Source organism: Paenibacillus sp. FSL H8-0317 (assembly GCF_045040685.1).
In the GTDB taxonomy this organism is placed as follows: Bacteria; Bacillota; Bacilli; order Paenibacillales; family Paenibacillaceae; genus Paenibacillus.
Genome location: NZ_CP150294.1, coordinates 4556052 through 4612498, shown reverse-complemented (window position 1 = coordinate 4612498; position 56447 = coordinate 4556052). Strand labels below are relative to the sequence as shown.

General features: G+C 42.4%; 75 protein-coding genes and 1 pseudogene (2 of these 76 cut by a window edge). 70 read left to right on the top strand and 6 right to left on the bottom strand.

Going from position 1 to position 56447, the window contains the following annotated elements:
- A protein-coding gene (locus MHB43_RS20580; protein ID WP_221820328.1) for a prephenate dehydrogenase crosses the window boundary here: on the top strand, positions 1 to 1083 show its 3' portion. 12 nt of this gene lie to the left of the window's left edge; only the last 1083 of its 1095 coding nucleotides appear in the window; its start codon lies off the left edge, out of view; the stop codon is at positions 1081 to 1083.
- Positions 1084 to 1372: 289 nt separating this feature from the next.
- Here the strand turns inward: MHB43_RS20580 and MHB43_RS20575 are convergent, their stop codons facing one another.
- Both MHB43_RS20575 and MHB43_RS20570 read right to left on the bottom strand, forming a co-directional pair.
- A complete protein-coding gene (locus MHB43_RS20575; protein ID WP_405117899.1) occupies positions 1373 to 2875 on the bottom strand; it encodes a recombinase family protein in 1503 nt (500 codons plus the stop codon).
- A 33-nt stretch (positions 2876 to 2908) separates the two neighbouring features.
- The gene (locus MHB43_RS20570) at positions 2909 to 3634 is read right to left on the bottom strand and encodes a S24 family peptidase (protein WP_354437325.1); all 726 of its coding nucleotides are present in this window, start codon (positions 3632 to 3634) and stop codon (positions 2909 to 2911) included.
- A 158-nt stretch (positions 3635 to 3792) separates the two neighbouring features.
- Here MHB43_RS20570 and MHB43_RS20565 point away from each other — a divergent pair, with 158 nt between their 5' ends.
- From MHB43_RS20565 to MHB43_RS20495, 15 genes are all read left to right on the top strand, one after another.
- Positions 3793 to 4077: a hypothetical protein gene (locus MHB43_RS20565; RefSeq protein ID WP_127549773.1), complete on the top strand. Its 285-nt coding sequence runs from the start codon at positions 3793 to 3795 to the stop codon at positions 4075 to 4077.
- A 12-nt stretch (positions 4078 to 4089) separates the two neighbouring features.
- Positions 4090 to 4224 (top strand): hypothetical protein, encoded by a 135-nt coding sequence (locus MHB43_RS20560; RefSeq protein ID WP_341073524.1) that lies wholly within the window; start codon positions 4090 to 4092, stop codon positions 4222 to 4224.
- Positions 4214 to 4336: a hypothetical protein gene (locus MHB43_RS20555; RefSeq protein WP_354437326.1), complete on the top strand. Its 123-nt coding sequence runs from the start codon at positions 4214 to 4216 to the stop codon at positions 4334 to 4336. Before MHB43_RS20560 ends, MHB43_RS20555 begins: the two co-directional genes overlap by 11 nt.
- Before the next feature lie 32 nt (positions 4337 to 4368).
- Positions 4369 to 5505 (top strand): ParB N-terminal domain-containing protein, encoded by a 1137-nt coding sequence (locus tag MHB43_RS20550; protein ID WP_405117898.1) that lies wholly within the window; start codon positions 4369 to 4371, stop codon positions 5503 to 5505.
- Positions 5489 to 5914, top strand: a complete 426-nt coding sequence (locus MHB43_RS20545) for an ORF6C domain-containing protein (protein ID WP_405117897.1) — start codon at positions 5489 to 5491, stop codon at positions 5912 to 5914. Before MHB43_RS20550 ends, MHB43_RS20545 begins: the two co-directional genes overlap by 17 nt.
- Before the next feature lie 154 nt (positions 5915 to 6068).
- Entirely contained in the window at positions 6069 to 6395 is a 327-nt protein-coding gene (locus MHB43_RS20540; RefSeq protein ID WP_405117896.1) for a hypothetical protein, read from the top strand.
- Between the two features lie 98 nt (positions 6396 to 6493).
- Positions 6494 to 7654, top strand: coding sequence for a hypothetical protein (locus MHB43_RS20535; protein WP_405117895.1), 1161 nt, complete (start codon positions 6494 to 6496; stop codon positions 7652 to 7654).
- A 7-nt stretch (positions 7655 to 7661) separates the two neighbouring features.
- Positions 7662 to 8069, top strand: a complete 408-nt coding sequence (locus MHB43_RS20530) for a hypothetical protein (RefSeq protein ID WP_241230735.1) — start codon at positions 7662 to 7664, stop codon at positions 8067 to 8069.
- A 27-nt stretch (positions 8070 to 8096) separates the two neighbouring features.
- The gene (locus tag MHB43_RS20525; protein WP_405117894.1) at positions 8097 to 8528 is read left to right on the top strand and encodes an HNH endonuclease; all 432 of its coding nucleotides are present in this window, start codon (positions 8097 to 8099) and stop codon (positions 8526 to 8528) included.
- A complete protein-coding gene (locus tag MHB43_RS20520; RefSeq protein WP_405117893.1) occupies positions 8521 to 9549 on the top strand; it encodes a phage replisome organizer N-terminal domain-containing protein in 1029 nt (342 codons plus the stop codon). Before MHB43_RS20525 ends, MHB43_RS20520 begins: the two co-directional genes overlap by 8 nt.
- 4 nt (positions 9550 to 9553) lie before the next feature.
- Complete coding sequence (dnaI, locus tag MHB43_RS20515) at positions 9554 to 10489, top strand: primosomal protein DnaI (protein WP_405117892.1); 936 nt, start codon at positions 9554 to 9556, stop codon at positions 10487 to 10489.
- A gap of 4 nt (positions 10490 to 10493) precedes the next feature.
- A complete protein-coding gene (locus MHB43_RS20510) occupies positions 10494 to 10634 on the top strand; it encodes a hypothetical protein (RefSeq protein WP_405117891.1) in 141 nt (46 codons plus the stop codon).
- Entirely contained in the window at positions 10618 to 11748 is a 1131-nt protein-coding gene (gene dnaN, locus MHB43_RS20505; protein ID WP_405117890.1) for a DNA polymerase III subunit beta, read from the top strand. The genes MHB43_RS20510 and dnaN overlap by 17 nt, the downstream gene beginning before the upstream one ends.
- Complete coding sequence (locus MHB43_RS20500) at positions 11748 to 12251, top strand: DUF1064 domain-containing protein (RefSeq protein WP_405117889.1); 504 nt, start codon at positions 11748 to 11750, stop codon at positions 12249 to 12251. The genes dnaN and MHB43_RS20500 overlap by 1 nt, the downstream gene beginning before the upstream one ends.
- Complete coding sequence (locus MHB43_RS20495; RefSeq protein WP_405117888.1) at positions 12220 to 12513, top strand: hypothetical protein; 294 nt, start codon at positions 12220 to 12222, stop codon at positions 12511 to 12513. Before MHB43_RS20500 ends, MHB43_RS20495 begins: the two co-directional genes overlap by 32 nt.
- A 27-nt stretch (positions 12514 to 12540) precedes the next feature.
- On the opposite strand, the gene MHB43_RS20490 is transcribed toward MHB43_RS20495, so the two are convergent.
- The gene (locus MHB43_RS20490; protein WP_405117887.1) at positions 12541 to 12753 is read right to left on the bottom strand and encodes a helix-turn-helix domain-containing protein; all 213 of its coding nucleotides are present in this window, start codon (positions 12751 to 12753) and stop codon (positions 12541 to 12543) included.
- Positions 12754 to 12898: 145 nt separating this feature from the next.
- On the opposite strand from MHB43_RS20490, the gene MHB43_RS20485 reads away from it, so the two are divergent.
- The 50 genes from MHB43_RS20485 to MHB43_RS20240 all read left to right on the top strand — a co-directional run bounded on the left by MHB43_RS20485 (position 12899) and on the right by MHB43_RS20240 (position 50157).
- The gene (locus tag MHB43_RS20485) at positions 12899 to 13060 is read left to right on the top strand and encodes a hypothetical protein (RefSeq protein WP_405117886.1); all 162 of its coding nucleotides are present in this window, start codon (positions 12899 to 12901) and stop codon (positions 13058 to 13060) included.
- 113 nt (positions 13061 to 13173) lie between these two features.
- Positions 13174 to 13353, top strand: coding sequence for a hypothetical protein (locus tag MHB43_RS20480; RefSeq protein WP_405117885.1), 180 nt, complete (start codon positions 13174 to 13176; stop codon positions 13351 to 13353).
- 13 nt (positions 13354 to 13366) lie between these two features.
- Positions 13367 to 13549: a hypothetical protein gene (locus MHB43_RS20475; RefSeq protein WP_405117884.1), complete on the top strand. Its 183-nt coding sequence runs from the start codon at positions 13367 to 13369 to the stop codon at positions 13547 to 13549.
- 60 nt (positions 13550 to 13609) lie between these two features.
- Positions 13610 to 14275, top strand: a complete 666-nt coding sequence (locus MHB43_RS20470; RefSeq protein ID WP_405117883.1) for an HNH endonuclease — start codon at positions 13610 to 13612, stop codon at positions 14273 to 14275.
- Positions 14276 to 14355: 80 nt separating this feature from the next.
- Entirely contained in the window at positions 14356 to 15465 is a 1110-nt protein-coding gene (locus MHB43_RS20465) for a hypothetical protein (RefSeq protein WP_405117882.1), read from the top strand.
- Positions 15466 to 15587: 122 nt separating this feature from the next.
- The gene (locus MHB43_RS20460) at positions 15588 to 15758 is read left to right on the top strand and encodes a hypothetical protein (protein WP_405117881.1); all 171 of its coding nucleotides are present in this window, start codon (positions 15588 to 15590) and stop codon (positions 15756 to 15758) included.
- A 30-nt stretch (positions 15759 to 15788) separates the two neighbouring features.
- Positions 15789 to 16064 (top strand): hypothetical protein, encoded by a 276-nt coding sequence (locus tag MHB43_RS20455; protein WP_405117880.1) that lies wholly within the window; start codon positions 15789 to 15791, stop codon positions 16062 to 16064.
- 31 nt (positions 16065 to 16095) lie between these two features.
- Positions 16096 to 16416: a hypothetical protein gene (locus MHB43_RS20450; RefSeq protein WP_405117879.1), complete on the top strand. Its 321-nt coding sequence runs from the start codon at positions 16096 to 16098 to the stop codon at positions 16414 to 16416.
- Positions 16373 to 16609 carry a hypothetical protein gene (locus tag MHB43_RS20445; protein ID WP_405117878.1) on the top strand — a complete coding sequence of 79 codons (237 nt, stop codon included), beginning with the start codon at positions 16373 to 16375 and terminating at the stop codon, positions 16607 to 16609. Before MHB43_RS20450 ends, MHB43_RS20445 begins: the two co-directional genes overlap by 44 nt.
- 13 nt (positions 16610 to 16622) lie before the next feature.
- Positions 16623 to 16901: a hypothetical protein gene (locus MHB43_RS20440; protein ID WP_405117877.1), complete on the top strand. Its 279-nt coding sequence runs from the start codon at positions 16623 to 16625 to the stop codon at positions 16899 to 16901.
- Positions 16898 to 17407, top strand: coding sequence for a hypothetical protein (locus MHB43_RS20435; protein ID WP_405117876.1), 510 nt, complete (start codon positions 16898 to 16900; stop codon positions 17405 to 17407). Before MHB43_RS20440 ends, MHB43_RS20435 begins: the two co-directional genes overlap by 4 nt.
- Before the next feature lie 127 nt (positions 17408 to 17534).
- Complete coding sequence (locus MHB43_RS20430) at positions 17535 to 17840, top strand: hypothetical protein (protein ID WP_405117875.1); 306 nt, start codon at positions 17535 to 17537, stop codon at positions 17838 to 17840.
- On the top strand, positions 17841 to 18197 hold the full coding sequence (locus tag MHB43_RS20425) for a hypothetical protein (protein WP_405117874.1): 357 nt from the start codon (positions 17841 to 17843) through the stop codon (positions 18195 to 18197).
- 13 nt (positions 18198 to 18210) lie between these two features.
- A complete protein-coding gene (locus MHB43_RS20420) occupies positions 18211 to 18462 on the top strand; it encodes a hypothetical protein (RefSeq protein WP_339283714.1) in 252 nt (83 codons plus the stop codon).
- 65 nt (positions 18463 to 18527) lie between these two features.
- Positions 18528 to 18992, top strand: a complete 465-nt coding sequence (locus MHB43_RS20415; protein WP_405117873.1) for a hypothetical protein — start codon at positions 18528 to 18530, stop codon at positions 18990 to 18992.
- Positions 18979 to 19359, top strand: coding sequence for a YopX family protein (locus MHB43_RS20410; RefSeq protein ID WP_405117872.1), 381 nt, complete (start codon positions 18979 to 18981; stop codon positions 19357 to 19359). Before MHB43_RS20415 ends, MHB43_RS20410 begins: the two co-directional genes overlap by 14 nt.
- Positions 19356 to 19562, top strand: coding sequence for a hypothetical protein (locus tag MHB43_RS20405; RefSeq protein ID WP_405117871.1), 207 nt, complete (start codon positions 19356 to 19358; stop codon positions 19560 to 19562). Before MHB43_RS20410 ends, MHB43_RS20405 begins: the two co-directional genes overlap by 4 nt.
- Before the next feature lie 297 nt (positions 19563 to 19859).
- A complete protein-coding gene (locus tag MHB43_RS20400; RefSeq protein WP_405117870.1) occupies positions 19860 to 20489 on the top strand; it encodes a hypothetical protein in 630 nt (209 codons plus the stop codon).
- 168 nt (positions 20490 to 20657) lie between these two features.
- Positions 20658 to 21476, top strand: a complete 819-nt coding sequence (locus tag MHB43_RS20395; RefSeq protein ID WP_405117869.1) for a DNA-binding protein — start codon at positions 20658 to 20660, stop codon at positions 21474 to 21476.
- 291 nt (positions 21477 to 21767) lie between these two features.
- Positions 21768 to 22328: a tyrosine-type recombinase/integrase gene (locus MHB43_RS20390; protein ID WP_405117868.1), complete on the top strand. Its 561-nt coding sequence runs from the start codon at positions 21768 to 21770 to the stop codon at positions 22326 to 22328.
- A 262-nt stretch (positions 22329 to 22590) separates the two neighbouring features.
- Positions 22591 to 23319 (top strand): phage terminase small subunit, encoded by a 729-nt coding sequence (gene terS / locus MHB43_RS20385; protein WP_405117867.1) that lies wholly within the window; start codon positions 22591 to 22593, stop codon positions 23317 to 23319.
- Positions 23312 to 24733: a DEAD/DEAH box helicase family protein gene (locus MHB43_RS20380; RefSeq protein ID WP_405117866.1), complete on the top strand. Its 1422-nt coding sequence runs from the start codon at positions 23312 to 23314 to the stop codon at positions 24731 to 24733. The genes terS and MHB43_RS20380 overlap by 8 nt, the downstream gene beginning before the upstream one ends.
- Positions 24734 to 24871: 138 nt before the next feature.
- Entirely contained in the window at positions 24872 to 25552 is a 681-nt protein-coding gene (locus tag MHB43_RS20375; protein ID WP_405117865.1) for a hypothetical protein, read from the top strand.
- A 112-nt stretch (positions 25553 to 25664) separates the two neighbouring features.
- Positions 25665 to 26981, top strand: coding sequence for a phage portal protein (locus tag MHB43_RS20370; RefSeq protein ID WP_405117864.1), 1317 nt, complete (start codon positions 25665 to 25667; stop codon positions 26979 to 26981).
- Between the two features lie 171 nt (positions 26982 to 27152).
- Positions 27153 to 28202 (top strand): 3-oxoacyl-ACP reductase, encoded by a 1050-nt coding sequence (locus MHB43_RS20365; protein WP_405117863.1) that lies wholly within the window; start codon positions 27153 to 27155, stop codon positions 28200 to 28202.
- Positions 28203 to 28205: 3 nt separating this feature from the next.
- A complete protein-coding gene (locus MHB43_RS20360) occupies positions 28206 to 29207 on the top strand; it encodes a hypothetical protein (RefSeq protein WP_405117862.1) in 1002 nt (333 codons plus the stop codon).
- A 52-nt stretch (positions 29208 to 29259) separates the two neighbouring features.
- Positions 29260 to 29682 carry a hypothetical protein gene (locus MHB43_RS20355; RefSeq protein WP_405117861.1) on the top strand — a complete coding sequence of 141 codons (423 nt, stop codon included), beginning with the start codon at positions 29260 to 29262 and terminating at the stop codon, positions 29680 to 29682.
- Positions 29679 to 30245, top strand: coding sequence for a hypothetical protein (locus MHB43_RS20350; protein WP_405117860.1), 567 nt, complete (start codon positions 29679 to 29681; stop codon positions 30243 to 30245). The genes MHB43_RS20355 and MHB43_RS20350 overlap by 4 nt, the downstream gene beginning before the upstream one ends.
- Before the next feature lie 10 nt (positions 30246 to 30255).
- The gene (locus MHB43_RS20345) at positions 30256 to 30831 is read left to right on the top strand and encodes a hypothetical protein (RefSeq protein WP_405117859.1); all 576 of its coding nucleotides are present in this window, start codon (positions 30256 to 30258) and stop codon (positions 30829 to 30831) included.
- The gene (locus tag MHB43_RS20340; RefSeq protein ID WP_405117858.1) at positions 30828 to 31406 is read left to right on the top strand and encodes a hypothetical protein; all 579 of its coding nucleotides are present in this window, start codon (positions 30828 to 30830) and stop codon (positions 31404 to 31406) included. The genes MHB43_RS20345 and MHB43_RS20340 overlap by 4 nt, the downstream gene beginning before the upstream one ends.
- Positions 31403 to 31837: a hypothetical protein gene (locus MHB43_RS20335; protein WP_354437366.1), complete on the top strand. Its 435-nt coding sequence runs from the start codon at positions 31403 to 31405 to the stop codon at positions 31835 to 31837. The genes MHB43_RS20340 and MHB43_RS20335 overlap by 4 nt, the downstream gene beginning before the upstream one ends.
- A gap of 9 nt (positions 31838 to 31846) precedes the next feature.
- Entirely contained in the window at positions 31847 to 32053 is a 207-nt protein-coding gene (locus MHB43_RS20330; protein ID WP_405117857.1) for a hypothetical protein, read from the top strand.
- Between the two features lie 28 nt (positions 32054 to 32081).
- Entirely contained in the window at positions 32082 to 32867 is a 786-nt protein-coding gene (locus MHB43_RS20325; RefSeq protein ID WP_405117856.1) for a hypothetical protein, read from the top strand.
- Positions 32868 to 32948: 81 nt separating this feature from the next.
- Positions 32949 to 33329 carry a hypothetical protein gene (locus MHB43_RS20320; RefSeq protein WP_341073458.1) on the top strand — a complete coding sequence of 127 codons (381 nt, stop codon included), beginning with the start codon at positions 32949 to 32951 and terminating at the stop codon, positions 33327 to 33329.
- Positions 33304 to 33618 carry a hypothetical protein gene (locus MHB43_RS20315; protein ID WP_405117855.1) on the top strand — a complete coding sequence of 105 codons (315 nt, stop codon included), beginning with the start codon at positions 33304 to 33306 and terminating at the stop codon, positions 33616 to 33618. The genes MHB43_RS20320 and MHB43_RS20315 overlap by 26 nt, the downstream gene beginning before the upstream one ends.
- Before the next feature lie 12 nt (positions 33619 to 33630).
- Positions 33631 to 40530, top strand: a complete 6900-nt coding sequence (locus tag MHB43_RS20310; protein ID WP_405117854.1) for an NlpC/P60 family protein — start codon at positions 33631 to 33633, stop codon at positions 40528 to 40530.
- Positions 40530 to 41087, top strand: coding sequence for a phage tail domain-containing protein (locus MHB43_RS20305; RefSeq protein ID WP_405117853.1), 558 nt, complete (start codon positions 40530 to 40532; stop codon positions 41085 to 41087). Before MHB43_RS20310 ends, MHB43_RS20305 begins: the two co-directional genes overlap by 1 nt.
- A 4-nt stretch (positions 41088 to 41091) precedes the next feature.
- A complete protein-coding gene (locus MHB43_RS20300) occupies positions 41092 to 41532 on the top strand; it encodes a hypothetical protein (RefSeq protein ID WP_405117852.1) in 441 nt (146 codons plus the stop codon).
- Between the two features lie 13 nt (positions 41533 to 41545).
- Positions 41546 to 42769, top strand: a complete 1224-nt coding sequence (locus MHB43_RS20295; RefSeq protein WP_405117851.1) for a pyocin knob domain-containing protein — start codon at positions 41546 to 41548, stop codon at positions 42767 to 42769.
- Between the two features lie 12 nt (positions 42770 to 42781).
- Positions 42782 to 43075, top strand: coding sequence for a hypothetical protein (locus MHB43_RS20290; protein WP_405117850.1), 294 nt, complete (start codon positions 42782 to 42784; stop codon positions 43073 to 43075).
- Positions 43075 to 43233, top strand: a complete 159-nt coding sequence (locus MHB43_RS20285; RefSeq protein WP_405117849.1) for a hypothetical protein — start codon at positions 43075 to 43077, stop codon at positions 43231 to 43233. Before MHB43_RS20290 ends, MHB43_RS20285 begins: the two co-directional genes overlap by 1 nt.
- Before the next feature lie 80 nt (positions 43234 to 43313).
- On the top strand, positions 43314 to 43835 hold the full coding sequence (locus MHB43_RS20280) for a phage distal tail protein (RefSeq protein WP_405117848.1): 522 nt from the start codon (positions 43314 to 43316) through the stop codon (positions 43833 to 43835).
- A gap of 11 nt (positions 43836 to 43846) precedes the next feature.
- On the top strand, positions 43847 to 46072 hold the full coding sequence (locus tag MHB43_RS20275; protein ID WP_405117847.1) for a phage tail spike protein: 2226 nt from the start codon (positions 43847 to 43849) through the stop codon (positions 46070 to 46072).
- Between the two features lie 84 nt (positions 46073 to 46156).
- Positions 46157 to 46720, top strand: a complete 564-nt coding sequence (locus MHB43_RS20270) for a copper amine oxidase (RefSeq protein WP_405117846.1) — start codon at positions 46157 to 46159, stop codon at positions 46718 to 46720.
- Between the two features lie 172 nt (positions 46721 to 46892).
- Positions 46893 to 47087 carry a hypothetical protein gene (locus MHB43_RS20265; protein ID WP_405132452.1) on the top strand — a complete coding sequence of 65 codons (195 nt, stop codon included), beginning with the start codon at positions 46893 to 46895 and terminating at the stop codon, positions 47085 to 47087.
- 40 nt (positions 47088 to 47127) lie between these two features.
- Positions 47128 to 47430: a hemolysin XhlA family protein gene (locus MHB43_RS20260; protein ID WP_017688006.1), complete on the top strand. Its 303-nt coding sequence runs from the start codon at positions 47128 to 47130 to the stop codon at positions 47428 to 47430.
- Between the two features lie 3 nt (positions 47431 to 47433).
- The gene (locus MHB43_RS20255) at positions 47434 to 47703 is read left to right on the top strand and encodes a phage holin family protein (RefSeq protein WP_405117845.1); all 270 of its coding nucleotides are present in this window, start codon (positions 47434 to 47436) and stop codon (positions 47701 to 47703) included.
- Positions 47700 to 48578 carry an N-acetylmuramoyl-L-alanine amidase gene (locus tag MHB43_RS20250; protein ID WP_405117844.1) on the top strand — a complete coding sequence of 293 codons (879 nt, stop codon included), beginning with the start codon at positions 47700 to 47702 and terminating at the stop codon, positions 48576 to 48578. Before MHB43_RS20255 ends, MHB43_RS20250 begins: the two co-directional genes overlap by 4 nt.
- Before the next feature lie 166 nt (positions 48579 to 48744).
- Complete coding sequence (locus tag MHB43_RS20245; protein ID WP_405117843.1) at positions 48745 to 49392, top strand: hypothetical protein; 648 nt, start codon at positions 48745 to 48747, stop codon at positions 49390 to 49392.
- Between the two features lie 21 nt (positions 49393 to 49413).
- Complete coding sequence (locus tag MHB43_RS20240) at positions 49414 to 50157, top strand: Panacea domain-containing protein (protein ID WP_405117842.1); 744 nt, start codon at positions 49414 to 49416, stop codon at positions 50155 to 50157.
- Positions 50158 to 50237: 80 nt separating this feature from the next.
- On the opposite strand, the gene MHB43_RS20235 is transcribed toward MHB43_RS20240, so the two are convergent.
- The gene (locus tag MHB43_RS20235; protein ID WP_405117841.1) at positions 50238 to 50909 is read right to left on the bottom strand and encodes an SOS response-associated peptidase; all 672 of its coding nucleotides are present in this window, start codon (positions 50907 to 50909) and stop codon (positions 50238 to 50240) included.
- A gap of 596 nt (positions 50910 to 51505) precedes the next feature.
- Between MHB43_RS20235 and MHB43_RS20230 the strand changes: the two are divergent.
- Positions 51506 to 51775: pseudogene (locus tag MHB43_RS20230) on the top strand (fibronectin type III domain-containing protein); the annotation flags it as partial.
- Positions 51776 to 51827: 52 nt separating this feature from the next.
- On the opposite strand, the gene MHB43_RS20225 reads toward MHB43_RS20230, so the two are convergent.
- On the bottom strand, positions 51828 to 52685 hold the full coding sequence (locus MHB43_RS20225) for an ATP-dependent DNA ligase (RefSeq protein WP_405117840.1): 858 nt from the start codon (positions 52683 to 52685) through the stop codon (positions 51828 to 51830).
- A 70-nt stretch (positions 52686 to 52755) separates the two neighbouring features.
- A complete protein-coding gene (locus MHB43_RS20220) occupies positions 52756 to 53031 on the bottom strand; it encodes a hypothetical protein (protein ID WP_405117839.1) in 276 nt (91 codons plus the stop codon).
- A gap of 724 nt (positions 53032 to 53755) precedes the next feature.
- Here MHB43_RS20220 and MHB43_RS20215 point away from each other — a divergent pair.
- The 3 genes from MHB43_RS20215 to MHB43_RS20205 all read left to right on the top strand — a co-directional run.
- Positions 53756 to 55312: a hypothetical protein gene (locus MHB43_RS20215; RefSeq protein ID WP_405117838.1), complete on the top strand. Its 1557-nt coding sequence runs from the start codon at positions 53756 to 53758 to the stop codon at positions 55310 to 55312.
- Between the two features lie 453 nt (positions 55313 to 55765).
- The gene (locus MHB43_RS20210; protein ID WP_405117837.1) at positions 55766 to 56101 is read left to right on the top strand and encodes a YolD-like family protein; all 336 of its coding nucleotides are present in this window, start codon (positions 55766 to 55768) and stop codon (positions 56099 to 56101) included.
- Positions 56102 to 56277: 176 nt separating this feature from the next.
- Positions 56278 to 56447, top strand: partial view of a hypothetical protein gene (locus MHB43_RS20205; protein ID WP_405117836.1) — the beginning only. 541 nt of this gene lie beyond the right edge of the window; only the first 170 of its 711 coding nucleotides appear in the window; its start codon is at positions 56278 to 56280; the stop codon falls past the right edge of the window.

Sequence of the window (56447 nt, the reverse complement as noted above, 5' to 3'; positions counted from 1 at the left end):
ATTGCAATGATTGGTGTAGGACTCATCGGCGGTTCACTGGCGCTCTGCTTCAAAGGCAAGCCAGATGTAACCGTGATGGGCTACGCCCACTTGGATGAACTGAAGGACAAGTACATAGCGAGCGGTGTAGTGGATGATGCTACGCTCTCTCTGGAAGAAGCGGTAGAGGATGCCGACTTTATTTTTTTGTGCGTTCCCGTAGGTTTGCTAGAATCCTATTTCGAGCAGCTCTCCAAGCTGCCATTGAAAAAAGGATGTATCATCACGGACGTAGGAAGCACTAAAGCTTCCATTGCCGCTTGTGCCGAGCATGTGCGGTTGACTGACGCTTACTTCATTGGTGGTCATCCCATGGCGGGGTCGGAGCGTGCAGGCGTAGATGCGGCCTCAGCTGTGTTGTTTGAGAATGCATACTATGTCTTAACCCCTTCAGAGCATGTACCTGAGGAAGCCTACAGCAGGCTGTCAGAGCTGCTTGCGTATACGCGGGCACAGATCGTGCGTGTGGAGCCCCTGCTGCACGATGACATCGTGGGGGCGATTAGTCATCTGCCACATGTTATTGCTGTTGCGCTGGTGAATCAGGTACGTGAGTATAATGAGTCGAATCCACTGTATAAAATGCTGGCTGCAGGCGGTTTCCGGGATATTACCCGGATTGCGTCCAGTGATGCGATTGTGTGGAGAGATATCTTGCTTAGCAACCGTGACGTACTGCTGGGCTTGCTTAAGGACTGGAGTAGCCAGATGACGGCCTTTACGGATATGTTGGAGCATAAGAACGGTGAAGGTATAGAGGAGGCATTCCGTCAGGCCCGCGAGTTCCGCAGTATATTACCAGAACGACGCAAAGGCATGATTTCTCCGTTATTTGATCTGTATACTGATGTCCAGGATGCACCGGGTATGATCGGTAAGATCGCAACTGAGCTTGGGGCGAATGACATCAACTTGAGCAACTTGGAGATTATCGAAAACCGGGTGGATGTGCCGGGCATTATGCGTCTGTCTTTCCGTCAGGAAGAAGATATGGAACGAGCCAAGACGTTATTGGATTCCTTAGGCTATCAAGTGTGGATATAAGACGAGAAAGAGGGCGAAAGCCCTCTTTTTTGTGAGGTTATATTGGAGTATGTTATTTGATTTTCAGTCACGAAAAAAAGGATGTATTATCCTTAATTACCGAAAGATATAATTAATTCAAACAATTTTACTGAAAGTGTTGACAAAATGAAAACGTATACATATAATAAGGTTACAGTATGGTTTCTCTCCACTCCTATCCTAATACTACGTTGCTTCGAAGTAAGCGACAGGTCGCCATTTGGCGGCCCTTTTTTTATTTGTATGCGCTTAAATGATAACATAATAATCAGTATAGGATGAGCTTCTTTTTGAATTTTTCAATACTCCTCGGATGAATCTCCCGTGTTTCACCCCATTTGAAATGAACTACCGCAGGCGCTCCTGGTGTGATCTTTTCGACTAAGAGTTCGATTGATCTTCTTTTATCATCATTGGGTAGCTCGTTAATCAGTTCAGAGAATTCTTGTATTGCATCGTTGTAATCTCCGAATGACTTCGATTGCGGCAAAGGAATTTTATCTAACAATTCCAAAATCTCAGCTTTACGTTTTCCATATCTTCTCATGGACAACTCGTAATGATGCTCTTCAATTTTGTTATGAAGATAATAATCATCGAAAATCTTTTGTTCTGCATTGTTAATGTTGGCAAGTTCATCTTGAAGTTTAGAGAATGAATTATTGTTGTCAGAATCTTCTTTCATTTCAGGTATCAAAGATTCATAACCATATTTTTTCTCTGCCATGTTAGCAATCAGATTTATGACTGCTGTTTCAAAACTTTCTTGATCATGGTTTGGACTGGAGCAAGATATCGCTCCCATGGATGTTTTACGGCTACATACATATTTTCTCTTCTGTTTAGAATGGGACATGTAACGAGAATGCATTTTAGATCCGCACTCTGGACAGATAAGGACAGAAGTGAGTAGTTGCCTTTCTTTTCCTTTCCATGCTTTGTCTTTCCCAAACAGCGTGGATTGGATGTAATTGAAATCATCCCAAGAGACGAGAACAGTGCACACAAGGAGCTTATAGCATTCACCCTTCCAACGTTGCATAGCAGCGTAAGTTGGGTTTGTAAGCATATACCTAACCCTTCTAGCGGTCCATTCTTTACCTGTCAGCGAGTAAACCTTTTGTTCATTTAACCATCTAGCTATCAGATATGGTCCTTTTCCTAGCTTCGCCATTCGAAAAATCTCTCTTACATAATAAGCACGTTCCGGAACTTCCTCGAATCCCATACCATCTGCTGTTTTCACAAAGCCGAATGGGGCAGGACCGCCATTCCAGCGACCTTTCTTAGCGTTTGTTTCTTTGGAATCGTTTACTATCTCGCTGAGGTTGTCTGAATAATATTCATTGAGATCGACAAAGAAGCCAGCAACAAGACGTCCATTTGGTGTACTAAAATCCACAAACTCAGAAGCTGAACAAATATCAACTTGGTGAGAATTCAGGATTCCCTGTAACTCTTGAAAGTCTTTCTTTAGCCTTGTTAGACGAGATAGATTGAAGAAAATCATCTTTCTCACTTTGGGTCTATCCTCAATGCATTTCAAAGCATCCATCAAGCCAGGACGTTTTGTGTACTTAATTCTAAAACCGGAGTAGTCAATATCTTTAAATACTTTGACTAGTTTAAAATTGTTGGACTCACAAAACTGTTCAATCTTTCTTAATTGCGTAAGCTCCGATATATCCTCTTTATCTTGACGCTGATCACTTTGTCGTATATATCCGATCGCTTCTATTTCTTCATTCGTTTCACGGGCTCGTACCACCATATATTTCACCTCCTTTCCAGAGGCCCGTAAATTCTAATATCTCCGTCTAACTTCTACAACTTTACCGATAATTTCAACTTTAGATGCATCAACTATAGTCGGCTGCAGCTTAGGGTTTGAAGGCATCAATATGCAAATCTCATTTTGACACTTAATTCTTTTTACTGTTGCTGTTTCTCCATCAATAGCTACAACAACAATATCATTAGCGCTCACTTCTTTTTGCTTAACACAAACCACAATATCACCTTCAACAATATTATCCCCAATCATGCTATCGCCCTTGATCCGAAGACAAAATGCTTGCTTTCCTCTAACGACTGAAGCATTAACATATTCCATATCTTCTATATGTTCAATTCTGTCAATAGGTTGTCCCGCAGCAATAGAACCGAGAACTGGCACCTTTACGAGATTTTCAGCTATGTATTGTGCAGGCGTTTCCTCTATTACTAATGCTTGGGCATATTCTTTTTTGAGATCTTTCAATTTATCCAATTTCATGAACTTCTCTTTTATTTCTTCAGGAGCTTTTTCGATTAGTGCAGCAGTCAATAGTTTTTCAACATCTCCACCTGTTACAGCAGCGAGTGCTCTATTGAGTTCTGAGGTTGCTGGGTTGTCTGTTTTCCCATTTTGCAATTGGCTAATATAGCCTTTGCTCACCTTATATCCGTGACCCTCAAGCCGTTCAGATATCTCGGATAGGGATAACCCGGATTTTTTTATGTAATCTTTCAGCAACTCATAGTAAGTCAATTGAGACACTCCTTTCGTTTGATTACATTGTACTAAACGTTTCAGTAATAAGTCAACATTATTTATGTTTTAACTATTGACTGAAACGATATAAGCGTTTAGTATTTGGTTAACGATATCGTTTACTATTAAATAAACGGTAGGGGGTGATTGAAAATATGAAAACGAAGTATGCGAACCTTTTGAGGGACGCGGTCGTTGAAAGCAACTTGACTTATTCGAAGATCATTGACAAATGCAAAGAAAAAGGCGTTTCTTTCTCTGGTTCTTATCTGAGTAAGCTATGCACTGGTTGGATGCCACCGCCGTCAGATGATATCAATAGAGCATTGGCGGAAGTCTTATCTCCTGTGTCTTCTATAACCTATGAAAAATTAGCTTTGGCGAAGTATAAGGAAATAATACCCGCAGATATATTGGAAGCAATAGCTGCTGGGCAATAAAGGGAGGGCACCATGAAACGCCTTGAAGAGATCCTCGGAGAAATGCAAAGTCTTGATGTAGATCCGTTGCGAATTGACGAAGAAATTAAAAAGCTTGAAAGTGAATTGTCAAATTTCCTAAATCAGGAGGTTCAGCATGGTGAATAAAAAGTTGTTGGAGCCGTATGAGCGTGAATTCATTAAGATTCTAGCAAGACAGGCTCGACGCAACATGGAGAAGAAGTTACAAGGACTTCCTCAGAAAAAAACAGCTAATTGATTTGAATAAGAAATTTAGAAAGGAGCCTTGAATTGAAGATCAAAATTGACCAAATCAAAGTAAGCGATCGAATTCGTAAGGACTTTGGAGGAATCGAAGAACTGGCGAATGACATCGAACAAAACGGTCTTATTAATCCTATAGTAGTAACCCCAGATTATCAGTTAATTGCAGGAGAGCGCCGCTTGCGTGCTCATCAGTACCTGGGACGTAAAGAGGTTGTAGTCCGGGTTATGGAAATCAGCGACTTCGAACATCAACTCCGGCTAGAAATTTCGGAGAACGAGCACCGGAAAGAATTCACCTTCTCGGAGCGAGTTGAATGGGCGAAGCGGTTGGAGGAAGTTGCACGGATTAAAGCCAAGGAACGGATGGCAGGAGGCAAGGAAAATATTCCTGAGCAGCCTGCCGGACAGGTTCGCGACATTGTAGCTGATCAAGCAGGATTTGGATCAGGCAGAACCTACGACAAGGCCAAGTTCATTATGGAAAATGCCACACCGGAAATCATTCAGCAGCTTGACGCAGGGATCATTTCCACACACAAAGCATATGTGGAGACAAAAGAGCGACTTGAAGCTGCTTTACGAGAGGCTGAGACTCGTGCTAACCAAGCTGAGCAGGAGAAGGAAGAACTCCAGCGGCGGTATAAGGATACGGTTCCGGCAGATCAGGTGGATGAGGCTGTAGCGGCGGCGGTTGAGCGTCGAGACGAGGAGGCGGAAGTTATCCTGGCGCAGAAAGCTCAGGAAGCTGCTAAGCAGATTAAAGAGCTTGACCAATACTGGAAAGAGAAACTCCAAGAAGATGTAGAAGCTGAGCGCCTGAAGATCGAAGAATTGAAAGCTGGTTATCAACGGACGAAAGAAGAGTTGGAGACTATGCAACTTCAACAGCCTGATAACTTCGATGAACAACATGCTGCTGCTCAAATGAAGAAACTTCGTTTCGAAGCTGATAGAAATACCATACAGATCAGCATCCATATAAATCAGTTTCTTCAGAAAGTCGGCATCACATCGTTTATGCTTGGAGCCGTCTCCGGTGCTAGTGCCGGTGAGAAAAAACGGTTTTCAGAAGGTCTTGACATGCTCCAATCTTTCATTGACCAGATGCGTCCGGCAATTAATTCAAGAAAGGTGGTAGACAGACATGACATTGATTCCTAATCAGCCTGACTATCTGACAATCGTTGAAAGACAGTTGCAGCTTACAGAGGCACAGGGAGTTGCTATCCGAGGATTATGGGATAGCATGAAACAAATGCAAGATGACGTTGCTGAAAAGGTTGGAGAGGTTCAGATGATGGTGCAGGAGGTTCGAGACAGCGTAACGCTGACGGATGCAGAGTGCTACCAACTCCAGTCTCTTGTCCGCAAGAAGTCGAACTCATTAACAAAGGACAGGTACAAAGAGTCTGACGAGAAATTCAAGGACCTGGTCGGTCGTTATCGTAGGATGGTCTGGAGTAAATTGAAAGATCGGTTTGAGGTAGCGAAATACAGCCATGTACGGCGTATCGACTTTGATGATGCGGTTGAGTTCATTAAGGAATTTCGTCCGGAAGACTACATCTGATCTAATAGGAGTTGAAACCGATGAGATTAAAATTCATGACGCTTGACGATTTGGCGCGTATCTGGTCACACAAACCTTTGCAGCATGAAATTATTCAGAGAAACATTGCCAAAAAGAAATGATGATTCGTGCTCAGAAGTTAATGCAAACCAGAATGTTGCGAAGAAAGATCAGGGATTTATGTGATGACGCAATCGATGCGCTCTCAATGGAACTTAATATTAAATTCATCAAAAAGAAAATTAAAGTGCTCCGTAACGATCTTGAAAAGTTGGAACGTTCAATAGATAAGAACGCAGAATATGAAGGTCTGATCTGGAAAGAGCCATCAGGCTATAAGGTTGAAGGGGCAGTGATTGGATTGTGTAAACACTGCGATAGAAAAGTGTTCTCGGGACAAAAATTTCCTGATCCAAAAGAAGAAGGACTCTTTTGTAACTACTATTGCAGAAGAGTCTACCGCAATAACAGCATCAAATGAGTCCTTAGATTAATCGTGCTACCAACACGATCATTTGAAAAACAATTCAACGGAATTATATCACGGAAATTAAATAATTCAAATAGGAGGTCTGCTTCGTGAAAGGAAATAAGGATTTCACTGTATGGGGCACAAGTCTTGCTGTTAGAGGAGATAAAGAAATATCTCACCCCACTTTCATTAGCATGTTAGACATGATGAATGGAAGAGGCTTCACTATTGGATCAGATCCACATATAGATCGTAATTACTCACTTCTTTCAAAAGATCATTTTGCAGGAAGTAAGGGCGATCTGCTCTTCGTAGCAGAGAAATATAACTGTGGCGCAAAAATTGAGTTCTATCAAGAAATAAATGTTGAGAATAGAAACGGTGGAAGATACGACTTTGATAAATTAGATAAGATGTCGTATCTGCTGCAAAAACGATTCTTGGTTGAAATAAAACACATGGAACATTTTTTGATGAGTGAAGGATACTCTTGTGACACTGAGCCAGTTTTGAAAACGTCCCACGATAAGATATTTCATGAACTCAACTCACCAAGCAGACATTGGAGTTCAGAAAATCTTCCTGATTATAACGCTTTGGACAAGGATGGGAAGAGAATATCCAATGGCGAAGTGAAGTATTTCAGGGATCGAAAAGGAACGCTCATGCGCGGCACTGTCTATCACAATATCAATAATATGTGGTGGACTATTCTGAACAAAGACACGTACAGAAACCTGGCATGTTTCGAATTATTTGACCTTACAACAAAACCTGAGAACAGTGTAAGGAAACTGTCGAAGAGATCAGGGCATCACAATCCGAAATCTAGGTTTGTTCCCACTGAAGAAAATTTAAAACAATATAAGTCGTTAGCTAAGCAAGCAGGGAGATTTGGCAGAGCAGATTTAGCTAATAGAGTATTGGCTTATCTGTATGAAATAAATTGGATGTCTCGTAAATTCGAGTTTATCAAGAAAGAAAATGGACGTCTTGGATTAGTAGAGACAGAAGGGAATCCATACTTCATGGGACAGCGTATTGGAGAAAGGAAGTATGATCCTCCCCAAGCAGTAAAGTTATACTCGCGCAACTTACCAATGTCGAGTACAGAAGCATCATGGATTACAGGACTGCGTGACTATGTTACAGGTGGGAAGCCCACTATTTCAAAATGGTTCTGTAAGGATGGAAACGGAGAAGGTGGACAGGCTTACCTTTGGCCGGAGGTTAGGGAACGATTACTCCATATTGGAGCGCATGTATAAGTAAGGAGTGACTGCATTGTCTCTACAAAAACAATATACATTAGGTGAGTTATACAGCCTAGCAGAACAGTGCAGTCACGATTATCCGGCTACACTGGCTCGGAAGATCGAGTTTTTGACCGAGGTACAGGTTATTTTGGGCCGTAGAGCTGCTGAAGCAGTGAGAGACTATAAACGTATCTACGCCCAGAGAAAGCGTGAGTATGCAGAAGCATACCTTGCTGCTGGCAAAGACAAAGCTCAGCGTGCGGAGCTGGCAATCATTGAGATTCGTCTTAAGGAAGCTGATGCTGAGGCAGACAAGGTTCGCTGGCATAACGCAGTGGAAAGTAATGATCAGGTTATCAATTCGTTGAAGTATAGCTTGAAGGTTCTTCTGGCGGAGTTCAACAATCCAGCCAGTGGAAAGAGGTAGTAATCACAAGTTTCTGGAGGGAGTAGGATGAGCTCAGTAAGTATCTGCATATGGTGCGAACGCGATCATGAAGAATTAAGCCACATGAGGTTTGTTGACTTTTCTGGCACGGGATACGGAATTTGCGAAGCATGCTATTGGCGGTTAGAAGACGATGGTTTCATGCGAAGCAACCCCCGCAGAACACCTGTGAATGTCACCAAGAAAATACCTGTTTATTCTAAAGCAGAGATCCCCAAAGATATAAGGAGATTGGTTTTGGAAAGGGATTGTTATAAATGCCAATATTGCGGGAGCGAAACAAAATTGACTATTGACCATGTCGTTCCTGAATCAAAAGGCGGCCCAACTGAGCCGCATAATTTAGTAGTTGCTTGTAAGTCTTGCAATTCAAGGAAGGGTGTTAAAGACGCAGAGCAAATGAACATTATAATCCAGAGGGATGATTCGAATGTCTGAAATAAAATGGATCAAACTTAGCACAGGTATGTTTAGTGATACAAAGATTGAACTCATCGAAGACATGCCCGAGGCTGATACGATCATTGTAATCTGGCTCAAGTTACTGACGATGACTGGCAAAGCAAATATGGGAGGATACATCATGTTGACTGAAAACATCCCATATACAGAAGAAATGCTTTTGTCTGCTATTAAACGCCCTTTACCTGTTATAAAAATGGCTTTATCCATCTTTGAGAGATTCGGTATGTTAGAAGTTTCTGAACACGGAGCTTACTTCCTCCCGAATTGGGAGAAGCATCAGAATATTGATGGCATGGATAAGGTCAGAGCACAAACAAATGATAGGGTTCGCAAGTTCCGAGAGAAGCAAAAATTGCTTTATCCGGGGCAAAAAACTAATTCAGATTGTAACGTTACAAGAAACGCTACAGGTAACGTTACAGTAACGCCCGGTAACGGAACAGAACTAGAACTAGATTTAGAACAAGAAAAAGATAGTAGTTGTTGTTTATCGCCCGAGGATGATAACAAATCTAAAGATGAGGGGATACCGTCTTCCCGGCAAGGTACCGTTCCTGCCACTCCTGAAACAGATGCTGACTCTGGACAGGATGAAATATCATCGACTGAATTGGATTATCGCAACGCGGTTGCCAGCAAGTATTTACAACGCAGAGGTAAGGGCATGGATATATCTCCAGCGGATGAGGTGAGTATATCCGAATTGATCAGAGACAAGGTACCACTGCAAACGGCTCTTGATGGAGTTGACAAAGCGTTTGACAACTTCAAACCCAAGCATTCTCGGGACGAGATCAGGAGCGTGAACTACTGCTCTACAGTGATTCAAGCTCTCCATGCTTCGAACACAGAAAATTCGAATCAATCGGATACACAACGTGCAGCAGAACAGGTTCCTCCTGAAAACGTTGTTCCTGAAGTACCAGGCGAACAGTACACCGAAAACGATCTTCAAAAAATGCTTGCTGAACTAAGAGCAAAACAAGGGGTGTGAAGCAGTGGGCAGCTTTCAAGAAGAACTAAAAGCGTTGATGCCAGATCGGTTTTTGGAACGCCGAGCCTCTGCCATTGAACGGATTGATAATCACCCAGAGATGAAGAGGCTTAGACAAAAGTATCCTGATCGTTCAGGAGACCTGACAAGCCCAAGGCGATACAGGGATGTATCCGAACATTTGGTTCAATGTGATGCATGCGCCACGTGCCCCGGTCTAATAGGGTGTCAGAATGTCCAGAAGGGGCACAGAAGCGTTGAGGAACCAAGCCCGGATAAACAGGACGAGTTGGTGTTCAGGCTTAAAAAATGCGAACTGTTGAAGTCTTACGAGCGGCAACAGGGCATAGGAGAACGAATTAAGAGTCACTTTATTCCTGAGCATATTTTGAACGCCACCTTTGACGACATTGAACCTGATCCTCCAAGGATGGCAGCTATTGCGGGAGCAGTAAAGTTTTGTAGTGAATTTGTTCCCAAAGAAACGGTACAAGGATTGTATTTGTACGGACCAATGGGAGTGGGCAAGAGTCTTTTTGCCGGAGCTATCGCACGGGAGTTAGCTAAATGTGAAGTGGATGTCCTCATGGTGTACGTACCTGACTTTATCGAAGAGGTTAAGGATGCCATTGGCTCCAAAGAGAGCGTAGCAAAGAAACTGGATGCTCTCAGAACGGTACCAGTGCTTATCATGGATGATATTGGGGCAGAGTCGATGAGTGGTTGGGTAAGGGATGAAGTTATTGGTCCGGTTCTCCAGAGACGTATGGAGCGGTTGCCGACCATCTACACATCCAATCTAACGATACAAGAGTTGTTCAAACATTTTGCTAATGCCAAGGGATCTCAGGATGAGAAGAAGGCAGCTCGGATCATTGAGCGGATCGAACCATTTGTAAAGTTGCTGCCAGTAGGCGGAAGAAATAGACGGAGGGGATAATCAGATGTGTAAAACTTGTGGTGGAGCAACAGTGAAATATCAGTTTATTGGTGCAATGATGATGCTCGGACCTTGCCCGGAGTGCAATCCCAACGCAAAGAAAAAGCCGTTGGAGGTGAATCGACCTTATGAAAATAGTCGTTGATAGCGAACTGCTGGCAGAAGCCTTGGAAGATGCAAGTAAGGCCATTGCAAGCAAAAATATTATGCCAATCCTGGACTGCTTTTTGATCGAAGCTGGAGCGGATGGGGTAAAGGTCACCGGAACGGATACAAGAACAACGATACAGTCTTATATTTTTAGTGAACATGTTCAAGTTGAATCGCCTGGTCAGATTGCACTCCCTAAGCTATCACTGGAAGTGATCAAGAAATTGAATGGCGATGTGAGCATTGAGAAGCAGGGAAACAACGTGATTATCATTTCTCGGAAGAAAGAAATAGATATGGGTGTCTTCGATACAGAAGAGTTTCCGAGAGTACCTGACATTGATGATAGTGAGTTGTTTGAGACTACAGGCAGAGAACTTAAACGGCTATTCAGAAAAGCGACTTATGCTGCTGATCCAACAGGGAAGAATGCGGCAATCCTCGCCGGAGCACATGTATACATCAATGACGGAGTATTTGGCATTGAAGCGACAGACCGGCACAGACTTGCAAAAACGGAGCAGCACACAGAAGTGGGTAACTTGGGTGGAGCTGTCATTGAGGCCAAGGCATTGGGTGAGTTGCAAAAGATAATCTTGGATAAAGACAATCTTGAATTCGGATTCTCTAAATCTTCTACCGGGGCCGTGGTGCATGTATTTGCTAGAACAGATCGTTTTACCTTTTACTCCCGAGTGTTGGAGGGGGCGTTCCCGGATGTGAGCCGGATGTCGATTGTGCCAGATGGTGTTACCGAGGTGATCGTAGATAAAGGAGAGATAATGAGTTGCCTTGACCTCGTATACACACTTGCCAAGGAAGAAAAACATAACCAGGTCGTCATCAGCATCACAGAAAATGAAGTGAGCATTCGCGGTAAAGGAAGAGAATCTGGAAAGGCGAATGAGAGTATAGTACCAGTTTCATTTAAAGGCGAAAATTTTGCCGTTGCACTGAATTCCAAGTACTTCATAGATGCTATCAAAGCATTAGAAGGAGATAAGGTGACACTGGTTTTCCCTGGTAAGTTGAAGCCGATTTATATCCTGGATGAAAGTGACGAGAGATCACTCCACATTGTACTTCCTTATAGGACGGAAGAAGTGTAATGAACAAATACAATGCAACCAAGGTGATCGTCACTGAAGACGGGACATTGTTCTCGGAATGGATCGTTAAAAAGCACAACCTTGATATAGCCGGTATACGATTCGATAGCATAGCTGAGGGAGAGTATTATCAGCTCCTTCTCCAGCAAAAGAGGTTTGGGGAGATTAAAGCCTTCGAATGTCATCCTAAATTTGTTCTTCAAGAGAAACCAAAGGTCACTTACACTGCTGACTTCCTGGTAACAGAATTAGACGGCAGTCAACGGGTGGTGGATATTAAAGGAGTCGAGACATCCACCTTCCGAGTAAAACTGAAACTGTTCCAAGCAAAATATCCGAGTTCACCAATAGATATACTTGTTAAAAAGCGCGGAGAATTCATACCGCTTGCCCAATATAAGAAGGAAAAAGCAGCGCGGAAACGAGCGGCGAATGCACTTAAAAAACGAGCAGATGAAGGGAGAAAGAAAAATGCAAATCAAATTCACCGTAATCAAAAATGAGGATATCGAAAAACATCTTAACGAACAGGACAAAAGCGAACTTTCTAGTCTCCTGTGGAAGATTCAGGAGCTGCGCCTTCTGGAGGGGAAAGCTGCGTTGAACACTTACCTGGTTGTGAACACGGACGAAGAGTATGCAACGGACATTGTTCGTATTCTGCAAGAAAACGGCCATTGGGGTCCAACACATGATCCAAATCAAATCGAGTTTCGGCAAGAGGGAGATACGATGGAGCTTCCAGAAGTTAAGAGTCCCGTCTGAATGGAAATTAAAAAGGAGCACAGAGGTTTACTTATCCTCTTGCTCCTGCACTATAAACAAATCTTCCACGCCTATACCTAATGCTCTTGCAATAGTAAACAAATGTGTAGATTCATGACGAGTATTTCTATCAAATCGACTTAAGGTTCCCTGAGGAATACCGGTCATTTCTGATAATTGTTGTTGAGTAATCCCCTTTTCTTTTAAAAGAGGCATTAAATTAGGTTTCGCATTAATCATAGTAGTCACCCTTTCAAAGGGATTATACGATAACGAATATTTATTAGCAAGATGGATTGACTGAATATTCGATATCGTATATGATTAAACCAAGAACAAATATACGTAATACGATAACGAATATAATATCGGGAGTTGAATCAATTTGAGAAAAACTTACAAAGAAACGCCTTATTGGACCGATGGATATTGGGAATTTGAATACGACCTCACTTTACTTACCATCTGGATTAGAGAGTTGAAAGTTCGTCTGAGCGAACGGAAACAGGCCATTAGGCTCAGAGCGTTCACTGGATACGTCCAGTGAGGTTGGCACCACTCAGAGGCAAAGGAAACATTTCCTGACCTCAACAATGAAACAGTGTACTGGAACGATCAACGTTGTGCTAGAACTAAATAGTCAAAAGGGAGGTTTGCTCTATGACTGAAGCTGAAAAAGATGAATTCTCCGCAGCTCTATCTGAAAGGTATGCACAGATTAGACAGGAAAGTTCTTATAACAAAGATTTGTTGAATGTGTGGGATGAAGTTGTCAGTGATTTACCTTCTGACATTAAATCAAAATTTGATGAAAAATACAGTCGATTGTTGGCATTTTAAGGGAGGTTTTGATGTGAGCACAGTAGATTTGAACAACTTTGATGAGCAACCTGCCGAAGTGCAACAAGCTATTGCTTTTTATGTTGGATACTCGGTAAACGGAGTTCAAGCGACTGCTGAGGAGAGACAAGCACACTATGCTGTTTTAGAGCAAGTTGGTCTGTTAGAACCTATAAAATCCGTAGTGGAATCGTAGTGAATTAGGTTCAAAATATAAGCATAAGCACAGGAAAAACGAAGGAAAGGTGATGAAGAAATGGCCCATCAGACATTCTGGAAACCGGAGAAAAAACTAAAAGAAAAGAAAGTGAGCAGCTTCGGGCGGAGTAAGAAAGACAAAAAGCCTGTGCCTGAATGGAAGAAGGACATTTTAGCCCATCACCAATCCAGACCAGGTTCGAAGGAGCGCGGCGATTTCCCGAAAGAAGTCATAGCTCAGCTTATCGAAGAATCAAATGGAATTTGTGAATGCTGCAAGATTGCAGAAGCAACGACTACCCACCATGTTTATCCGCGAGGCAGGAAAGGACGTGGAGTTAAAACCAACGGCCTTCGACTTTGTTGGCCCTGTCATGACAGGATTCAAACAAATGAAGAATTGCTCCAGTTTTGGATTTCTGCTTTTCGTGATAAGTACGGAGACCGCTTCTGGTTCGATGAACAGGATTGGGACGAGTATAACCGGAAGCAAGAAGCGCAGCAGAAAGTGGATCAGGAAAAACAGAACCGTCAGCAATCTTTAAACCCGGTTAAAGAACTTATCTCTTCTGCGGCAGGGCGTTCATTGAAAGCAAAAGAGGTTCGACTTATTGAAATGATGGATGATAAACAGATCGCTATTTTTGAATCCTTAATCAACGATATCGTAAGAATCGAAGAGAAGCATCAAGTACCGTTTGGTTACGGACAATTCGATGATTAATATGTAAAGAATTCATCTAACAACGAGTATATAACGTTATTTGGGGTTTCCCGGATAACAGAGGAAGGGAGACAAGACACATGAAGCAGCTCGCGCTATTTGAAATGCAGGACTACCGCCAGCACAAGAAATACTTGGACGGCGTGTTTAAAACAAAAGCAGAGCTGATCCAAGACTTGCATGCAGAAGGACGCACCAAGGTATATCAGGTCCTGTCATTCGGTGGCGGTACGCAGTCCTCACACCTTCTCGAAATGCACTTCCGGGGCGAGATTCATTACGACTACATCATATTCTCGGACACCGGAGCGGAGCCGGATTTCATCCACGAACAAGTATGGTGGTGGCAGCATCGGCAACGTCAGGTGGGAAACACGACACCGTTCCTGATCACCCGGCACAACAGCATGGAACGTGGGCTTGAAGAGATGTTAATGCGATACATCATGACAGACTATCAGAGGTTCCAGATGCCCGTGTACTGCAACTCAGTCAATGAGAATGGTGAGGTTAAGGCAGGCGGTATGCTGCCCCGGCAATGCACCGTTGACTTCAAAATAGTTCCGGTAAAGCAGATGGCGCGGCAAATGATTCTCAAAGAACACGGACTTGGACCAAAGCAAATGATACCCAGCAATGTCGGCATCATCATGGATATAGGATTCAGTTATGACGAGATACGCCGGATCAATACGTACCAGTCACCGCAGTACGATTACATCAAGCTGGCATATCCACTTGTGGAGGTCAATGAGAGCACCGAGGCAAGTATTCAGTTTCTGGAGCACAACGGCTTTCCTACACGCCGGAGCCGCTGTTATCTCTGTCCATTCAACTGTGCGGCAGATCGGGACATCGGAATGGACTGGGAAGAGATTATAGAGTCTGAGCCGTTCAGCTTCGTTAAGGCATGTTGGTTTGACGCCAGGCTGCGTGAGGTTCAGGCTAGCGGGTCAAAGATCATGCGGAGCATCCCATATCTGCATTACAGTCGCAGGCCGCTGGCAGAGGCGTTCCCGGATCACGCATATCTCTACGATGCATATAAAAACGCGTTGTCGCAATGGACGGAAGAGTGGCAAGGGTACATTGCTGAAAAATGGGGTGTGACCAATGAGCAAACAGGAAGCGTACTTCCGGATCATTTCAGACATCGGAGAACGCCTAAAACAGATCGCAAAACAGTATGAAGAAACAGGCGATGCCGAAGCGATGCACCAAGGTATCAAAGGCATCTTGTATGGACCGAAAAAAGGTTAACAGAGGAAGGGAATACCCTCCCTTCCCACCACACATAAAGGAGCGGATAAACGTGTACCGGATCGACATATACAACCGCGCCGGCAAAGTAACGGAAAGCGTGAACCACGAATACGGCATGCTTAGTTGCATGAAAAAGGCGTTGGATCTACTGACCCTGCCGACAAACATGGCAGTAGAGATATACAAGGACGGAAAATGGATCAAAGGCTTCAAAAAGTAGGGTATAGGCCCACCAAAGGAGAGATAACACATGGAATACTACATTCTCAGTCTTAAATGGTCGAACGGCAAAGGTAAATACGTTTGGTGGGGACCGGACTCCGCTGGGTATACCGAAGATTTGAACAAAGCAGGAGTATATACGGAAGAAGACCTTGCAAAACGTCCTTTCTATTACCGCAATACAAGTACTTATCCGGTTCCGGTTGAAACAGTGAAGCAAATGATTACACAAACGGTTGTCCCGTCCTACACAGAGAATTGGGACCTGATGAAGATAAATCTCGCTGAATTGAAAGAGTATTGAGGCTCCGGCCTCTAACCAAGGAGGGATATAGATGGACTATAAGAAGTTCACTGAAGATTTGAAAGCCGCACACAAGGCCGCACAGGAAGCGACAGAGGGCATGCAGGACGGTGGCACAGCTAATCTGGATAAAGTGTTCATCCGATTGCCAAGAGCGCGGGAAACTAAGGTTCTGGAAGCGATAAAGGAAGCTAGCTTGTATTGCAGAGGTAAGCGGCGTTGGATCGGAGACGGATACATGGTGACTGTCAGCGGAGCGCAGGGCTATGTCAGGGAAAAGTCAGTCACCGTTTTTGCAGCAGAGATGTATGAAAGAGGGTACGAGATTATGCCGTATCGCCAAATGGATTAGCAAGATGGCAGGCATACCGATCAAGAGACGGCTGGCACGATTCTATCGGCATGTTGAGGACGGAGACGAGGTGTTTGCCATCGCTGAGTGCCGAGATGGGAATGTGTACTACCAGCATATGGACGGATGGGGCGAGTTGGAGAAGATGCTTTCACAGCAATTTTTTATGGAGTATGAGTGGATTCAAGATTAGGGAGGGATTACAGGTGACAGAAATAAAATGGCGGGAAGTACCTTTTGAAATAATGTTGAAATGTGATGGAGACATAAAGTGCAAATGCTGGTTATTGAGCAACAGCCAGAATAAATACGGTGTTGATTTGAGAGAACCAATGCCATTCCATGTTTTTCTCAAACAGATAGGGACATACCTCACTTCTATGAATTGCCAGTCTGTCTTCCAGCAGGCTACATGGTATGTGATTGATGACGGAATACAACCGGACTTTTATATCAAACAAAGCGGGGAGGAAGAACAGTCATGAGTAAGCAGGAAGAAATCAAACAAGCGTTGGCGGCAGCTACACCGGGTCCGTGGATCGCTAAAGATGATTCAGTTGCAGCCGGTAACGATTGGGTTTGCCAGATGTACGAAGGTGATCCTGATTGCGAATGTGATTTTAATGAGTTTCCGAATGCTGAGATGAATGCCGGATTTATCGCCATGGCTCCTGAATATATCGCTTATCTGCTGGCAGATAACGAACGGCTTGAGCAACGAAACCAAGAACTGGATACATGGGCCACAGAAGGATTCGAGGAAAATCAGAAATTGGTTAAGGAACGGGATTCGCTTCTTACAGCGCTTCAAGAGGAAACCAAACAATGTAAGAAAGCCATAATGTTACTCGTGCAAGTGACAGACACATTGAGCACGGGAAGAACGCCAGACAGAGCTGGGGCGGCGTTAAAGCAGATTTTCAAATGGTTAAACGAAAATCATCCGGTGGGTCAGGAAGGAGAGGGGCACCATGAACCTGATCGATCCTGACTACTTCCCCTGGTACCACAAGTTATGGTTGATACCGCTGGCGTTAATCGTAATGGCAGCTCATTGGATGCGAGATAAATTCAAGGGTTGAGGCTTTGGCCTCTCCCTACTAAGGAGGATATAACACATGCCAGTCATTCATAAATACCCAATACAGCCATCCTATCAGATTCAGCAGATAACAGTCCCACACGGCAGTAAAATCGTCTCCTGCGGCGTGCAGGATGGGCAGATGGTTATGTGGGTGATGAAGCTTGAGGATACATTTCATCCTGATAAAACGGATTATCTGCGCTACATGGTGGTCGGAACCGGTTGGCCCATAGATGGGAGAGAGTACTTCCCGGATTTCAGAGGGACCATCCAGATAGACGGATATGTGTGGCATGTACTTGAAATGCAAAAATACGAGTGGGTTAGGGAGGATATATAGATGACACAAACAGCGTTGACCCGGGAGCAAGTGTTGAACACATCTGGCTTTGATCTGGACGTCATGGTCGCTGTACACATCTTTAAAGAGCCAGTACACCCGTTGTCAGGATCTTTCATGATTAAAGAGGGTAAGAGTTACTACTTCATCCCAAGATATTCAGATGAAACCTCTGCATCATGGCAAGTGCTTGATTGGTTAGTAGATAAATACGAGGATGCAACACTATCATACCCGTGGAATGTATCAGCCGATTACGATCCTATGAGAGAAGAGACTTGGAAAATTCATGTAAAAGGCAAGACAGCTTCTGAAGCAATCTGCAAAGCCGCGTTATTGGCTGTACTGGACTTATAGGGAGGGATAGACGATGGCTCGTGGCGTTATGTTCGGATCGTGCCAGCGTTGCGGAGAGCTTGTCTGGGAGGACGAGAATTGGGATTTTGTTGGTGAAGGAATGATCGAACATACTCGCTGTCAGGCAGAAGGAATCAAGACTATAAAAGTTACGGGCATTGTGCTTGCAAAGGTTGTTAAGAACGGTGTTATGACGCTTGTAATGGATGTTGGAGAGCAAGAGGACGTCGAGGAATTGGCCGAAGGCGACCAATCGGCTGAATAAACCCAGTGGAACGGGGGCCGTATCAGGTGTTGGTCGGTCTCCCCAAATAGGAGGATATACAAACCATGAGCAAAATAATCGACTTCTACAAAACTAGCAATATGGCAATTGAGATCCTTGAAATGTACTGCGATATCTGTGAGAGCCCATTCCATGAACTGGATGGACGCGAACTTGATTGTTGCCCTAAGTGTGAGCATCCATTTGTTTCATACACTCCAGGACAAAATGATTCAGACCGTGACACTTATCTCCTGATTGTAGACGCGGTAACAGGTGTTCCAGCCGTTGTGAGACGGGACGGGAAGCCTATGTTGGATAAGGGGTACGAGGTTAAACCAGGCGACATTGTGAACGTGGTCGATGAAATACAGTTCCCATTTTTGAAGAAAGTTAAGGTTGATCACATCGAATGGCACCGGGGCGGCTGGTACGCGAAATTACGATTTGCAGACGAATTATACACGATTCCGCTTGAAAGAGTTGTGTTGGCTCCCAAGGAAGGAGCGGATAAGCATGAGCCTGTATGAATTCAAAGCAAGAGCGTGGGATACAGAAACCAAAGAAATGTCATACGAGTTCTTGGAACGGAACTGGTTGAAGGTATGCATATGGTCACCGTACATGGTGTTGATGCTTAAATCCGGGGTGAAAGACAGCAAAGGTAAGGATTACTACGATGGCGATATCGTTAAAGTAAGCAAGTTGAATTTTGAGAGCAGCGGCCCATTGCCTGAAAATCTGGTAGTGAGGTTATACGGAGGCATGTTCCAGTTATTCAGAGGCAAGGAGCCTTTAATGGGCTTACATTTGGGATACATTGCTGACGGAGAAGTGATCGGAAATATCTACGAAAACCCTGAATTTTTGGGTGGGGAAGGAGCGGATACAGAATGATAGAGTGGCGCAAATACGATCCAACAGACCGGAGTATCCCGAGTCATGTAGATCATATCGTTACGAACGGGCGTAATACATTAATTGCGCAGCATGCAAGCATTCCTGGCACTGGTAAGTATGGCTGGAGAATCAACAATGCTTTAATACCGTGGGTTACGTGCTGGTCGCCCATTAATAAGCCTGGGGAGGAAAAAGTATGAGACAATTCGGGTTAACTTATGACGATGCAATTGACCTTCAAGCAAGTTTGACATACGGACTTAGATCAATTAGAGAGGTATATGATCTAAAGCCGAGCCATACCACTATGAGTCGCAAGATTGCCAAAACACAATCTAAACTAGCGATGAAGAAAATCGCATTCCTCAACGGATTCACGAAGGCGAAGACTAAGGAAGAGCTGAGGGAACTAGGGAAATCGGTAGTGGAATGATTAAACAACGATTCCAGATGAAAATACGATCAGGAAAATTTTCCTGAACCAGAGGAGGTGCAACATGATTAACGATGATGCAGTTGTGGTAGTCAACAAGGAAGATGTCGAGGATACAAACAAGATCATTCAACTAAACTTTTTCTCTGATGTGGACGAAGTAGATATCCGTAAAACTAAATGGCTCCTCGGAAAATATGTAGACATGATAGACATCATTCAAAATTATGAATATGCACTTAAACAGATCGAGAATGGAATGTCGGCGTATGAGTTACTGTCCGCAGAGGGATCGGTTGCGAAACGTGAATCAGGCCATGAATTGACTGCTGACGTCACAGCAAACGCAGTTATCATGAAGGACAAGCGGCACGCCAATTACGAGCTGTACGTATTCATATCTAATAACATCAAATTTGCCATAAATAACATTAAAGATCCCCATGAGGGTGTAGTAGCGAGATTGTTGTTTCTGGAAGGGAAGAAGTACCTGAAAGCTCAAGGATACATGGAAAAAGGATATCGCAAGGATGTTCCCGGCATCGCCGCAACCACATTCGCAGATAAACGGCGAAGGGCAATAGCTGGTATTGCTAACAGCCTGAAATTTAATCGTACGTTGGATTTTGTAACGATTGATTACGGACGAGGACGGAACGAAGAAGGTGAAATAGGTTTAATAAACCCAAAATGAACTGAGAGAAAAGCCCTGCCAGCATTGCTGTTGACGGGGCTTTCCCTTGAGTTCAGAACTGAGATTTACATTGTATATTGTAGTGTAATATTGTATAATATAAATAATACTACATACAATAATACATACTACAAATATTACAAAACATTGATGTTAAGGAGATTTCTTATGGCGATTGATAAAGAACAAATATTCTTGGTTGCAGATGAACTAGATGCAGAGGGGATTAAACCTACACTCGCTAATGTTCGTAAGCGTCTTGGAAGCGGCAGCTACACCACGATTAGCGAGTTAATGAACGAATGGCACAAAGAACGTAGAGATTCAGAATCCCCAGTTAACAAGGAGCCAACCCCTTCAAAAATTAGTGATAAGTTAGAAGAATTCGGAGTAGAGTTGTGGAATATGGCAGTAGAAATTGCCTCTGCTCGCCTTCAGTCAGAGAAAGAAGAAATGTTATCTATTCAAAGTGCTTTGGAGCTTAAACAAAAGGAAACTGCGGATATAGCGGATCAGATGGCTGCTGAAATTGAAATACTGCGTCAAGATAAAGCCGAGTTAGAATCTGTTTTAAAAGTTTCAAAAGAGAATGAGTCAACCCTGCAAATGTCGCTACAAGATGAGATTATGAAAACAACAGGATTAGCTAATCGTTTGAACTCTAGTGAAGAATTGACGAGTTACTTACAAACAAGTAGTGACAAGCTTCAATTGGTTTTGAATGAGAGTACAGAAGAAAATAGGAAATTACTCTCCGAATTAGCACGGCAACAGGTCTTAAATGAGAGATCAGAGTCAGAATTAAAACAGCTAAAAGATAATAATGAAGAGTTAACGAAACAATTGTTGGTCGCTAATATTGAGAACGGAAAATTGATGGGAACGATGGAAGCATTGCAAGCCCAAGTTGCAGAAAAAAACGAAAAAATACAATCTCTTGAAAAGCCTAAACGTGGCAGAACCTCTAATGCTGAACCAAAAGAATGAGCTAACTTAACTGTCTAAAAACAACAGTAAATCAGCATTAAAAGCATGTTATCTTAAATCCATACAATAACGTAAATGAGAAGGTCGCTCTTAGGAGCGGCCTTTTTGTATTGGAGGGAAGAGTATGGATGGTCATTTTTACAGCAGAAATGAACCGGCTATCCCGAGGGTTTCGGACAAGCAACCAGAGAAATGTCGGGGCTGTTGTTTGGGAACCTGGACAGGGGTTGTTCAGATGTGTATTATGCCGCGCTGCTGGAAGTCGAATCATGGTCAAGAGAAGGTGACTAAATGAGAAAGGTACAGCCGATCCGTGATGAACGGGTTATAGATGGAATGAAGGAATACTTCTATATACGAAGCATGCGGAATTACTTGTTTTTTTGTATGGGCATATACAGCGGACTTCGAGTATCTGACTTGCTCGAACTCAAGGCGTGGCAAACTAAAGGGACCCATATCAGTATGGTTGAGCAAAAAAATAAGCATGCGAAGACTTTTATTATCCATCCGAGTATAAGAGGGGATCTGGACGAATTCACTGCTGACATGCGACCAACTGATTATCTGTTTGCTAGTCGTCAGATTAAAACGATCAGCCGTATGCGAAATAAACCGATCGATCGGACAACAGCCTATCGTTTTTTACACGAAGCAGCTCAGGAATTCAGGTTAAAGGATATCGGAGTCCATTCATTGCGGAAGACATGGGCATATAGGCTCTACATGGACAATCCTGAGAACCTAGCGTTACTAATGGATATGTTTGGACACAGCGATCCAAGGGAGACTTTGGACTATATCGGGCTGACTCAGGACATGATGGACAAGGCAATCTTGAATTTAAGGTGAATTTAGTGCAACACAATACGGTTTATATTGCACTCATTTATCAATTAGGAAGACATTAGATGAAGAAACATGTTTTTTCATGCCTGAAATGAGTGCAACAGAATTACCTTTATGTTTCAGTCAGCTTACATTATTTAGTGGATATGAGTACAGAACAGTAGCCTGCGATTCAGACGGAGGCTTATTTTGATTCGTAACGTTTGACTATTACTGACCTTAAATAGGAATTCCAACTCAATTACATGAAAGTGGTGATGATTTTGTGAGCAGGAAGCAGAATCCGAATCGTAAGAAGGCGTTCAAAATTTGGAAAGATAGTGGCGCTGTGATGAAGCCGAAAGAGATTGCGGAAAAGTTGGGCATCACACCTGAGTCAGTCCGGAAGTGGAAGTCACTTGATCAATGGGAAGGGAAGATTGCGAACGCTAAACCTGGTGCTCCTCGTGGCAATCAGAACGCTAAAGGTAATCGAGGTGGAAAAGGGGGGCCGCTGGGCAATCAGAAAGCTGTAACACATGGATTGTTCCGTAAGTTCGAGCCGCAAGATCCTGAGTATTTAGAACTCATAGATATTGTTCAGCAAATGGAACCTATAGATATGATCTGGCATAACATCACCCAGGGATTCCGTAAAATCATTTGGGCGCAGCGAATCTTCTTCATCAAAGACAAAGAGGATATGACCAAAGAGTTGAAAAGGGAGAAACCAGGTGAGTATGGGGATGAATACGAATGGGAGATACAGTTTGCTTGGGATAAGTATGCTAGTTTCATCAAGGCAGAAGCTACGGTCATGCGTGAGATCAGGGGAGCCATCAAACAATTCCTTGATATTGCACCACAGGAAGATGAGCGCAGATTGAAACTGGATCAGATGCAGGCCAAAGTTGATAAAACCCGCCTTGAGATCGAGAAACTGAAGAACGGTGATGGAGATACCGAAGATGACCTGATCGAAGATTGGGTAAAGGCGGTGGAGTCTGATGAGTAAAGAATCGCCTCAAACGAAGCGCAGATTTGCTGCATTCAAAAAACGCATTCCTGAGTACCGGAAGAATCCGGTTCTTTTTTGCGTGGAGCTGCTGAAATTCACTCCTGATGAGTGGCAAGCAGAAGTTATGATGGACATAGCTGGAGGTCCACGTGTGTCGGTTCGATCTGGACAGGGTGTGGGGAAGACTGGTCTTGAGGCCGCGGTGGCATTATGGTTCCTATCGTGTTTCCCGTTTCCGAAGGTTATCTGTACAGCACCGACTCGTCAGCAGTTGCATGATGTCTTATGGGCTGAGATTAGCAAATGGCAAGAGAAAAGTCCGTTGCTTAAACGGATACTCAAATGGACAAAGACTAAGATTTACATGCGAAATTATGAGGAACGTTGGTTTGCTACAGCCCGGACAGCTACCAAGCCAGAGAACATGCAGGGTTTCCATGAAGACTACATGTTGTTCATTGTGGATGAAGCGTCCGGGGTTGAGGATAGAATTATGGAGGCTATCCTGGGTACGTTATCCGGTGAATTCAATAAGCTGTTAATGTGTGGGAACCCAACTCGGACTAGCGGTGTATTCTATGACTCACACAACAGGGACCGTGCAGATTACAACACGCACAAAGTTTCCTGTCTGAACAGTCCTCGGACAAGCAAAGAGAATATAGCCATGCTTGAGCGTAAATACGGTAAGGGATCTGATGTATGGCGTGTCCGCGTTGAAGGAGAATTCCCGCGAGGAGAGTCGGATACGTTCATCGCGTTAGAGGCGGCTGAATTCGCAAAGAATGAGGTCAAGATTGAATCTGTTGGTCATAAACTTACTGTTGGCGTTGACGTTGCTCGCTTTGGTGATGATGAGACAACCATATACGGACAGATTGGTGGGAAAGTTGTTAAGAGTCATTTTCATCACAAGCAGGATACGATGACAACTACCGGTTGGGTTCTGCGAATCGTTGATGACATCAAATCTGAACATGCTGAAGTGGATGAAGTAGAGATCAGAGTCGATGATAGCGGTATAGGTGGAGCAGTCACAGATCGATTGAATGAGATCAATGACGAGAAAAACTTAGGTTATACAATCATTGGAGTGAATAACGGTTCATCAGCAGAAGATACGCATTACGGAAATCTCGGATCTGAAATGTGGGGTCATATCAAGGCTTTGCTCGAAGAAAACATGAGTAATTATATGTTGGGAGTTCTGGGTGTTCTTGAACTTCCTGATGACGAAAAATTGGTAACGCAACTGACATCCCGCAAATGGCGAATGGGAAGCAACGGCAGAATATATTTGGAAAAGAAAGAGGATATGAAGAAGCGAGGACTTCAATCTCCAGATAGAGCTGATGCTTTCGTTTTGGCATTCGCTAACGTTCAAGTGGAATCGGGGTTCGCCTTTGGATAAACTTCTAGGATGAATAATTATATTATTTTAATTACTACAACAATAGAGATTTCAAAAGAGCTTCCCAATCGGAGAAAAGATGATAAAATAAACAAGTTGCTTAGCAGATGTTGGAAATAAAAATTCGGAGGGGTTTGCTTGAAAAAGATTCATGTTGTGCACTACATCTACACTGTAATTATTCTTTTAATGGTAATAATATGGTTGCTACTTAAGGATCAATTAAATTCAAGCGAAGTGGTAAATGTTATTTCAATTAGTGCAGGAATAGCTTCAATAGTCTTGGCGATGGCTGCAATCATTTATGCATTTTATCAATCCAGAGAAAGTTCTAAACAAAATAGAATGGTACAGGATGCATTGATTAAAATTAGTGCTAAGGTTGAAGAGGTTGGGGCTATTAAAGCAGAACTCTCTGTTTTTCGAAATGAAAATTCTTCTATGATGGCAGATGGTTTTGATAGTTTAATAGACCAAGTATATGCATCGTTAGAGAACATACGTAATAATGCAACCCCTGACGAGGTTGATACAGAGAAAGAGTTAATTAATTCTGAAGTTATGTTGTTGCGTTCTCAAATGGAAAATCAAAGAACTGCTAACTCTGATTTACCTATTGAAGAGAAAATTAAAATAATAGCCAATAACGTCTTGGCTATTAAAAATTCGTTAGAGTATTACGATGTAGCTGGGGTGTTATCGAAGAACAATGTTAAGTTTAATCCTGCAACAGTTAAAGATGTCTTTGTTGAAATGGAGGAAAGCGGTCTTTTAAAGAAGATTTCCAAACACAAATTGGTATACATTAAAAATCAGTAGTAAAAAAGAAATAACTCAATGTTATTATAAATCCATAGAAGTATGACCAAAGAAAGAAGGTAAGGAAACATTTCCTGCCTTCTTTTTGTTTTGTCAGAAAGGAGGTAGGCGATTGGGGGTAAGATCATGGTTTGTTAACTGGCTTGAGGCGGGAAGGACGAAGAAAGATCCTGACCGAATGACGGAAAGTTATCCGTTTCCGTATGGAGTAATGATGCGTAAGGGGAATAATCAGCCTGCGCCAAAGCGTACTCCAACAAACTTACGGAAACTATCGGAGTCGCCAATCCCGAGAGCTGCAATCAACATTGTAAAGAAGGGGATTACGAAACTGAATTGGTCAGTCACGGCAATAAATGAGCATGAAAGCGAACGGTATCGCGAATTGTGCAAAATTATTGAGCGTTCTCTTTTGAAGCCGAACCAGGGAGACACATTTCGTTCATGGATTGAACAATTGGTTGAGGACATGCTTGTGTGTAGCGCTGGATCGTCAGAGGTGCTACGTGCGGGAGATCCGCTCAGGCCGTTTAGGATGTACCCAGTTGATACATTTTCGGTGGATTTATATCCTGAATGGGATGGGAAACCGAGTTCCTACAGGTATGCACAAAGAGTTAACGGTCAACATATCCATCTGAAATCATCTGAGTTGATGTATATACGAATGAATCCAAGGAGCAATACGCCGTTTGGTCTTTCTCCACTTGAAATAGTTTGGGAGTCTGTTGAGATGTTCATTTCAGCTCATCGATCAGCAGGCAAGCAAACTTCAAGTGCAGGCAGGCGGAAGCTGATTAATTTGGGTGAAAAGTTTGATGCTAAAGCAATAAAGGCGTTTCGGGAATTTTGGGAACATGAAATCATGGGAAGAGGCATTGACCCGATTATCGGAAGCGGGAAATCGAGTGTCCATGATCTTGGGGCTACCGATGACAAAGCATTGTTCCTTGAATGGCAGCGCTTTTTGATTGAAATCGTGGCTATTTCCTTCGAGATTTCTCCTAAAAAACTAGGGCAGACCAAAGATGTCAATCGAAGCACGGCAGATAGTGAAGATGAAGATACCAAGGATACTGTCCAAAATATAGCAGAGAACATTGTTGAACATATTAACAACCACATTATTGACGGGATTTTTGGAATGGGTGGAGTTCTTGAATTCAAATTCCATTATGAAACTTCCTTGAAAGATCGAAAGCTCAAGGCAGATATTGATGCAATCTATTTGGATCGTCGAGTCGTAACACCAGATGAGGTTCGTGATGAGCAAGCTAAGAGGGCATTGCCTAATGGTCACGGTGAAGTATTGCTTGTTCCGGGCAAGACAACTGTAGTTAACCTGAATGAACCTGATGGAGGACAACCGCAATCCAAAGAAACCACCAGTGACCCTCCATCAAACACAACTGAAGAAGATGAACCTTAACACCACTAAAATAAGCTGGTGTTTTTTATTTTCACAGAAAGATGGTGGGAAAATGCTTTCGAGGATCGTTTCCAAGCTAGTGAGGATGACTTATCAGCAAAGTCTTCCTATACCGAGAAATCGGGAGGAAAGACGGGAATTAAAGTTCCGCGGAAGGGGGTGAGAAGTGAAATGCTTAAAACTTTGAAAATGAGCAGACAGACTATGCGAGCCCAAGACTTTAGTGTGTCGGATGATAGGACTCATCCTAATAAAGTTCCTTTCAAATGTGCATTGTTTGCGGTAGATCAGCCTAGTGATGGTTCGCCTCATGGGGCTGGAGGAAAGAAAGTTCGTATTTCATCAAGTGTATGTGACCAGTGCTTACAGACGTTTGTTGGTATGGCTTTGAATATTGACTATATCAATGGGATGTCTGACCACGATCCTCGTTTCAAAGTCGCTGTAATCGAAAAAGCTTATCGTGCAATGGACGGATATGCATGGATCGAAGGTTACATATTCGGGAAAGACTTTCCCGATGTTGTTGCTACAATTCGTTATTACAATGGGCTTGCGGCAGAACATAACTGGAGTGAATATCAATTCGGCGCTTCCTTTGAAATGGAAGCTTCAGTTCAAAATGCGACTGATGATGAGAATGTGCTTGAAGTTATGGAATTTTGCGGTACTGGAGCGGCAATTTTGTTCGCGGAAGCCGCTGCTTATAAAACAACGAGCTTTGCAGCTCGCAATACAACAAAAGAACAGGGGGATGTCGATATGACACCGGAACAAGCAAAGGCAATGGAAGATGCTATGAAGACATTACAAGATAGTATGGCGACGATTACAGCCAGTGTGCAAAGTGTTGTGACAGAGGTCGGGTCTATTAAAACCGAAGTTACAAATATGAAGGCATCGAAGGAAGAGGATGAGCAAAAGACGGCAGAGGAACAAGCCGCTGCTGATCTGAAAGCAGCTCAAGACAAAGCAACTGCATTGGAGAAAGAATTAAAAGAGTTGAAAGCTGCAGCTACACCTCCGGGTGAACCAGAACGAAAAACAATTAGCGCTACTTCATTGCTCTCCAAATACGGCGCTAACCTTTCTGGAAGCGAAGATGGGACTGATTATAAAACCTTCTGTGCTTCAGTTGATGCCCTGAACCTTTCGTCCTCTGAATCATTCAAATTAAAAATGCAGGCAAAAGCACAATTTGCCCAGAAAGAGAGCGTGTAATATATGAACAGCCGCGTAGGGCAAGCTCAATTCGTTGATATCGCAGCAGCAACTCAATTCCAAGGACCAGGTGCTCTGATTACGGATGATTATCAAAAAGAAATTACAGACATTCTTCGCCGGAAGTCGGTGTTGGATGGACGAATTAATTACGTACCAGCTACAGGTGATATCTCAACGTACTATGAACAGAACACTGTAAACGGTGGGGATTTCATCGACCCTCGTAATCCTTCGGCTACACCAACAAGCAATGAGCGCACGCCACATGGTGTGAAGATCAAGGCTTTGACGAATCAGGTCAACTTCGGGCATTACGATGTTACTCTCGGACAACAGCAAAATAATTTCCCTGAACTGAAGGCCAAGGATCTCGATGATATGCTGAATGGAATTGCATTGACACATGGTAAAGCATTATGGCGTGGGAATGACACTGCATTGGCTGTTCCTACCACTCGCCAATACATGGGTATTCCAAGTCAGATCACAAATACGTTCACAGTAGGTGTTGGAGCATCAATTGTTGCTGCTATTCGCGCAAAAGTTGCGGCAATGGTAGGAAGCGAGAAATACGAAGTACTACCTACAGCGATCTATATTCACCCAATCGGTCATTATCACATGACCGAAGAAGTACGTTTGGCTGTAGAAAGCGGAAAAATGTCTGATCCGTTTGGTAAAACAGTTGTGGCGGGTCTTGAGGTTCCCACTATCATGACAGCGGCTGGCTTGTTACCGATCATCCCTGAGCCGTTTATGCCTTCTAAAGCAAACGAGACTAACACAGGCAATACGGATTACGGTATCGCCATTGTTACCGAATCCATGATTGAGTATCACTATGTTGGCGAAAAGGGTATGTTCCTGTTCGAACTTGGAACAACTAGCAACCTGCTGGAACAATACGTTGGTGTGAAATATGGAGCACCGGTTGCTAAAGGTCCAAGTTACGCTCACGCTTACGGAACTATCGAGCGCCCTACAATTGCTGCTGTAGGCTAATCAAGTTCAAGGCGGCCCAGAAGGGCCGTCTTACAGAAAGGAGAATGACTTCGTGGCAAAATCGAATTTGGACAGATTGAAGGATGCTATTTCTGCTGCTATTGAACTGTTATCCCAAATGAAAGCCGGAGATGACCCGGGGCAGTATCCAATTGCTGCTGTTGAAACTTTTCAAAGTGCCATCAAAGAAGCTGAATCATTGGTAGCAACTGATGGTGCTGAACCGAGTCAATTTGAAGTTGGAAATCACGTGCTGAATGAAGCACGAGAAGCTTTTATATCCAGCAAGGTTGTTGAACCGCCAAATCAAGAAATACCGGATGTTGTTGAATTGACTTTGATCGGTACGCCAAGCCAGTGTAAAGGCTCGCATTCTATCCATTTCAACGGAGGGATTGTGACATTCCAGGAAGGAAAGACAATTGTTCCAAGCGTACTAGGCGATACACTCATCAAGGCTGGTTATGCGAAATGAGCCGTTACCTCGAAGTTACCGATATCGATTATGTTCCTGCCGGTGTCAAACTAACAGAACCTTTGATTATTCGTGCATCAGCAATCATTGACGGCAGATGCAAGCGAGAGATTGGAGTAAAGACATACACTGAACGAATATCCCTCACTGATTCTCAGCGGGGGCACTTGTCGTATTATCCTGTACTTGATCTGCTGAGTGCAAAAGGGAGGCCGACACAGGGTGCATTCGGAAACTTCTTTGGATCTCCTGAATTCGAACCGATCGATAACCTGAACATTATTGATGTGGATAAGGAAATCGGTTCAGTGTGGTGCGGACAATCTCCTTTTGGTTCTCCATACAAAGAGTTGGAAGTGAGTTACACGAGTGGTTGGGAAATCATACCGGATAAAGTGAAGGTGGCTTGCGGATTGCTTATTGGACAGATGGCTACTAATCCTAACTCTAATGTAAAGTCGAAGAAGGATTTCGATTACAGCATTGAGTATTTTGGAAATAACATGATCACACCGGAGATTGCCGATTTGTTGTCAGAGTTCGAACTCCGGTCATTTAGGTAGGTGAAGGTAAATGTTCTATGAGTTCTCTCACCGTCACACTGCCTGTACAGTGGACGAGAATGAGGAATCGGTCATTCTGTCTCGTGAAACAAAAGCAACGACTGTAATGGGGAAAGAATACGTGTACAATGGACTCTTTTCACCCGATTCACTGGTTGAAAGGGGTTCATTGGTTCGGACAGATGATGCATTCTTAGTCCAAACACTTCGAAATACGGTTGATACGGACAAATACTGCTCCTTGATCAAAACAAACGTTACCACGGAAGTACAACGGTACATGCAGGAGTATGATGCGAATGACAATCCAAAGGGCAAACCTGAGTTTACACTCGTAGCCGGGGATATCATTGGTTTCGCTCAACATGTCTCTGCTCAGCTGAGACAAGAAGACCCTGGTCTTCTATCTACAACCTCCCTGGTTCTTCTTTTACAGACCAGTGTTGATGTCAGGGAACCGAGTGATCCAGCATTGGTAAGTCCAGACCGCATCGTGATTGCTGGTAAGGAATATCAAGTGGATGTAGTGGATCGGATCAAATATCCGAATCTGTTACATATTCAGTTGTGCGAGGACAGGCGATGATTATCGGGTACGATGCAGAGCGTTCAGCGAAGGACTTGGAAAACAAGTTAGCGGTTGAAATCACAGGTCTAACGAAAATCATTATGCTTACTGCAAAGACTGGTATCAGGTATTATCCGGCTGTAAGAGAAAGCCTGGCAATGCACATGACTGTGCTGGCGAACCAGATGATATCAGGCGACATTACCGCGGACTATTGGCAGGCATGGCTTGAACAGTTTGGTAAAGGATCACTTATGGCTGGTCCAAGCCAGAACCCGGGTTTAATCAGCTATATGAACAGTGAGGCATGGAACAAACTGAGGTCAAAGGGAAGCAGAGTTGTCGTAGGCCGGGGCAGAGGAAAGTACAGAGCTATTGACGGAACAGTAAAACAATCTAAAGGTGCATATGCAGGAGTAGATTTGGAGGAGTTGGCAGAACGGGGTGATCTTGATCCTTCGTTCAAAGCCACTCCTCCTACTTATTTTATGCGTATAGCTTTGGAATCCAATCGTGATCGCATATTAAACGGAATTAGTCGCGTTCTTACAGAGTTCCCATATCATCGTTACTTCAGGGAGGTGAGAGATTGAGTCTTCAATTGTTGGATGCAGTTCAGCATGCGCTTAAAGGTGATGCCGAACTCATGGAGTTACTTGAGCTTGACTCATCTTCACCTTCCGAGGAGGTAGTGAAGAGATTGACAAAGGGAATGGAACCTGAAATCACTGTAAGTCATGAAACTGTTCCTCATATCTGCCAATATGTGATGCCAGGGCGCTTTTCTCCGAATCAATTAGTCTTCGAAGGAAAGTTTTGCTTAGATTTTTATGCTGGTACTGGTTATGCGGCGAAGCTGTTGTTTGAAAGAGCATTTCGTATTTTACACGATAAACGGATTACGATGCCAGGTTGGGCGACATACCTTTGTGTACTGACGTACGATGCTGATTTTGCAACGGGTATACAAGGTGTCAAAGGGTATAAGGCAATATTTGATGTTGACTATCTCCGGATGAATTGAGGTGAGGATATGTCTGAAACACAAACTGAAGTAACAGATAACAAGCCGGAACTTAAGGAAGAATTTCCTGAGCTGGAAAAGTTGATCCGTGAAAAGATTCGTCTTGCCCAAAAACTCGGATTAATGGATGGTAAGCAACCAGTTGAAGGATATAAGGATACAAAAGATTACAAACGAATCGAAGAGATTGATGCGCGGCTCTGGGAGCTTGTCTAATCAACTCTATACCCAAGGAGGATAATACATGAGACCATTAGTTTTTGATGGAGTGGGGACAGTTGTTGCTTTTGATTTGGAAGGAAAAGTAAAGTATGTCGAAGACAAAGTGACGAAACTTACTTTGCAACTTCAATTTGACTGGCAAGCAGTTATGGGTGGAGACAGCGGATATGCTTTCCATTACACGGCTGGAGATTTACAGGATAAGGCAAGTATTGAAGTGCCGAGATTTTCGCCAATTATTGCTGACATGTCTCAGGGGGCTACAACAAAACGTATCACAGATATGGAGTTTGATGAAACTGAACAAGGCTTATTTGGGATTGATGGTTATACCATTAAGGCTCCAACAAAATATGCTGGAACATTTATTGAAGAAAGTGATCAAGTATATATTGTGGATGGTGATACCGATGAACGCACACTTCTGACTCGTGTAGCTTCGACACCGACTGATCAGCAATACATGATTGATGCAACAGGGAAAATCCTATCTTCGGATGCGAATAGTGGAAGAGAAGTTCTGGTTACTTATAAATGGGCAAAAGAAGGTACAGAGACAGTGTTTGACGGAAATAGACGTCCAGCACCGTTTAAACTTACTCACCGTTTTGAACTTATTGATGATAAGAGTGGGAAACCTATTCCTGTGCAAGTGACGATTTTCAAAGCGCTTGGAGGTGGTACATTGGATGTATCACAAGAACGAAAAAAACCTAGTACAACAACAATTGATCTCCAAGTGATGGAACCTGGACGATCGGCAGATAATCCAGAAGGACACGCTATGACTATCAAGTTCGGAATCTAAACCAACATTTGAAACCCTGCCGGTAATTGGTGGGGTTCTTTTTTTGGTAAAAACCATATTTCAATTCAAAGGAGAATGAACATGAGTGAATTTGAACAAGCAGTTGAAACCCAAGAAGAGAAGACATTGGACCAGACTTTGAATATCGGAAGCACTGTGCGTTTGGCTGAAGGTATCCATAAAACTATCAAGGTCGGGACAATAAAGTTGATCCGGGAAGTGCGACAACATGCCAAGAATCTCAAAGGCATTCGCTTTAGTTACGTCATTGGACGGGATGCTATTGAAGCAACGCAAGTTGGTGAGCAGGATATCCCAGCTATTGACTGTCCGGCTATTGAGCAGGCGTATTTGAAAGCATTTGACATGATCTTTGTAGAGGGACTAACGGATGAAGAGTTTGAACAAGTGGACATGGAGGGCATCCAGGCATTGGATGATGTTTTGGACCGATTTCTATAAGGAGTCTTTTCCTCCAGATCCTGATTCCGATGACGATGATGAGTATTCTGAGGATGGTGAAGTAGATCAACCAGGAACGGACTGGATGGGTCTATGGGCACTCTGTATCAGCAACGGTATATCTGATACAGAGTGGCCTAATATGACCATACCTAAAATCCGGGCTTTGATGAATGAGAAACAACGTTCTCGTGAGTTCGAAATTGTGTTGCATGGCGGTAAAATCGAAAACAAAAAGCCAAAGAAAGCAAAATACTTATCCGATCTCGGCTTCATCCAGCCGAGATAGAGAGGAGTTACTATGGCAGAGGGTACAAATAGAGATGTCGTTGCTGCGCGGCTTAACTTAGATACAGGGAAAGTCTTGCAGTCTTTCAAAAACATCGACACTGGAGCGCGAGGTAACGCAGATGCATTTAAGGCCTTGAATGCTGAACTATCAACTGCTGAGAAGTCATACAAGAATATAACTTCAGCAATGGATAAAATGGCTTTGACCTCGGATCAGCGCCGTCAGAAGATTATAGCTGAGTACGAAGCTCAACAAAAGCAAAAGCTTGCTCAAACTGCTTTGCTTGGTGCAAAGGCTCAACAACTTGAGCAAACCAATCGTTTGATTGATGCTAAAATGCAGGCGCAACAAGCCCTGATTAATAGACGAAATCAGCAGATTGAGCAGTCTGAACGTGAGCATCAACAAAAGATGCAGATTCTTCAAAATCGTTCAGTCAAATCAGGTCAAGAGGCTGCGAAAGCAACCGGTACGGGTACAGACGAGCGCACGCGGGAACGTGTTCTGCAAGAGGAACAGAAGATACGTGTTGCTCTGACAGAACGCCAGCGAAAAGAAGAAGCTCTCCGGGAAAAGGTGCTGCAAGAGGAACAACGGATTCGACAAGCGCTTTCCCAAACTGAGCAGCAGACCAAGCGCATGGGTACCACTATGGATGCTGTCTCTAAAAGCTGGATCGGTAGATTAGGTGATATGGCTACACATGCCGTAGTTTTTCATAGCATGTATAAAGTAATGCATGAAGTGACACAGGCGATGCATGAGGGCTTAGTAGACATAGAGTCAAACATGGCTGGATACGTGCAGACTAATGAGCACTATTTTGTTCATTTTGAAGATGGAACGAACAAAATGATTATGGATACCCAGAAGCTCAACAAGGAGACGCAACAGTTCATTCATACAGCTCATGAACTAGGTTCCAATATCTTGGACGTAACAGAATCAGCTCGTTTGTGGGGGCGGATGTATAAAGATGTCAATGTGGTTCAAGAGCTTGTACGACAATCCACCAAGTTGTCTACCGTTGACATGGTTGAACTGGAAGAAGCTACGAAATCTATGGAATCTGTTATGTCTCAATACGGAGTACATATTACTAATGCCAATGATGCTATGGTGATTGGTAATAGGGTGCTTGATTCCTGGTCCAGAGTTGCGCATGATACGATGGCTCCTGCCCGTGACCTTGGAGCTGCTTTCCAACGAACAGGGAAAATCGCTGCTGAAACTGGAGTCTCATTTGATTTTATGAACGGTCTAATTTCAGCAGGTGTCCGAAACACTGCTTTAAGTGGCGAAAATCTAGGTAACATGTGGAAAACGGTATTAGGTACTATCCGAACAGATAAAGCCGTTGATGAAATTGAACGACTCGGCGTGAAAACTAAAGAAGTTGTAAAAGGTGTGGAAGAGTGGCGTAAAGCGGAAGACATTCTTTTGGATCTCTCGATCCAGGTTACTGACAAAAACTATGACCTTACGCAATCCTACGCTGATATTTCACGAGGTGTTTACCAGTACGCAAAACTCGCGGCATCTTTAAACGTGGGGGATATCTTGCTTGGTACTGCCGCTTCTGTTGGTTCTACAGGTTCAACAATGCAATATCTTACGGTTCAGATGGATACCATTCAACGCAAAGCTGCACAGACTAGAACCTCCCTTCTTGAGATTTTCAACACAGCTGGAGAAGATGGACTGAGACAAATGATTAAAGATGTGTTGGATGGCATAGACCAGTTACTTATTGGGCTAACTAAAATCCCAACAGGAGTTTACGCTGCAGCAGCCGGTTTGAGCGGTCTACTACTAGCATACAAAGCTTTGAGTGGTCCAATTATGGCAGTGGTAGCGGCAATTCAGGTGTTGAATGCTTCCAAAGTTCAAGAGACTGCTTCCACTGCTGCTAGTACTGTAGCAACCACAGCCAACACTGCTGCGAATAGCGTAAACATTGTTTCTGGGGAAGGTGTAGTAGTCAGTACGGTTCAACAAACGGCCGCAAGACAAGCACAGACAGTTGCAACAGGTGCAGCGACTGTCGCTACTAGTTCTCTCAGCAGAGCGCAGGCTGCGGCAACCGTAACCATGGCCGCAGCTACAGCTGGATTGTCACTTCTTATTGGGGCAGTTGCTATTTTCGCGATGAAGAGCGGAGAAGCGGAAAAAGCTGAGCGCGATCGAATGCAACTGGCTAAGGATAATGACTCAGCAAGTCAGCAGATGATTAGTCAGTACCAGAGACAGATTGATTTATTGCCTAAAATGGTCAATGCACACAATTCACTCAAAAAAATGATTGATAGTGGAACTCTCTCTGCGAGCAAACAAGAACAGACAAAACGTCAATTGGATGAAGTCTCTAAGGCATTAGCAATGACTATCGGTAAAGAAGGATTGGCTCAATTAGAAGCAGCTGGTTACACGGACGAAGCTACGAAAAAACAAGTTGATAACCTCAATGAGTTAATTAGAGTGAGAAACGAAGCTCGGAAGTCTGTTTTGGAGGGGCAACAAAGCAATTTACAAAATCAGATTAATGAAAATGATGCAGCTATCGAAAAGACAAAAGAGAAAATAGATTCTATAAAGAATAGCCTGATGTCCGGAGGAATCGACTTTTTAAAAAATGTCTTCAGTTTTAAAAGTTTGGATGAAGCGTCTAACTCCTTGGAAAACTTGGAGTTTAAACTAGAATCATTAGAGACCAAAAATCGTGAACTATTGGCAACCATGGGTGATACGAATATTGAAATAGTTCAGCTTACTGCAAACACGCATGATGCTAAAGAAGAAGTAGATGGATTGGCCGGATCAAACGGGCAAGCTGCCGAGGCTATTGATCAGGCTACGGAGGAAATGAATAAACAACTGGAAACACTTAGAAATGTAACCCAATCAAGTATTTCTGTTGTTGCTGAATTGAATCAAGTTTCCTCCAATCTAGCTGATGGACAGTCTCTTAGCGCTCAAACAGTTGGTGATCTAATTCTTAAGTACCCTGAACTAGCTTCTCAGATCAGAAAAACAACGGATGGTTGGATATTTGAAGGACAGGTTCTTGAGAAAGTAAGACAAGCTAAGATAAAGAAATCTATTGATGACATTAGAGCAGAACGGGATACAACAAAAAATGCAGCTCTGGAAAGTTTAAGACGAATTCAGTTTTATGGGACGGAATTTTCGGCTATCACTAGTTTTTCGGAGGCACGCCAAAAACTGGCTGAGATTGAAAAAGGGATATCTTCAGAAGAAAAAAACGCAGTTGATTTGAGTAAAACTCATTTGATTACTCAGGGGATGGCGAATCTACTTCAACAAAAAGCAAATGAACAAATGGAAGCTAAACGACAGAAAGTTAAGGAAATCAATGATGTCATCAAGCAATACGCTGGACAATTGCAATTAAGCAACGATCAGATCGAAGCGATGACTGAACTACTGAATGATAATACATTTGGAGTGAATGAATCAAACAAAGCGCAAAAAGAAAACGTTGAGGTTTTAACGGATTTGCAGAAAGCGATTGAGGGATATAACAAAGCACTTGAAAAATTGGATTCCCAGCAGAAGCGTGTAGCGAAGTCATCCAAAGAATACCTCGATATACTCGCTGAGAAGCGTAAAGCATTGCTGGAGGAACAGAAACTTTACGAACAAGGATACAATGATCCATCCCAACTCGTGTCCTCTCAAACTGAGATTACGACTGGTGGCGGACCATCTTCAGACATTACAAGAATGCTGTCTACCGCCGTAGACCTGGCTAATTCGGGTGTGATGAGATACAAGAAAATAGGTGGTGAATTTACCGGTTCGTTTGATGATTTCAAACAGCGAGCCTATTCAGACTGTTCTCAGTTTGTGCAGGAGATGTTTGAAACGATTGGTGTACAGGTACCGCGTACCGCAGCTCAACAGGCTAAAGCGGGAACTGCGGTATCAAAGAAAAACTTACAAGTTGGAGACCTTGTCTTCTTTAATACGAATGGTAAGGACAACTCTCACGTTGGGATTTACATGGGAGACAGTAAGTTTATTCAAATGGGTGAATCCGGATTAAAGGTTTCGGATTTAAATAATAGCTATTGGGCACCGAAATACAACGGAGCAACTCGTATACCGGGGCTTTCGACAGATGCAGCCTACCCGACATCCACTAGTCCCCAATCTACCTCTGGCGGAGTGGCATATGCCGGTAAATACGCTTCTGAGATTAATGCTGCTGCCAATCAATTTAATGTTGACCCACATCTTGTTGCCGCTGTGATTCAACGTGAATCAACTTTCGGAGCCAATGGAATAACCAATGTCATGCAAGTCAATGGCATGAACAATTCAACCGTTAAACAAAGTATAGATGCAGGCACGAAGATGCTCTCTGAGCTATTGAAGAAATCCGGTGGAGATGTCTCCATGGCCCTTGGCGGATACAACATGGGATCAGGTATCATCGATTGGTTCAAAAAGTCCGGTGGTTACAATAAAGCGGACATGGTTGCCTATTCTGAGAAGTACAAGAAAGTATACAAAAGCAAGGTATACGGAGATGTAGGGTATGTTGATAAAGTATTGGCTGATTATTCTCCACAAAAGTCCAGTACAACTACACAACCTACACAGAAGCAATTGAAGGATGCAAAAAACACTGCTGAAAGCGAACAACTGCGGATTAGCGATGAGCTGTATAACATTGATGTTTCGGAATTGGAAAGTAAACTCGGAATCAAAGATATGAAAATCTCAGACAAAGAGTTGGCTTTAAAACAATCCGAAGCGCGCCAGAAAAATATGAAGAAAGATTCACAAGAATACAAGACTGAGTACCAACTTCAATTAAAACTTAAAACAGAAATTCAGAAACTGATGCAGGAGCAGCGTCAGATGATAGATCAGTCCGGACTGAAATCAGATGAGTTGATCAATAAGAGACGAAGTCTGACCGAAAAAATCGGTGATGTACAGTCTGAGAAGTCTGACATGAAGGATCAGTATGCCAGTGATCAGTTTGATACGGCACAGGCCAATATGGAAGCTCGTGTTGAACGCATGCGTCAGCAAGGCCGTTCCGAGATGGAAATGACCAAGACTCAACTTCAGTTTTATCAGGGACAACTCAAAAATACTGCCCTAACGGAGGAACAGCGTGTTGATTCAGCTAAACAAGTGTATGACCTGACCAACAAGGTTACGGATCTGAAATTTAAAAATTCAACCAATTGGATTGATAAACAAACGGATCAGATGGAACGTCAAGGTAAGTCTGAGTTTGAGATTTATCAAATGCAGGCTGAGGCATACAACCGTATGCGAAATGACACGACACTGAAAGCAGAACAACGTGCAGAAGCTGAGAAAATGTATCAAGATACTTCAAAAAAATTGATTGCATCTCGTTATGAGTTTTCAGAGAAGTGGATTAATAAAGAATCTGTAAAAATGGAAATGTCCGGTGCTCAAAAAGTAGACATCATGAAGTGGGAGCTTCAAGAGTTTATGAAGATGCAAGCTGATAAGACTATGTCTTCTGAACAACTATGGGATCTAGAACAGAAAATATATAAGCAGCGTAATGATCTGGATAAGGAGTACTATTCTGCTGCTGAGAAACGAATTAATCACATGAAGGCGATCGGTGAAATGACTACCGAACAAGAACTTGCCGAGTATATGAAACTTCAAGCTTCTTACCTGGTAGGAAGCGATCAACGAATGGATGCCGATGAAAAGGTCTATGATTTAAAGAAAAAACTCATGGATGAAATGACTAAAGCCGTATCCGAATCGGTAACCAAGCAGAAAAAGTTAATGGACAATGCGAGAGATGAGGAGATTAAACGTATCCAGGCAGAGAAGGATGCTTTCACCTCGGCTCAAGAAGCCAAAATAAAAGCTATTGATGATCTGATACAAGCGATGGAGCGAAGTAACGATCAGGATGACTATGAGAGATTGCGTGCGGAGAAAGTAGCGCGTCTGGAAAAACTCCAGTCCGCTGTTGGACCGGAAGGTATTGCAGAGCGGAAACAAGTCCAAAAGGATATTGAGGACATGGATCGTGAACACGGGCGTAAGCTTGCGAAACAAGCGCTTGAGGACCAGAAAACGGCGTTACAAGAGGAAAAAACAACTCGCGAAAAAGATTTTGACGATAAAATCCAAGACGCTAAATCTCATTATGATGATCTCTCTTCCGCTTTTGATGAGTTTTCTTCAAATACTGAGTTGTCTGCTGAGAATCTGAAAAACATTCAAATTTTAAAGGAAAGTGAGAAAAACGAAACGATCCTTGGGATGCTTGATGCATTTGTTTTGGAGTACCAGAGTCGTCTTGCTCAGATTGCTACAGCAAACGCTGTGATTGGAGTGACTGACGTTTCTGGCGGATCTTTGGCTCATGGTACTGCATCTAAGAACCCTTCATACCAGAAAGAAATTGATCTTTATACGTACAATTCCAACAAGGATGCCTGGAATGCAGCTAAAGCCCGTGGTGATGCCGAAACTATGCGGCTCCTTCAAGAACAAAACGAAGCCCTACGTAAAAAATATGGCATTGAGAAGGACACAGGTAAACTCCAACACTTCTCCCAAGGTGGGATTGTCAAAGGACCTCGCGGTGCGGCTGTTCCAGTTATCGCTCATGCTGGAGAGGCTATCCTTAATGACCGTCAACAGGATTCGTTGTTTAATCTCCTGAACCTACGAATGCACAGACTAGACTTCACAATGCCTGAATTTTCAGTTCCTCAAGGTTCAAACGGAGTAAATCCGGAGAGAACCAGTAATCAATTCGTAATTAAATCAGGAGATACTTATATCGCGGACGAATCGGCTGCGAAGGTCTTCTGGAGTGAACGCGATAATTTGATGCGGAGGATGCAGGCTAGAGGAGGTAAGGGATAATGATCAATGCTACTGCTGACGGAAAATCCTTTCGAGAGATTGGGCTTGGCCTGAAGAAGCATAACATCCCGGTGTTACCACCGACGAGGGACTACAGTATCGAAATTGCAGGACGGGATGGAGAGATTGATTTTGGTAGCACTTATGGTCCAAGAGTAATTAACCTGGAGTGTATCATCATGGCTGATGATACTACCCTTGACTATCATAGAAGAGTCGCCAAAGTGGCGGCTCTTTTTAATGCTAAAAAAGGGGATGTTGTATTCACCTTCGACGATTTACCAGGAAGAAGATACATCGGAAGATATGCCGGTACTCTTGATATTGAAAAGATTCTTTTCGACGGGGAACTGACAATTCCAATCAAGATGGGAGAACATCCCTTTCCGGAAAGCGATGAAAACATGCTGGAAGAAACTATTACTCATTCTCCAGAAAAGATCAAAGTTATTTCTTTGGGTGATGAACGCGCAAGTCCAGTGATTGTTTTAACCAACACAGGTTCCACAACAATTCAAAAGTTCAAGATTCAGAATGAATACTTGTTAGAGGGGTGAACCGATGAATATCAGTAAGTTTTTAGCGACCAAACAACTGAATGTATCAGCAAGAGGGGAAAAATTCACATTCCCAGATAGGCTGTATGTCGCTCTTTATAATTCCGATCCAACCTGGAATGATACGGGGCAAGAAGTGTCCGGTGGAGGTTACGGCAGGCAAGTTCTGATCTTTGCCGAACCGGCTCAAATAACAGTTCAAGAGTTTCACCCGATCACAGGTGTATTGATGAATAACATACAAAAGATGGCTATCAAATCTGCGGGAGATGTAGCCTTTGCGGTAGCGACAGCCAATTGGGGCACCGTTACACACTTTGGACTGCGGGATGCTGCTACAGGTGGAAACCTTTATTATTTCGGGACGCTCGAAACACCACGAAGTATTTTGAATAATGACATTTTTAAATTCCTGACGGGTCAAGTTGAGATCCGCTTGAACTAAGGAGGGATGAACGATGCTTGAAACAATGTATCCGGCAGCAGTCAACAGCAGGCAGACGGAGCTGGCGGAGGCTATTAACGATTCTCAAACAAGTTTCACGGTGCTGGACGGTTCAGTATTACCTCCTGCACCTAACCTACTGTCACTCGGAACTGATGAATCAGCAGAAACGGTGCTTTATACAGGTAAGACCGGGAACGAGATTACGGGAGTAACAAGAGGGTTTGAAAGCGGGGCGGCGTCATGGGCAGCAGGGACAAAGTTGTCGAGATACTTTACAGCTCATGATCACGACACATTCCGAGAGAATATTACTGATCTGGATCAACGACTAAGTAACATACCTGCACCACAGGATGCATCTTTAACAGATAAGGGTATCGTCCAACTGTCTAATGCTACAGACGGCGAATCAGAAGAAGTGGCTGCAACAGAGAAGGCCGTCAATGATGCACGAGTGTCTGCGATTTCTGAGTCGAAGTTATATGTGGATGAAAGGGACTGGCAGAAACACGCATTAACACAGGAAGATGGAAATGCGAAATCCCTGCCACAAGGTTTTAATTTAAATAATTTGAAGCAAGCGGGAACTTACATTGTTTTCGGGGCAGTTAACGCTCCTGTTAACGGAGTTAATTTAATTGTTGAAGTGATAAGTGGTACAGGTTCATATGTAATTCAAAGAGCTATGAATCCACTTATTTCTACACCTAACTACTATCAACGTCATTTATCAGGTAGTAATTGGAGAGATTGGAGTGTTGACCTTTTTACCTCTGTCAGTGATGGGAAAACAGCCGTCGCAGCCGCTATCACTGGCAAGGGAGTAGCAGCATCAGGCAGCGATACATTTCCACAATTGGCTACAAAGATTGGACAAATTGCAACGGGACTTCGGTTTGTTGAAGGCACTGGTACAACAACAGAGAATTTCATAACACAGAGAGGAATGGCATTTAAACCTAAATTGATATTTTTATCAGTCCTATCACCCAAACCACCAGAAAGCGGCTCGGCTTGGGCTTGCGGATTTAAGATTTATTCTGAATACGCGGATGTCGGTAATACATTGAGTTCAATGTTTCGATTCATTTACGGTATATCGTCCGCGAACGGATCACCGATTTTTCAGAATACAGATCCGTTCACTATATATAATGACGGATTTCGAGTCGGATTCGCAGTATCTTCGACTGGGAATACTGGATTAACTTATAAATATATAGCTATAAGCTAAAGGGGGGTTAACATGCAGTTAGGGAATCGTATTATCTACAACCAAGACGGATATATCGTTCATCAAACAGGTGAGGTGCAAGGAGATGTGCTTCCTCGTGCAGAGATCACATCTTTAGATTTTGTTGATTTGGATTACGGCGTAATTGACTTTAATAAACAGCGTATTGTGAAGATCGATCCCGATACAAAACAACCTATATTGGAAGACATCGATTTAGCATTGACGCCTGAAGAACAACGTATAAAAGATTTGGAAGATCAACTATTACTTTTGGCTGATGCCAGCACGGGAGGTATTTTATAATGGTAAACTCAGTTGTTGTTCGGATTGCTGCTGATCGGATCATGAATAAAGGGATGAATCCAAAGACTGGTCAAGTGTACTTACTTGATGACATCACCAATACAGATTATCGACAAGCCGTTGAAGATTACATTTTGGAAAATACTGAAGGCATCTAACAGGCGTTCCATTTATGGGGCGCTATTTTTATGCCCTCTGGAGTGGTCAGGGGATTTTCTTTTTAAAAGGGGTGAAGGTCATGTTTAACAGAGGGGCTTTTAACCGCATGGCCTTTAACCGCCAGATATCCGTATTCGTCTTTGGGAGGGCAGTTGCTGACGTATCCGGTTCAGCCGTTGCCGCAGCCACGATGGAAATGACGGGTTCGGCGGTTATGGATGTCAGTGCAGAAGCTGAGGCAACGTTCGTTCGTGAAATCTCATTTGCGGCCGTTATGGATGTAGCTGCCGGAACTAAGGCGGATTTTGTCCGTGAGATTACCAAACGGGCGATTATGAATGTCGGTTTTGGGGCAGTTGCCAAAGGGAGTAGGTACCATGTGGAATTCCTTGAATTCACAGGACCGTTCAAACCAGGTGATCAAGTTGTTATCGATGCCAATTCGTACAAGATAACTCAAAATGGAGTTAATGCTTCACATTTTCTTGAAGGAGATTTCTTTGATTTAAACCTTGGAGAAAACAATCTCACATGGACAGATCCTGAAATAGGTAGAAACGTACTGATCCGTGTTACACATAGAGACAAATTCCTGTATTAATGAGGTGAGTTATGCCTAACCCGACAATGAAAGTTTTTGATAAGAACATCCGGCGTGTAGGAACGTTGGTTGATAGTTCGGATATACAACGAAGAAGAAGAATTAACAGTGATTACGAGGTAACATTTATGGTCCCGATGACTTCAGATGATTACCGAGAGAAAATAGCTATCAAAGGCCACGTTCAAGATGAGCGTGGTCAATTTTATGTTATACAGTCCAGGAGCCGGTCTCGTGAAGGTCGGAAGCTCATGGCTTCTATCTATTGTAATCATGTCATGTTCAAGCTGAATGACTTCAAATTCCCTTATGTTTCATACATCGACGAAGCGTATGGCGTGCATCTCAGCGAGCTTACAGACTTAATTACAAAAGCTACTGGCGGGAGATTCACATTCATGATCCACGATACGTTTGATTTACATGACGTAAAAGATTTTGGACGGGGAACATGTCTGGAAGCTTTGAATAAGATCGTCGATATGTATGAATGTGAGGTCGAACCTGATAATTTCGTTATTAACCTCAAGAAGAGAATCGGATCTGACCAAGGCTTGCAGTATAGGCTCAAGAAAAACATCGTATCCAGTTCCTTCAAGGACAAAGGGGAGTCCCTTGTTACCCGGATGTATGCTCAAATGAAGGATGGCCGGACATTCATCGGTATGGATGCTTCCTTGCTGACGGATCTCGAAAGAAGTCTATTGTCGAGCATACCAGGAACAATTGTGAATGGTAAACTTGCAGTTAACTATCTCATATCACCATTTGCTCAGTATTGGGCAAGTGATTCAGTTCCATTTTACGATGGAGAAATTATTGAGCAAGATATCGAAGAAGCAGAGGATTTGCTGAAGGCTACACGTAAGGCGCTGCTTGAACAGGAAGTTGTTTCATTGGAGGCGACCATTTCCACGGCAGACCTGTTCAAAATCGACCACACTGAGCCTAAACCTCATTTAGGTGATGATGTCATGTGTATCGACCCGGACATGGGCATGAACCGATTGAAAGCTCGTATCACTGAACTTACAGAGTATCCTTACAGTATGGACAAGCATGCTGAACCGACAATCTCCAATATCAATTTAAGAGATTACGATGATATTATCAGTGATTTAGAACGAAATAAGAACATCACCAACAACCTGTTTTCAAACGGGAAGATCCGGACGGATGTCTTTGAATCATTTGCCAAGCAAGCGGTCATTGACATTAACAACAGCAAAACCGAGCTGATCTATCCACCAGAAGGTGGAATACTGGCGCAAGAGAAAACGAATCCTCTGGAACAAGTCAGATTGACTTCTAAAGGGATAGGGATATCGACAGATGGCTGGAAATCGATACGTGCTGCCATTACAGCCAGAGGCGTTGTAGCGGAGCAAGTAATAGGTCAACTCGGTAACTTTGTCTCTATGCTGATCGGTAATGGTGAGGACATTGTACAGATCAACACGAATGGTATTGCAGCAGGGGCATCGTCATTTAATAGCGCACCTTTCCGTTTAAATATGAAGGGTGATTTGATTGCAAATAGCTTAACTGCGAATTACGCAAACATTGAGTACTCAAACTTTAAAAACGGAGCCATCGTTGGTTCCTCAATAAACGTAGGCAATGGGATGTTCACAGTTACTTCAGGCGGGATTATGTCCGCAGTAGGAGCGAACTTCTCTGGATCAATTACAGCCTCTACTGTAACAGGAACTAATATTAATGGTGGTACAATTACCGGGGCTTTAATTCGTACAGCAGCAAGCGGAAGGCGAATTGAGCAAGACTCCCAAGGATTTCGTTCGTATGATGCTGGTAATAGAGTTCGAATACAAATAGCTACTACTGAAGATGCTACTGCGGCGGCAATTATTTGGAGAGACGCAAACGGGACATCTGTAGGAGAAATTAATTCTTATTCTAACAGCGGTGTTCTTACTATGTACGGAAATAGCATCATAATCGGATCGAATAATACAGGAAATCCTATTCGTTTGCAGGGGGCTGTCAACTTTGGAGGAGCTGCAACCTTTAACTATGGCGCCACCGGATTAACTATTTCGAGCGTGACCGGTTTGCAAAACGAAATAAATTCAATTTGGACTTCCCTTGGAGGTAAGGCGTATACAAGTCATACTCATACTCAATATGCAGTAAATATGACCTATGATCCATCCACTAAAAATCTCAAACTGTTCAATCAAAACGGAACAGCGATTGCAACTGTCAACCTCTCATAGATAACAAGATGATTGTTACCTTCACAATACATCCTCCGTAATGTATCATATTAGGTAAATCGAACCAATTACGGAGGTCGAATCATGAAGAAGTTTACGCATAAGGTTGCATATATTGCTGGCGGTATCGTCATAGGTATTGTTTTTTCGACATCTGCGGGAGCGTTTGCTGATCAGGTAAAATCACTGGTTGGAAAGAAGGTTACAGGTGAATATACCATCGTTGTAGATGGAAAGAAATTATCGGACAAGGGAGCTGTCATTGATAGCAAGGCGAATGTGCCTGCACGCGCCTTGTCAGAAGCGTTAGGTGCTAATGTTAAAGTGGAGGGGAGAACAATTAATATTACATCCGATATAGAGTCTGCGGCTGTCGGGAACGAAACATCGTCTAATGAGAACAACCAATATATTGGTCAATCAAAAACAGAGCTTGAAGAGACAAAACAGATTATTGCAGGAAAAGTGTTAATTTCAACAAAAGCAGGAAGAGAAGAAGTGGTGAAAGGTCTTGAGGAAGTTCGGAAGAGCGGAAATGTAGAAGCAATATCCAAATGGGAAAAGTCTCTTTCTGAATATGATGCTGAGGTAGCGAAGTATGAAGCAGAGCTAAAACTAATTGATGAAGCATTACTTACTGCTAAATAGATTAATATTGAGAGGGCCCGTTACATACGGGCTCTTTTTTTGATTACTTTTACAATTCCTAAATCCGTAGCCATTACGTATCAAAGATAAAAGATAATAAATCCATGAAGCTCTATTCCTTAATTGGAAGGGGCTTATTTTCGTATAGAGAGGAGGAAAGGTCTTGGCAAAGATGACACATGCACTCCAAGTTCAAATGGATTTGAATAAACCGGTTGAAGAATTGACCCAAGTAATCTCTGCGGTTCTTAGCTCGCATCCACTTAATCAAAAAGAGATTCTGACAGCTTTAGATTTAGAGATCGGGAATGCACTGGCAGCAATTGAGATTCAAGAACAAAAGGATAAATCAGAAGTTGTTGAATAGGTCAGGAAATTTATCCTGAACAGAGAGATGGGGGATTAATTTGACTGACACAACTATAAGTGAGGTGAACAGTGTTGTGGAAGAAACTACAAAAGTTCTTATGGGTATCCAAGTACAGTTGGCCAGAATGGAAAAGACGCTTGAAGGAGTACCGGCAATGGCTGCCACGTTGGAAGCTACACGTGATCTGGCAAAGGAAGCTATGCAATCCACCAAGTCGGCCCACCACAGGCTCGATAAGATCGAGAATGCTCAGACCTGGTTGTGGAGGACTATCGCTACAACCCTGATTGGTATAGCTATCGGAGCAATTGTTCTAATTTTGAAAACAGGAGGAGTGTAGAAGATGGATTGGAGCACTGTATTTTCATTAATTGATCCTAAGTTATTTATTGTATTGGCTGCATGCTGGGTACTTGGTATTGGTATAAAACGCATTCCAAAGATCCCGGACTGGACCATTGTTTTCATCGTGACTGCATTTGCTATTGTTATTACCTGTTGGACACTCGGCTGGTCTCCCGAATCGCTTATCCAAGGAATATTGGTTGGTGCGTTCGCGGTATTCGGTAACCAGGTGATCAAGCAAGCGAAGAAAGGAACTGAACAGACATGATCTCAAAAGGCAATTTCTTGTTACTTGAGCCATCCGAATTAAAAGGGTGGCTCGACAAACAGAAAATAACCAGAAGCATAGACAAGCTCCAGGTCCATCATACGGCTGCACCCAACTACACTACTCGTCAGGTGATCAATGGAATAGCAAAACAGGATGTCTGGAAATGTCTTGAGGGAATGAGGTCGTACCATCTGTCACAGGGATGGTCAGGCACAGGTCAAAACATGACTGTACTTGAGGATGGGCGTATTGCTATCAGTTTGGATCGGGATCTCAATAAAACGCCTGCTGGAATCAAAGGGGCCAATACAGGTGCTTTGTGCATAGAGATCATAGGTAACTTCGATCAAGGCGGAGACACAATGACTGTTGCGCAGAAACAAGCTGTAGTCCACCTATATGCTTGTCTCGCACTCAAACTAAACATACCTATTGATACATCCCATATTGTGTACCACGCCTGGTATACGGCTTCTGGAGCGTGGTTAGGTGATTATCAAAAAGGTAAGTCCAGCAAGACTTGTCCAGGGACCAAATTCTTTGGTAATGGAAATACACGATCTGCTGCTGAGCGAGGATTCATTCCAGCTATCAAAGCTGAATTCAATCGAATGAAGGAAGGGGATGGAGAGCCGATGACATCAGAAGAAAAGAAACAAATGGAGGAACTGAAGGCGACTGTTGAATCTCAGGCCAAGTGGATCGCAGCTCAGAAGGCCAAGGAGAACATGGAATGTCCTAAGTGGGCAGAATCAGCTTATGAGTTTTACAAACCTTATATTGCTGACAGCAAAGGCAGTTACGACTTCTGGCGGCAATTGGTCATAAACTACCGCAAGAAAGTTGGCATTAAATTGCAATCCGAAGTATAGGTAGGTAGTGTGATGGTGAAATTATTGCCCTGATTTTAGTCGGGGCTTATCTTTCTCTTGTATAGGAACAAATGTTCTGATAAAATAGAGTTAAGGTTGGTTGCTTGACAGGGTGTGCTAATATTAAGTAAAGAAGGTGAATCTCAGGGATAAGGAATGAGTGGTCTTGGATCAATTCGCTGCAATACAAAAGCTTATCAATGAAATTTGTGCAGACCACGATGCGTGTTCTCGTGATTTTATTGGTTTGGAAAATGTGGAAATGATTAATTTAAAGAAAAAGTCAATAAGTAGTGTCTTCTCTAAAGATGAAGGACTTCATACACCTGAACCGACATTTCTTACGTTGATCCAGCAATATTTAAATGTTTTGAATCAGAGAATTTTGCATATGGAGTACGATTATGATTACAGGCATTGGGATTTGAGAAACAGAGTTAAGCACAGAGATTCAATAATTAACAAATTGTTTGATTACAGATATGTAAGGCAGGAACTAGGCGGTGTGCCTTTGAATAAGTGCATGAATGACCTTCTTGGATTCCGCATAAAAATTGATGGATTTGATCATACTTCAGAAGAAGTAAATGAGTTTCTCGAAGAGCTTAGACAATCTGAGTACAAAATAGTTTGTAATAACTCGAGTAAAGGTGAATACAGTGGGACCCACATTTACCTGTGTGGCAACAATAATTTTTTTCCTTGGGAATTGCAAATTTGGAACCCAAATGACGAGCAAAAGAATACAGATTCACACAAAGATCACAAAAGCAAACGCGAATACATAAAATGGCCACAACAATATAACAACTAGTTTTGAGGGGAGGTGAGGACATTGGCTTTTCATTTTATAGCAATATTAAGTGATTATATTGGCGGACAAAGGATCGGTTGGCACTACTCGTCTGAATCTAAGTTAGATAAACAAGTTATCACTGAATTCATGAAGAAAGTTGAAGAGTGTGGACATACCCAACTTGGGATACATAAACTGTCCACAGATTCAGTTGAGTGGTCCTCAGTTGTTAAGAAGGATTCTTTTTTTGAGGACATTTTAGTAACTCATGATGCTGATCTTATTGTTAGACAAATAACTGCCAGTAAAAAATTGAACGTTCACGATGTGGTCAAGTTCATTCTTTCTATCGCTCCGGTAACACATTTAAAACTACAGAAACTGCTGTATTACGCTTATGCGGAATATCTTTTAAAAACTGGTCGGAAGTTATTCAGTGAACCATTGGTTGCTTTTAAGTACGGTCCAGTTGTTGAAGAGGTTTTCTATACGCAGAGGCACAACGGCTCATCTATAATTGATTATAAAGAAGATGAGATGTTTGTAGTTTCAACGGACGTATCATTGCCAGCTTCTGTAGTTCGAGTCATTGGGGCAGATGATGGTGTTGCAGCAACAGACTGTATTGTTGAAGTGCTTATGCGCTACAAAGGTCACGATGCAAGAGACTTGGTTGACAAAACGCATCAACACGGAGGACCATGGGACAAAGTGTATGTGGAAGGTATGAATCGTCCAATCACAGATGATGTTATAAAATCCCTGCATCATTTGGTTGTTTAATTTCAGATAACAATATGTTTTACTACATTCAGAGCAAAAACAAAGAGCAGGAGGGTTAACCCTCCTGCTCTTTTTTACGTTCAACCTACTTCTTTAATTAATTCCTCATTGTTATTCCTCACATTGCCAACTTCCTTCGGCACCTCATATGCTCTCATCTCTGAAGCTTGATATGGCTTAAGCAAACCAAGTAGTGACTGAACATCCTCATTATCTCTTCCGAGCCATTCAGCTTCATCCTCAGGGCGTAGGATAACCGGCATGCGGTTGTGGATGTCTTCCATCAGACTATTTGGTTCTGTAGTAATTATGGTACACGTGCTCAACTTGTTTCCGTCTGGATCTGTCCAGGTATCGTACAGACCTGCCAATGAAAATATGCTGTTGTCCTTCATCAGAATGCGCATAGGTGTCTTGGCTGTCCCTTCTTTACGCCACTCGAAAAATCCCGAACATGGGACGATGCAACGTTTGGACCCAACTAACCGTTTAAAGGCTGGCTTCTCTGCCAGCGTCTCGGACCGGGCGTTGATCATCTTGTTCCCGATCTTGTCATCCTTGGCCCAGACGGGAACCAGTCCCCATCGGAGTGAACCCAGTCTATTGCCGTCTTTGCTTCCTATAATGGTGGGGATGTATTGCATAGGTGCGGCATTGTAATTAGGTTTGTACTCAAAACCATCTGCAATAGATGCATAGTACCTATCCATTATTGCATCTAAGGGGTCCGTGAGCGTAAATCTTCCGCACATGATAATGCCTCCTTTGAGACTCTATACTATCTAATTTTACTCAAATCTTTAAGAATAGAAACGGGTAATTTGTGGAGACATGCATCCAATATAAAATAAAAATGCAATAAATTAGATGATATTTATAGATCAGCAAGTTTATGTTTAGACAGAGTTTAATGAATTTTATATTCTTATTTAAGATAATCTACTTTATTAATGAGGTGTATTTAATGAAAAAAATTCTTTTGATTCTTGTCTTGTTATTCTCAATTCTGCCTACTAATGGTGCTTTCGCTGTTGCGGGTCCGGGTGTTTATTACTTTGATGTTTCTGCCATAAAGGGAGTTGGTTCATACCTTATGAGTGGAACTGGAAGATGGTCATCTACTTACGTAGTGAACAAAGAAGGTGTCAATACAGGGTATCAAGAAACTGGCGGTAATGTTAATGCTATTATAAACTCAGGATCATTTCATCCTGCGGCCTATATCAAGGTAACATTAGAGCCTGGTGCAACTCTTACATCAGTTCAAGTATGGTCTGGAAATAATAAAGCTGGAGATTCAATAACGGTCGATTTATTTACTACCGATCCACCCGTATCTTCTCCAGAACCAACACCAGAACCGGAACCGGAACCGGAACAACCTTCAGGGGACCGCGCAATCCTAGTTGTGACTATGTCTACTGGATTAGAAAAAGAGTTTGATCTGAGTATGAATGAAGTCAATAGTTTCATAAATTGGTATGAGGCTAAACAAACTGGGAGTGGAAAGGCATCTTATGCAATAGACAAGCATGATAATAACAAAGGACCGTTCAAGAGCCGCAAAGACTACATCCTGTTTGATCGAGTCCTAACGTTTGAAGTGAGCGAATACTAGCAGTCAATAAAAAATACTCCGCATTGAATTGCGGAGTATTTTTTGCATTATCTCAGACGATAAATTGATCAAACACGGGTATACGCAGCAAGCCTGATTTGGTCCAGTTTCGCATTTTAACTCTGGCCTGAATTCGAGGTTCAAGGTAAACGTTGTTCTTGTCTTCACCTGTTATCAGCTGCTGGCAAACTCCACGAAATGCTTGCTTATGTTTTGGACTCGGGCCATGCTCAATAATCCCTACCGGGCGCATCTTGCCTGACGGATCTGGAACAGCAGCGAGCCATCCAAACTCAGATTTTTTATATCCAGTGATGAACACATTAGCATAGGACCAGTTAATAACCTTCAACCAATCCTTGGACCGTCTGCTGACATACTGGCTGTCTTTGCGCTTGCCAACTACACCTTCCATTCCCATAGTCTCTATCTGAGTGTATAACTCCTCTCCAGCGCCTTCTATATGGGGCACAACTCCAAAGTTAGAGGAAGGAAGAGATAGACTGTGTAGGATCATCTTGCGTTCCATAAGAGGTAGCTTACGTAGATCCCGTCCCTGGTAGAAAAGAATATCAAATATAGCAAATGTGGCAGGCAGTTTATGAGTGAGCTGCGTTATCTTGCTGGCCTGCTTTGTGCTGAATCTACTCATGACTGCTTCAAAGTCGTTAAGCCCTGTCTCTGGATCAGTGCAAGCGACCTCGCCGTCCAAGATAATATCAGAGTCAAACAGCAGAAGCAATTCCGGGTACTGACGGGTACAGTCGTTGTTGTGACGAGTGAATAGCCGGACTTTTTCGGCTTGTTGCGAATATATCAACCGGTGACCGTCAACTTTAGGTTCAAAAATGAATTCTGAATGTGAGAAGGGACCCGGTGCTGTTTCAAGTAACATTGGACTAATAAACATAAAAACACCTCAATCTAATTATAGCGGTTTGCCATAAAGGATAGAGGCGGTAAGTTGTGGAACTGTGATTTTAATGCTGTAATGATTTTTCAATGATCTGTTCTAAAGTTAAATCTTTGTTATTAATCCACCACGATGCAGAAGTCTTATTTTGGAGCGGCAACAAAGTCTCTAAATTTTTATCTTTGTCGTGGGCTTGATTTAAAAATTTAATTCTGATATCTCGTGCCCATTTAATCTGAGCTACAGAACCCTTGAGGTCTGGTATGTTATAGTGGCTCTCGATTTCACTTGCTAAGTTATTTAAATAATCTTCCATCTCTTTAGAACGTACAATCTTAACCAAGATAATCACCTCGTTTTTAGTTTATAAGGATTATTTGTAGTGTTTAGAAGAGTTTTTTCATAATGGTTAGCCTTTTTTTATAGAATACCTTTTTCATTCTTCTTTCTCCTGATATAGTAATAATTAACAACATGAAATAGTCTATCAGACCTAGGTTTATTTTACTATCAAAAATGTATGGATGTGAAAAGGTGAATACATATCGTGTATTGCAAACAGACACAGAATTCCTAGTGGCAGCATTATCACAGACACGTGTATCAGTCTGGTTTGTCTTACCTGAGCGAGAACGTATTATGGACTATGGTGGGTTATTGGAAGCGTACAGTGATGTATCAGTAAAAATTGCTGGTAATCGATACTTTAGAGACAAGTTTGAATTTAGAGCGGAGAGAGGTAGGTAAATGCTTAATCTAAAGAGCATTATTGATGAGGAATTAAGGAAGAGGATTAGTGAAGCAAGAACAGCCGGTAACGAATACTTGGATGTTATTTCAGGAGATATACATAACTATTTAGGATTTAAAAGTCGTATGCCTTCATGCTGTCATGCTATGAAAAAAATGATGCGGTCGGGTGACTTGATCTTATCAGAACCGCTTAAAGGGAAAGGAGCGACAGTTAAGGTGAGATATTTCCTATGACTAGATGTTAGTAGTTTTAAAGAATCGGAACTTGTGATTAAAAAAATATTTTATAAATGATATTAAAGGAGTTGTCTTTGATGAAAAAAGGTTCAATTATACCAGGTTTTAGAACAGGAGTTATTTGGAAGAAGGTGATTGCATCAATATTCTATGTAGTCGGTGCTTTATTTCTTTCAATACTGGTCTTTGGTACCTTTATTGGTGATAACCAAACTAAAGACTCAGTAATTAGCTTATTAGGCGCACTAAGTCTAATAGTTTTCTTCGGATTGATTCCTTTTATATTAATTACTAATTTTCTCTTAATAAGAAGAAGACTTCCTTTGATCAAGAGCAAAAATTGGCCATTGAAAATCATTGGGTGGACGTTGTCTATTATTATGCTTTTTATTTGTTTCGGATTCTCAAATTTTATGTTAGATAAGTTCTATACAGAAGATTACATAGTACAACGAGAATCTGAAAGAGAAAAAGCAAAAGTCGAAAAAGAAAAACAAAATAAAGAAGTAGCTGCAAAGAGAGAGGAAGAGAAAAAAGAAAAAGAAATAAAGGATGCAGAATCGGCCCAAGCCAAAGAAAAAGAACAGTCACACATAAAGGAAACATCAGACAAAAAGACAGGTGAACCTGGTTCTTCTAAACCAAAAACCGATAAAGATTCTGTAGTTACTGTTACTGCCCAAAGTAAAAATTCTGACGTCAATAAAAATAACGAGGAAAAAGAAGCAACAGGTAGTACTGTTATAAACAAATTAGGCAATTATGCGAATGACGTTAAAGAGTTATTTAATAACATAGATATTTTCTTATCTGATAAAGATAGATTCTCTGAAGCGAAAGTTTCCAAAATTACAAATGGTGAACGGATGTTTCTAAAATCAGAAAACAAGTACTGGAATCTATTTGGAGATCCATACTATAAACGAACTTTAGAATATGAAAATTATATTTATTATGGAGAAACTCGCGATAGCAAGCCACATGGAGAAGGAGTACTATATACATACTCGTACTCTAATTTTTTAAACAAGGTTATGGTTCCTCTTTACATTGGAGATTTTAAGGATGGGATGTTCAACGGCTACGGAACAGAGTTTATGTTAGCTTCTGAATACTATAATGATGTCTTTGGATATTATGGAGGTTTAGATGAATATGGCTTAGTTTTCCCGGTTTACGAAGGATACTTCAAGAACGGAAAGTATCATGGTGAAGGTATTCTCTCATTAATAGATGAGAAAAGTTCTACTGATGAACCTTCAAATTTATTGAAATATTACAAAGTAAATAAATTGGCAATAGAATCATTTGAGAAAAAGTTTGAAAAATCAGAAGAACTATACTATTTTCCAGACATGCCTATTTTAAAAACAAGTGTTAGAGATATAGGCGAATTTAAAGACGGAAAATTAAATGGTGATGGTAAACAGTATAATGGACAGGGAGTATTAATGTATGAAGGCGAATTAAAGAAGGATCGCTATCACGGCGAAGGAAAGTTATATTTTAATAATGGAAATATCAAATATGAAGGTGATTTTAAAAGTAATCAGTTTCATGGAAAAGGCACACTATATAATAGTGACGGGACAATAAAATACAAAGGGAAATTCGCTTCAGGTGACATTAAATAAAAGATTGCTACAAAGGTATACATTGATTGATGATCTCCATAATAATATACTCTCTCCCATGAGTTCTATTATAAATTTACCTGGTCAAAATGACTGGGTATTTTTGTTGTTGATAAAGGAACGTATGTTCGCATATAATATTGAAGAGGTGATTTACATGTTAACGGATTATCAAAGGAAGGTCCTTCGGATCTTATACAACTACAAAGGTGGACGGCGTAGGTTTCCTACAATCCACGAACTTACAGTCAAAACGGGTAAGCATAAACCAGATGTCATGGCTGCTTTAGACGCTCTTGTGACTGAAGAATACATACATTGGGAAGACAGGTCTGACACGGCTAACATAGTGATCTTGGAAGGCTGGGAACGTGAGGGAGAACGTCCTAAGGTAGACCCCACACCACCTTCTGGGAACATCGACTATTGGACTCAATACTAAGGAGGCTTGTCATGCGTAGCAGACTGAAAGATAACGGGTTGTATGAGACATCCAGGATAATTATGCCTGAACACAGAGAGGCATGGTTGGCGCAACAGGAGGAAACGTCAGAGAAGGAAAAACCGATTTTGGATGAGCAGGAAGTGCAGATTATTTATGGTCTGCTGAATGACTCTTTCCATCAGCGCATTCGCATTCGCGTCACTGTCTTTGATCCAATTGAGGATAAGGTATACGAAGGGATTGTTTCGGTGGTAAACACGTTTCTCAAGGAGATCAAGTTGGTGTTTGCCGATGGCGACTGGAAATATATCAAGTTAGCTAATATCATGTCAGTATCTATATAGTCATGGCTAAGAACTAAATGTGGTGATGTAAATTTGCTGTTAGATGAAAATGTTGATAATTTACTCTGGCTGAAAATATCTCTGTAAACAATGGATTTGTATGAATTTGGCTATGGAATTGCCACTCCGTCATTTATAATAACTTTAATAGTTATTTTAATTAGGATGGTGTAGGTTTGAACACTTTTTTGTATATCTTAATCGGTATTTTTGAGGCTCTTGCTGTGTTGTTAATTATTCTAAAGCTATATATGTTGCCAGTTAGAGAGTTTGCAGGGAAAATATTTTTCTTCATTGTTTTCATGGCTTCGTTCTCATATATGATGCGAATAACTTTAGAATTCCC

Coding starts and splice junctions, on each gene's coding strand:
- MHB43_RS20575 (WP_405117899.1), bottom strand. CDS start 2,875: ATGGTGGTACGAGCCCGTGAAACGAATGAAGAAATAGAAGCGATCGGA.
- MHB43_RS20565 (WP_127549773.1), top strand. CDS start 3,793: ATGAAAACGAAGTATGCGAACCTTTTGAGGGACGCGGTCGTTGAAAGC.
- MHB43_RS20560 (WP_341073524.1), top strand. CDS start 4,090: ATGAAACGCCTTGAAGAGATCCTCGGAGAAATGCAAAGTCTTGATGTA.
- MHB43_RS20555 (WP_354437326.1), top strand. CDS start 4,214: ATGGTGAATAAAAAGTTGTTGGAGCCGTATGAGCGTGAATTCATTAAG.
- MHB43_RS20545 (WP_405117897.1), top strand. CDS start 5,489: ATGACATTGATTCCTAATCAGCCTGACTATCTGACAATCGTTGAAAGA.
- MHB43_RS20540 (WP_405117896.1), top strand. CDS start 6,069: ATGTTGCGAAGAAAGATCAGGGATTTATGTGATGACGCAATCGATGCG.
- MHB43_RS20525 (WP_405117894.1), top strand. CDS start 8,097: ATGAGCTCAGTAAGTATCTGCATATGGTGCGAACGCGATCATGAAGAA.
- MHB43_RS20520 (WP_405117893.1), top strand. CDS start 8,521: ATGTCTGAAATAAAATGGATCAAACTTAGCACAGGTATGTTTAGTGAT.
- MHB43_RS20510 (WP_405117891.1), top strand. CDS start 10,494: ATGTGTAAAACTTGTGGTGGAGCAACAGTGAAATATCAGTTTATTGGT.
- dnaN (WP_405117890.1), top strand. CDS start 10,618: ATGAAAATAGTCGTTGATAGCGAACTGCTGGCAGAAGCCTTGGAAGAT.
- MHB43_RS20500 (WP_405117889.1), top strand. CDS start 11,748: ATGAACAAATACAATGCAACCAAGGTGATCGTCACTGAAGACGGGACA.
- MHB43_RS20495 (WP_405117888.1), top strand. CDS start 12,220: ATGCAAATCAAATTCACCGTAATCAAAAATGAGGATATCGAAAAACAT.
- MHB43_RS20490 (WP_405117887.1), bottom strand. CDS start 12,753: ATGATTAATGCGAAACCTAATTTAATGCCTCTTTTAAAAGAAAAGGGG.
- MHB43_RS20480 (WP_405117885.1), top strand. CDS start 13,174: ATGACTGAAGCTGAAAAAGATGAATTCTCCGCAGCTCTATCTGAAAGG.
- MHB43_RS20470 (WP_405117883.1), top strand. CDS start 13,610: ATGGCCCATCAGACATTCTGGAAACCGGAGAAAAAACTAAAAGAAAAG.
- MHB43_RS20465 (WP_405117882.1), top strand. CDS start 14,356: ATGAAGCAGCTCGCGCTATTTGAAATGCAGGACTACCGCCAGCACAAG.
- MHB43_RS20455 (WP_405117880.1), top strand. CDS start 15,789: ATGGAATACTACATTCTCAGTCTTAAATGGTCGAACGGCAAAGGTAAA.
- MHB43_RS20450 (WP_405117879.1), top strand. CDS start 16,096: ATGGACTATAAGAAGTTCACTGAAGATTTGAAAGCCGCACACAAGGCC.
- MHB43_RS20445 (WP_405117878.1), top strand. CDS start 16,373: ATGAAAGAGGGTACGAGATTATGCCGTATCGCCAAATGGATTAGCAAG.
- MHB43_RS20435 (WP_405117876.1), top strand. CDS start 16,898: ATGAGTAAGCAGGAAGAAATCAAACAAGCGTTGGCGGCAGCTACACCG.
- MHB43_RS20430 (WP_405117875.1), top strand. CDS start 17,535: ATGCCAGTCATTCATAAATACCCAATACAGCCATCCTATCAGATTCAG.
- MHB43_RS20425 (WP_405117874.1), top strand. CDS start 17,841: ATGACACAAACAGCGTTGACCCGGGAGCAAGTGTTGAACACATCTGGC.
- MHB43_RS20420 (WP_339283714.1), top strand. CDS start 18,211: ATGGCTCGTGGCGTTATGTTCGGATCGTGCCAGCGTTGCGGAGAGCTT.
- MHB43_RS20415 (WP_405117873.1), top strand. CDS start 18,528: ATGAGCAAAATAATCGACTTCTACAAAACTAGCAATATGGCAATTGAG.
- MHB43_RS20410 (WP_405117872.1), top strand. CDS start 18,979: ATGAGCCTGTATGAATTCAAAGCAAGAGCGTGGGATACAGAAACCAAA.
- MHB43_RS20405 (WP_405117871.1), top strand. CDS start 19,356: ATGATAGAGTGGCGCAAATACGATCCAACAGACCGGAGTATCCCGAGT.
- MHB43_RS20400 (WP_405117870.1), top strand. CDS start 19,860: ATGATTAACGATGATGCAGTTGTGGTAGTCAACAAGGAAGATGTCGAG.
- MHB43_RS20395 (WP_405117869.1), top strand. CDS start 20,658: ATGGCGATTGATAAAGAACAAATATTCTTGGTTGCAGATGAACTAGAT.
- MHB43_RS20390 (WP_405117868.1), top strand. CDS start 21,768: ATGAGAAAGGTACAGCCGATCCGTGATGAACGGGTTATAGATGGAATG.
- MHB43_RS20380 (WP_405117866.1), top strand. CDS start 23,312: ATGAGTAAAGAATCGCCTCAAACGAAGCGCAGATTTGCTGCATTCAAA.
- MHB43_RS20365 (WP_405117863.1), top strand. CDS start 27,153: ATGCTTAAAACTTTGAAAATGAGCAGACAGACTATGCGAGCCCAAGAC.
- MHB43_RS20360 (WP_405117862.1), top strand. CDS start 28,206: ATGAACAGCCGCGTAGGGCAAGCTCAATTCGTTGATATCGCAGCAGCA.
- MHB43_RS20350 (WP_405117860.1), top strand. CDS start 29,679: ATGAGCCGTTACCTCGAAGTTACCGATATCGATTATGTTCCTGCCGGT.
- MHB43_RS20345 (WP_405117859.1), top strand. CDS start 30,256: ATGTTCTATGAGTTCTCTCACCGTCACACTGCCTGTACAGTGGACGAG.
- MHB43_RS20340 (WP_405117858.1), top strand. CDS start 30,828: ATGATTATCGGGTACGATGCAGAGCGTTCAGCGAAGGACTTGGAAAAC.
- MHB43_RS20330 (WP_405117857.1), top strand. CDS start 31,847: ATGTCTGAAACACAAACTGAAGTAACAGATAACAAGCCGGAACTTAAG.
- MHB43_RS20325 (WP_405117856.1), top strand. CDS start 32,082: ATGAGACCATTAGTTTTTGATGGAGTGGGGACAGTTGTTGCTTTTGAT.
- MHB43_RS20320 (WP_341073458.1), top strand. CDS start 32,949: ATGAGTGAATTTGAACAAGCAGTTGAAACCCAAGAAGAGAAGACATTG.
- MHB43_RS20315 (WP_405117855.1), top strand. CDS start 33,304: ATGATGTTTTGGACCGATTTCTATAAGGAGTCTTTTCCTCCAGATCCT.
- MHB43_RS20310 (WP_405117854.1), top strand. CDS start 33,631: ATGGCAGAGGGTACAAATAGAGATGTCGTTGCTGCGCGGCTTAACTTA.
- MHB43_RS20305 (WP_405117853.1), top strand. CDS start 40,530: ATGATCAATGCTACTGCTGACGGAAAATCCTTTCGAGAGATTGGGCTT.
- MHB43_RS20300 (WP_405117852.1), top strand. CDS start 41,092: ATGAATATCAGTAAGTTTTTAGCGACCAAACAACTGAATGTATCAGCA.
- MHB43_RS20295 (WP_405117851.1), top strand. CDS start 41,546: ATGCTTGAAACAATGTATCCGGCAGCAGTCAACAGCAGGCAGACGGAG.
- MHB43_RS20290 (WP_405117850.1), top strand. CDS start 42,782: ATGCAGTTAGGGAATCGTATTATCTACAACCAAGACGGATATATCGTT.
- MHB43_RS20285 (WP_405117849.1), top strand. CDS start 43,075: ATGGTAAACTCAGTTGTTGTTCGGATTGCTGCTGATCGGATCATGAAT.
- MHB43_RS20280 (WP_405117848.1), top strand. CDS start 43,314: ATGTTTAACAGAGGGGCTTTTAACCGCATGGCCTTTAACCGCCAGATA.
- MHB43_RS20275 (WP_405117847.1), top strand. CDS start 43,847: ATGCCTAACCCGACAATGAAAGTTTTTGATAAGAACATCCGGCGTGTA.
- MHB43_RS20270 (WP_405117846.1), top strand. CDS start 46,157: ATGAAGAAGTTTACGCATAAGGTTGCATATATTGCTGGCGGTATCGTC.
- MHB43_RS20265 (WP_405132452.1), top strand. CDS start 46,893: ATGACACATGCACTCCAAGTTCAAATGGATTTGAATAAACCGGTTGAA.
- MHB43_RS20255 (WP_405117845.1), top strand. CDS start 47,434: ATGGATTGGAGCACTGTATTTTCATTAATTGATCCTAAGTTATTTATT.
- MHB43_RS20250 (WP_405117844.1), top strand. CDS start 47,700: ATGATCTCAAAAGGCAATTTCTTGTTACTTGAGCCATCCGAATTAAAA.
- MHB43_RS20235 (WP_405117841.1), bottom strand. CDS start 50,909: ATGTGCGGAAGATTTACGCTCACGGACCCCTTAGATGCAATAATGGAT.
- MHB43_RS20225 (WP_405117840.1), bottom strand. CDS start 52,685: ATGTTTATTAGTCCAATGTTACTTGAAACAGCACCGGGTCCCTTCTCA.
- MHB43_RS20215 (WP_405117838.1), top strand. CDS start 53,756: ATGAAAAAAGGTTCAATTATACCAGGTTTTAGAACAGGAGTTATTTGG.
- MHB43_RS20210 (WP_405117837.1), top strand. CDS start 55,766: ATGCGTAGCAGACTGAAAGATAACGGGTTGTATGAGACATCCAGGATA.